This window comes from Tenacibaculum aiptasiae (assembly GCF_008806755.1).
Classification (GTDB): Bacteria; Bacteroidota; Bacteroidia; order Flavobacteriales; family Flavobacteriaceae; genus Polaribacter; species Polaribacter aiptasiae.
In genome coordinates this window covers 173,234-230,904 of sequence record NZ_WAAU01000012.1, presented here as the reverse complement: position 1 = coordinate 230,904, position 57,671 = coordinate 173,234, and the positions used below count along the sequence as shown (strand labels likewise).

At 29.6% G+C, this 57,671-nt stretch carries 53 protein-coding genes (2 of these 53 running past the window's edge); 39 read left to right on the top strand and 14 right to left on the bottom strand.

Translation table 11 applies throughout. The features are described from left to right. The 8 genes from F7018_RS08770 to F7018_RS08735 form a co-directional block, all read left to right on the top strand. A protein-coding gene (locus F7018_RS08770; RefSeq protein WP_150899667.1) for a RagB/SusD family nutrient uptake outer membrane protein crosses the window boundary here: on the top strand, nt 1–684 show its 3' portion. 858 nt of this gene lie to the left of the window's left edge; only the last 684 of its 1,542 coding nucleotides appear in the window; its start codon lies beyond the left edge, outside the window; its stop codon occupies nt 682–684. Nucleotides 685–774: 90 nt separating this feature from the next. Beyond that, nucleotides 775–4,059: a VCBS repeat-containing protein gene (locus F7018_RS08765; protein ID WP_150899666.1), complete on the top strand. Its 3,285-nt coding sequence runs from the start codon at nt 775–777 to the stop codon at nt 4,057–4,059. Between the two features lie 6 nt (nt 4,060–4,065). After that, nucleotides 4,066–5,655, top strand: coding sequence for a solute:sodium symporter family transporter (locus F7018_RS08760; protein ID WP_150899665.1), 1,590 nt, complete (start codon nt 4,066–4,068; stop codon nt 5,653–5,655). Between the two features lie 97 nt (nt 5,656–5,752). After that, complete coding sequence (locus F7018_RS08755) at nt 5,753–6,778, top strand: SMP-30/gluconolactonase/LRE family protein (protein ID WP_150899664.1); 1,026 nt, start codon at nt 5,753–5,755, stop codon at nt 6,776–6,778. 7 nt (nt 6,779–6,785) lie between these two features. Beyond that, complete coding sequence (locus F7018_RS08750; RefSeq protein WP_246175112.1) at nt 6,786–9,029, top strand: glycoside hydrolase family 3 N-terminal domain-containing protein; 2,244 nt, start codon at nt 6,786–6,788, stop codon at nt 9,027–9,029. Between the two features lie 105 nt (nt 9,030–9,134). Continuing rightward, on the top strand, nt 9,135–10,148 hold the full coding sequence (locus F7018_RS08745) for a LacI family DNA-binding transcriptional regulator (protein ID WP_150899663.1): 1,014 nt from the start codon (nt 9,135–9,137) through the stop codon (nt 10,146–10,148). Nucleotides 10,149–10,158: 10 nt separating this feature from the next. Further along, nucleotides 10,159–11,547: an MFS transporter gene (locus F7018_RS08740; protein WP_150899662.1), complete on the top strand. Its 1,389-nt coding sequence runs from the start codon at nt 10,159–10,161 to the stop codon at nt 11,545–11,547. Nucleotides 11,548–11,551: 4 nt separating this feature from the next. After that, nucleotides 11,552–12,712, top strand: coding sequence for an AGE family epimerase/isomerase (locus tag F7018_RS08735; RefSeq protein WP_150899661.1), 1,161 nt, complete (start codon nt 11,552–11,554; stop codon nt 12,710–12,712). Between the two features lie 6 nt (nt 12,713–12,718). Here F7018_RS08735 and F7018_RS08730 read toward each other — a convergent pair whose 3' ends face one another. The 6 genes from F7018_RS08730 to F7018_RS08705 all read right to left on the bottom strand — a co-directional run bounded on the left by F7018_RS08730 (nt 12,719) and on the right by F7018_RS08705 (nt 19,235). After that, nucleotides 12,719–14,839 (bottom strand): thioredoxin domain-containing protein, encoded by a 2,121-nt coding sequence (locus tag F7018_RS08730; protein ID WP_150899660.1) that lies wholly within the window; start codon nt 14,837–14,839, stop codon nt 12,719–12,721. Between the two features lie 296 nt (nt 14,840–15,135). After that, a complete protein-coding gene (lipA, locus tag F7018_RS08725) occupies nt 15,136–16,005 on the bottom strand; it encodes a lipoyl synthase (RefSeq protein WP_150899659.1) in 870 nt (289 codons plus the stop codon). 40 nt (nt 16,006–16,045) lie between these two features. After that, on the bottom strand, nt 16,046–17,266 hold the full coding sequence (locus F7018_RS08720) for an Nramp family divalent metal transporter (protein WP_150899658.1): 1,221 nt from the start codon (nt 17,264–17,266) through the stop codon (nt 16,046–16,048). Between the two features lie 92 nt (nt 17,267–17,358). After that, nucleotides 17,359–17,922, bottom strand: a complete 564-nt coding sequence (locus F7018_RS08715; protein ID WP_150899657.1) for an RNA polymerase sigma factor — start codon at nt 17,920–17,922, stop codon at nt 17,359–17,361. Next, nucleotides 17,913–19,013, bottom strand: coding sequence for a glycosyltransferase (locus tag F7018_RS08710; RefSeq protein WP_150899656.1), 1,101 nt, complete (start codon nt 19,011–19,013; stop codon nt 17,913–17,915). Before F7018_RS08710 ends, F7018_RS08715 begins: the two co-directional genes overlap by 10 nt. A gap of 15 nt (nt 19,014–19,028) precedes the next feature. Further along, nucleotides 19,029–19,235, bottom strand: coding sequence for a membrane or secreted protein (locus F7018_RS08705; protein WP_150899655.1), 207 nt, complete (start codon nt 19,233–19,235; stop codon nt 19,029–19,031). Between the two features lie 137 nt (nt 19,236–19,372). Here F7018_RS08705 and aqpZ point away from each other — a divergent pair, with 137 nt between their 5' ends. The 4 genes from aqpZ to F7018_RS08685 all read left to right on the top strand — a co-directional run bounded on the left by aqpZ (nt 19,373) and on the right by F7018_RS08685 (nt 22,232). Continuing rightward, nucleotides 19,373–20,059 carry an aquaporin Z gene (aqpZ, locus tag F7018_RS08700; protein WP_150899654.1) on the top strand — a complete coding sequence of 229 codons (687 nt, stop codon included), beginning with the start codon at nt 19,373–19,375 and terminating at the stop codon, nt 20,057–20,059. A 147-nt stretch (nt 20,060–20,206) separates the two neighbouring features. Then, complete coding sequence (locus F7018_RS08695) at nt 20,207–20,989, top strand: YHYH protein (RefSeq protein WP_150899653.1); 783 nt, start codon at nt 20,207–20,209, stop codon at nt 20,987–20,989. Beyond that, entirely contained in the window at nt 20,990–21,559 is a 570-nt protein-coding gene (locus F7018_RS08690; RefSeq protein WP_246175109.1) for a toxin-antitoxin system YwqK family antitoxin, read from the top strand. Beyond that, complete coding sequence (locus F7018_RS08685; protein WP_150899652.1) at nt 21,543–22,232, top strand: SCO family protein; 690 nt, start codon at nt 21,543–21,545, stop codon at nt 22,230–22,232. Before F7018_RS08690 ends, F7018_RS08685 begins: the two co-directional genes overlap by 17 nt. On the opposite strand, the gene murB is transcribed toward F7018_RS08685, so the two are convergent. After that, on the bottom strand, nt 22,229–23,236 hold the full coding sequence (gene murB, locus F7018_RS08680; RefSeq protein ID WP_150899651.1) for a UDP-N-acetylmuramate dehydrogenase: 1,008 nt from the start codon (nt 23,234–23,236) through the stop codon (nt 22,229–22,231). The genes F7018_RS08685 and murB overlap by 4 nt on opposite strands. A 2-nt stretch (nt 23,237–23,238) precedes the next feature. Then, nucleotides 23,239–24,429 (bottom strand): pyridoxal phosphate-dependent aminotransferase, encoded by a 1,191-nt coding sequence (locus F7018_RS08675; RefSeq protein ID WP_150899650.1) that lies wholly within the window; start codon nt 24,427–24,429, stop codon nt 23,239–23,241. A 156-nt stretch (nt 24,430–24,585) separates the two neighbouring features. Between F7018_RS08675 and F7018_RS08670 the strand changes: the two genes are divergently transcribed. After that, nucleotides 24,586–25,926 carry an aspartyl protease family protein gene (locus tag F7018_RS08670; RefSeq protein ID WP_246175107.1) on the top strand — a complete coding sequence of 447 codons (1,341 nt, stop codon included), beginning with the start codon at nt 24,586–24,588 and terminating at the stop codon, nt 25,924–25,926. 53 nt (nt 25,927–25,979) lie between these two features. On the opposite strand, the gene F7018_RS08665 is transcribed toward F7018_RS08670, so the two are convergent. Next, a complete protein-coding gene (locus tag F7018_RS08665; protein ID WP_150899648.1) occupies nt 25,980–26,387 on the bottom strand; it encodes a DUF1573 domain-containing protein in 408 nt (135 codons plus the stop codon). Nucleotides 26,388–26,574: 187 nt separating this feature from the next. Between F7018_RS08665 and F7018_RS08660 the strand changes: the two genes are divergently transcribed. Beyond that, nucleotides 26,575–29,211: a valine--tRNA ligase gene (locus tag F7018_RS08660; RefSeq protein WP_150899647.1), complete on the top strand. Its 2,637-nt coding sequence runs from the start codon at nt 26,575–26,577 to the stop codon at nt 29,209–29,211. Nucleotides 29,212–29,279: 68 nt separating this feature from the next. On the opposite strand, the gene F7018_RS08655 is transcribed toward F7018_RS08660, so the two are convergent. After that, nucleotides 29,280–30,005: a head GIN domain-containing protein gene (locus tag F7018_RS08655; RefSeq protein ID WP_150899646.1), complete on the bottom strand. Its 726-nt coding sequence runs from the start codon at nt 30,003–30,005 to the stop codon at nt 29,280–29,282. Here F7018_RS08655 and F7018_RS08650 point away from each other — a divergent pair. After that, nucleotides 29,956–30,708 (top strand): lysoplasmalogenase family protein, encoded by a 753-nt coding sequence (locus F7018_RS08650; RefSeq protein WP_150899645.1) that lies wholly within the window; start codon nt 29,956–29,958, stop codon nt 30,706–30,708. The two genes, F7018_RS08655 and F7018_RS08650, sit on opposite strands and share 50 nt — an antisense overlap. Here F7018_RS08650 and F7018_RS08645 read toward each other — a convergent pair. From F7018_RS08645 to F7018_RS08635, 3 genes are read right to left on the bottom strand one after another with little or no spacing between them, the layout of a single operon-like run. Next, nucleotides 30,698–31,771, bottom strand: a complete 1,074-nt coding sequence (locus F7018_RS08645) for a DUF4097 family beta strand repeat-containing protein (protein ID WP_150899644.1) — start codon at nt 31,769–31,771, stop codon at nt 30,698–30,700. The genes F7018_RS08650 and F7018_RS08645 overlap by 11 nt on opposite strands. Continuing rightward, on the bottom strand, nt 31,758–32,288 hold the full coding sequence (locus F7018_RS08640; protein WP_150899643.1) for a DUF3379 domain-containing protein: 531 nt from the start codon (nt 32,286–32,288) through the stop codon (nt 31,758–31,760). Before F7018_RS08640 ends, F7018_RS08645 begins: the two co-directional genes overlap by 14 nt. Next, nucleotides 32,278–32,844: an RNA polymerase sigma factor gene (locus F7018_RS08635; protein WP_246175104.1), complete on the bottom strand. Its 567-nt coding sequence runs from the start codon at nt 32,842–32,844 to the stop codon at nt 32,278–32,280. The genes F7018_RS08640 and F7018_RS08635 overlap by 11 nt, the downstream gene beginning before the upstream one ends. 201 nt (nt 32,845–33,045) lie before the next feature. On the opposite strand from F7018_RS08635, the gene F7018_RS08630 reads away from it, so the two are divergent. The 12 genes from F7018_RS08630 to F7018_RS08575 all read left to right on the top strand — a co-directional run bounded on the left by F7018_RS08630 (nt 33,046) and on the right by F7018_RS08575 (nt 48,006). Further along, entirely contained in the window at nt 33,046–33,903 is an 858-nt protein-coding gene (locus F7018_RS08630) for a hydroxymethylglutaryl-CoA lyase (RefSeq protein WP_150899641.1), read from the top strand. A gap of 3 nt (nt 33,904–33,906) precedes the next feature. Further along, on the top strand, nt 33,907–34,728 hold the full coding sequence (locus F7018_RS08625) for a hypothetical protein (RefSeq protein WP_150899640.1): 822 nt from the start codon (nt 33,907–33,909) through the stop codon (nt 34,726–34,728). An 18-nt stretch (nt 34,729–34,746) separates the two neighbouring features. Then, nucleotides 34,747–36,261 carry a bifunctional metallophosphatase/5'-nucleotidase gene (locus tag F7018_RS08620; protein ID WP_150899639.1) on the top strand — a complete coding sequence of 505 codons (1,515 nt, stop codon included), beginning with the start codon at nt 34,747–34,749 and terminating at the stop codon, nt 36,259–36,261. Between the two features lie 100 nt (nt 36,262–36,361). Continuing rightward, nucleotides 36,362–37,558 carry a DUF4856 domain-containing protein gene (locus tag F7018_RS08615; protein WP_150899638.1) on the top strand — a complete coding sequence of 399 codons (1,197 nt, stop codon included), beginning with the start codon at nt 36,362–36,364 and terminating at the stop codon, nt 37,556–37,558. Between the two features lie 93 nt (nt 37,559–37,651). Further along, entirely contained in the window at nt 37,652–38,758 is a 1,107-nt protein-coding gene (locus F7018_RS08610) for an imelysin family protein (protein ID WP_175578690.1), read from the top strand. Next, nucleotides 38,748–40,121 carry an HTTM domain-containing protein gene (locus F7018_RS08605; protein ID WP_150899687.1) on the top strand — a complete coding sequence of 458 codons (1,374 nt, stop codon included), beginning with the start codon at nt 38,748–38,750 and terminating at the stop codon, nt 40,119–40,121. The genes F7018_RS08610 and F7018_RS08605 overlap by 11 nt, the downstream gene beginning before the upstream one ends. After that, nucleotides 40,096–42,579 (top strand): TonB-dependent receptor domain-containing protein, encoded by a 2,484-nt coding sequence (locus F7018_RS08600; RefSeq protein WP_150899636.1) that lies wholly within the window; start codon nt 40,096–40,098, stop codon nt 42,577–42,579. The genes F7018_RS08605 and F7018_RS08600 overlap by 26 nt, the downstream gene beginning before the upstream one ends. Before the next feature lie 48 nt (nt 42,580–42,627). After that, nucleotides 42,628–43,674: a Fe(3+) ABC transporter substrate-binding protein gene (locus tag F7018_RS08595; protein ID WP_150899635.1), complete on the top strand. Its 1,047-nt coding sequence runs from the start codon at nt 42,628–42,630 to the stop codon at nt 43,672–43,674. 36 nt (nt 43,675–43,710) lie between these two features. Further along, nucleotides 43,711–45,324, top strand: a complete 1,614-nt coding sequence (locus tag F7018_RS08590) for an ABC transporter permease (protein ID WP_150899634.1) — start codon at nt 43,711–43,713, stop codon at nt 45,322–45,324. 2 nt (nt 45,325–45,326) lie between these two features. Continuing rightward, complete coding sequence (locus tag F7018_RS08585; protein ID WP_150899633.1) at nt 45,327–46,052, top strand: ABC transporter ATP-binding protein; 726 nt, start codon at nt 45,327–45,329, stop codon at nt 46,050–46,052. Nucleotides 46,053–46,209: 157 nt separating this feature from the next. Beyond that, nucleotides 46,210–47,685: an IMP dehydrogenase gene (guaB, locus tag F7018_RS08580; RefSeq protein ID WP_150899632.1), complete on the top strand. Its 1,476-nt coding sequence runs from the start codon at nt 46,210–46,212 to the stop codon at nt 47,683–47,685. 81 nt (nt 47,686–47,766) lie between these two features. Further along, nucleotides 47,767–48,006, top strand: a complete 240-nt coding sequence (locus tag F7018_RS08575; protein ID WP_150899631.1) for a hypothetical protein — start codon at nt 47,767–47,769, stop codon at nt 48,004–48,006. A gap of 47 nt (nt 48,007–48,053) precedes the next feature. On the opposite strand, the gene F7018_RS08570 is transcribed toward F7018_RS08575, so the two are convergent. Next, the gene (locus F7018_RS08570; RefSeq protein WP_150899630.1) at nt 48,054–48,833 is read right to left on the bottom strand and encodes a hypothetical protein; all 780 of its coding nucleotides are present in this window, start codon (nt 48,831–48,833) and stop codon (nt 48,054–48,056) included. 362 nt (nt 48,834–49,195) lie between these two features. Between F7018_RS08570 and F7018_RS08565 the strand changes: the two genes are divergently transcribed. The 12 genes from F7018_RS08565 to F7018_RS08505 all read left to right on the top strand — a co-directional run. Then, on the top strand, nt 49,196–49,396 hold the full coding sequence (locus F7018_RS08565) for a hypothetical protein (protein WP_150899629.1): 201 nt from the start codon (nt 49,196–49,198) through the stop codon (nt 49,394–49,396). 89 nt (nt 49,397–49,485) lie between these two features. Beyond that, nucleotides 49,486–51,297 carry a tetratricopeptide repeat-containing sensor histidine kinase gene (locus F7018_RS08560; protein ID WP_150899628.1) on the top strand — a complete coding sequence of 604 codons (1,812 nt, stop codon included), beginning with the start codon at nt 49,486–49,488 and terminating at the stop codon, nt 51,295–51,297. Nucleotides 51,298–51,299: 2 nt separating this feature from the next. Beyond that, the gene (locus F7018_RS08555; protein ID WP_150899627.1) at nt 51,300–51,965 is read left to right on the top strand and encodes a helix-turn-helix domain-containing protein; all 666 of its coding nucleotides are present in this window, start codon (nt 51,300–51,302) and stop codon (nt 51,963–51,965) included. Nucleotides 51,966–52,107: 142 nt separating this feature from the next. Next, the gene (locus F7018_RS08550; protein WP_150899626.1) at nt 52,108–52,818 is read left to right on the top strand and encodes a hypothetical protein; all 711 of its coding nucleotides are present in this window, start codon (nt 52,108–52,110) and stop codon (nt 52,816–52,818) included. A gap of 298 nt (nt 52,819–53,116) precedes the next feature. Continuing rightward, on the top strand, nt 53,117–53,560 hold the full coding sequence (locus F7018_RS08540) for a hypothetical protein (protein ID WP_150899625.1): 444 nt from the start codon (nt 53,117–53,119) through the stop codon (nt 53,558–53,560). 79 nt (nt 53,561–53,639) lie between these two features. Then, nucleotides 53,640–53,849 carry a hypothetical protein gene (locus tag F7018_RS08535; protein WP_150899624.1) on the top strand — a complete coding sequence of 70 codons (210 nt, stop codon included), beginning with the start codon at nt 53,640–53,642 and terminating at the stop codon, nt 53,847–53,849. A 4-nt stretch (nt 53,850–53,853) separates the two neighbouring features. Then, complete coding sequence (locus tag F7018_RS08530; RefSeq protein WP_150899623.1) at nt 53,854–54,609, top strand: ion transporter; 756 nt, start codon at nt 53,854–53,856, stop codon at nt 54,607–54,609. A 2-nt stretch (nt 54,610–54,611) separates the two neighbouring features. After that, nucleotides 54,612–54,854, top strand: coding sequence for a DUF4236 domain-containing protein (locus tag F7018_RS08525; protein WP_150899622.1), 243 nt, complete (start codon nt 54,612–54,614; stop codon nt 54,852–54,854). 3 nt (nt 54,855–54,857) lie between these two features. After that, nucleotides 54,858–55,235: a DUF6804 family protein gene (locus F7018_RS08520; protein WP_150899621.1), complete on the top strand. Its 378-nt coding sequence runs from the start codon at nt 54,858–54,860 to the stop codon at nt 55,233–55,235. Nucleotides 55,236–55,238: 3 nt separating this feature from the next. Further along, nucleotides 55,239–55,637, top strand: a complete 399-nt coding sequence (locus tag F7018_RS08515) for a hypothetical protein (protein WP_150899620.1) — start codon at nt 55,239–55,241, stop codon at nt 55,635–55,637. A gap of 3 nt (nt 55,638–55,640) precedes the next feature. Continuing rightward, the gene (locus tag F7018_RS08510; protein ID WP_246175102.1) at nt 55,641–56,906 is read left to right on the top strand and encodes an ABC transporter permease; all 1,266 of its coding nucleotides are present in this window, start codon (nt 55,641–55,643) and stop codon (nt 56,904–56,906) included. A gap of 6 nt (nt 56,907–56,912) precedes the next feature. Beyond that, nucleotides 56,913–57,671: the 5' portion of a hypothetical protein gene (locus F7018_RS08505; RefSeq protein WP_150899619.1), read on the top strand. The gene runs 159 nt beyond the window's last position; the window shows 759 of its 918 coding nt (coding positions 1–759); it begins with the start codon at nt 56,913–56,915; its stop codon lies off the right edge, out of view.

Genomic DNA, 57,671 nt, shown 5'->3' with positions numbered 1-57,671 from the left:
AGAAACGAGAGTAACTTACATATTCAGTTAATGGGGCCTAGAGGAGATGGTATTTTTGATGTTGCAGCGGTTAATTTATTAAATGGTTGGGGATTTAACTTACCAACTAAAAAGTTAGCAGATGCTTTTACAACAGCAGGAGATACTAATAGGAAAGCGGCTACTTTAATGACAGAAGCTGAATTGATAGCTGCAGGAGGTAGTGTAGATCAATCGGCTGCTCCAGGAGGTGCTGTTTGGGATTATGAAGGCTCTATAAGAATAAAATATAGTACAAAATCTGAAGATACTAGCCCAGGTGGAGTAAAAGAATTGAATTATTCAACAAACTTTAGATTGTTCCGTTATGCAGAGGTTTTATTGCTAGCAGCTGAAGCTTATAATAAAACAGGACAGGATACACAAGCAAGAACGGAGTTAAATAAAGTGAGAACAAGAGCTGGACTTCCAGATGTTGATCCAACTCTATCTGGAAACAATTTATTTGAAGCAATTGTTAACGAGAAGTTTTTAGAGTTAGCACATGAAGGTCAGCGTTTTTGGGATTTAGTGCGTTGGGGTAAAGCAGCAACTGAACTAGCAGGTACAGGATATGCTCCTAAAAACGATTTATTTCCAATACCAATTACAGAAATTGATAAGAATTCTAAGTTAACGAGTGCTGATCAAAACCCAGGATATTAAAAAAAACTTTGTTTTATTATTGACTTAACTAGGTGGTTAGTTGCTAAAAAAGCAATTAACTATCTAGTTTATTAAGTCTTACTTAAGTATATGAGATTTCCCTTTTTAATCATAATTGTAATATTATTTGTAGCGTGTACTGATCAAAAAAGTACTAAAAAAAACGACCTGTTGTTCAATGAGTTAAAATCCAATACAACAGGTATTCGTTTTGAAAATAATTTAACAGAAACAGATTCTTTAAATTACTTTAAATACACCTCTATTTATATGGGTGGAGGTGTTGCTGCTGGTGATATAAATAATGATGGATTAGTAGATTTATTCTTTACAGGAAACCAAGTTAAAAACAGATTATACTTAAATAAGGGTAGCTTTTCTTTTGAAGATATCTCAGAGAAAGCTAAAATTGAAGGCGATTCAAAATGGTATACAGGAGTCACAATGGCCGATGTAAATGCAGATGGTTACTTAGATATCTACTGTTCAGTTTCAGGTAAAAATGGAGATAAGAGAAATGAATTGTATATAAATAACAGAGATAATACATTCACAGAAAGAGCAAAAGAATATCAAATTGATGCATTAGGGAATTCAGTACAAGCAACTTTTTTTGATTTTGATAATGATGGAGATTTAGATTTGTATGTGGCAAATTATCCAATTGCTCATCCAACAACTTCAAATGCAATATATGACTATAGAATGAAAAATGTTTCAGATGAAGAAACAGATAAGTTGTATAGAAACGAAGGAAAATATTTTATTGATGTTACAGAGATATCTGGAGTGAAAAATTATAGTTTTTCATTAGGAGTCGTAGCTGCAGACTTAAACAATGATGGTTGGCAAGATTTATATGTGTCGAATGATTACAGTATTCCAGATTTTTTATACATAAACAATCAAGATGGAACATTTAAAGAGGTGATAAAAGAAGCAACTTCTCAAACTTCTTTTTATGGGATGGGGATTGATATTGCTGATATCAATAATGATGAGTTATTAGATGTATTTCAAGTTGATATGGAATCGAATAATAATCGACGACAAAAAGCAAATATGGCAAGTATGAATCCTCGATTATTTTATGAAACAGTACTTTACGGGTTCCATTATCAATACATGCATAACTGCTTGCAATTAAATGTTGGAAGTATAGAAAATAATGTTCCAAAATTTTCAAACATATCTAGGATTTCAGGAACTTCATCTACAGATTGGAGTTGGGGGCCTATGTTTGCTGATTTTGATAATGATGGCTTTAAAGATTTGTATATAACTAATGGAACAAGAAGAGAGGTAAATAATAAAGATTTTTTTAAGAAAATAGATGGAGAAGAGTATAAGAAGTATTCATTGTTAGAGAAAACAAAAATGATTCCTTCTGAAAAAATTGACAATTTTATGTTTAAAAATGTTAATGGAATTCAGTTTGAAAGGGTAAATAAAAAATGGGGAATAGAGCATAAAGGGTTTTCAAATGGTTGGACTTATGCTGATCTTGATAATGATGGAGATTTAGATGTAGTAATCAATAATCTTGATGAAATTGCAAGTGTATTTGAAAATAAAGGAAATGATAAAAATTATTTAAGTGTTTCTTTTAAAGGGACTCAAAAAAATCCTTTTGGATTAGGAGCTAAAGTTTATACTTATGTTGGGAAAAATGTACAAAAACAAGAATTAACTTTAACAAGAGGGTTTCAGTCGTCAGTAGCACCAAAATTACATTTCGGTTTAGGAGATGCTAAAAAAGTAGATAGTTTAAAAGTAGTTTGGCCTAGAGGAAAAGAAGAAGTTCTTAAAGGAGTAAAAACGAATCAGTCCATAGTTTTAAAATATGCTAATGCTGAGAAAGGAAAAGATAGAACTTTAGTAAAAAAGAAAATATTCTCAAATGAAAATTCAAAATTATTAGCGTACAAATCTGTAGAAAATGATATAAACGATTTTGATAAACAAGTTTTATTACCACACAAAATGTCAACATTAGGGCCAGCTGTAGCAGTAGCCGATGTAAATAATGATGGTTTAGAGGATTGTTTTGTAGGAGGTTCTTTTGGGAACGAAGGAAGATTATTTATTCAAAAGAAAGAAGGCTTTTATGAAAAACAAAATTTAGAAATAACAAAAGACAAGTTATCAGAAGATTTAGGGGCGTTATTTTTTGATGCAGATAATGATGGAGATCAGGATTTATATGTAGTTAGTGGAGGATATGAATATGCAGAAAAATCAACAATGCTACAAGATAGATTATATGTGAATGATGGAAAGGGTAATTTTCAGAAAGAAAAAAAAGCATTACCACAACTGCAAAATAGTGGTTCAAGAGTTTATAAATTAGATTTTAATAAAGATGGTAAACAAGATGTTTTGGTTCTAGGAAGGCAAGTTCCAGGGAAGTATCCGTTACCAACATCAAGTAGTTTATTAGAAAATGCTTCGGATGAAAAATCTATAAAATTCAATAATGTAACAAGTTCAAAAATACCGTTACTTAAAAACTTAGGAATGGCAACATCAGCAGTTGTTACTGATATAAATAATGATGGATGGGAAGATATTATAATTGTTGGAGAATGGATGTCAATAAAAGTGTTTGTAAATCATAAGGGAAAATTTGAAGAAATTTCAGGAAAATATGGACTAACTAAAAATATCACAGGTTGGTGGTGGAGTATAAATCAAGGAGATTTTGATAATGATGGAGATATGGATTACATCGTTGGAAATAACGGTTTAAACTATAAATATAAAGCTACAGAAAAAGAAACATTTGATATTTATGTAAACGATTTTGATAAAAACAATGAAAATGATATTGTATTGAGTTACTATAATGAAGGAAAGCAGTATCCGGTTAGAGGAAAGCAATGTTCGTCTCAACAAATTCCATCATTAAAGAGTAAGTTTAAAAATTACAATGAATTTTCAACAGCTACTCTGGTGGATGTTTATGGAAGTAAGAATTTAGAGAACTCATTGCATTATCAAGTAAGTTCATTTGCAAGTATCTATTTGGAAAATAAAGAAGGTAAATTAATTGTACATGAATTACCAATCGAAGCTCAATTTTCAAGTATCAATCAAATAATAGTAAATGATTTTAACGACGATGGGAATTTAGATGCAGTAGTGGCAGGGAATTTATACAATTCAGAAGTAGAAACACCAAGAAATGATGGAAGCTATGGAGTGTTTTTAGAAGGGAATGGAAAAGGAAAATTCAAATCAATTTCAACAATAAATAGCGGACTTTTTACAGAAGGAGATGTAAAGGATTTGGTGCCAATTACGGTGGGTAATCAAAAGTATATCATTTCAGTAAAAAATAACGATTACCTACAGTTTATAAAAATTAATAATTAAAAGAATATGTTAAGTATAATCTCCTTTATAGGATTTACGGTTTTAGTAGCAGTTATAGCTTATTTGGCAACTAGAAAAACAAATGAACAATCTTCAGAAGGATATTTTTTAGGAGGAAGAAGTTTAACAGCTACAGTTATAGCAGGATCGTTATTATTAACAAACTTATCTACTGAGCAATTAGTAGGTTTAAATGGACAAGCCTTTAAAGAAGGGATATTGGTAATGGCTTGGGAAACCTTGGCGGCAATAGCAATGGTAATTACAGCAGTGTTTTTGTTGCCTAGGTATTTAAAAGGAGGTTTAACAACGGTGCCAACTTTTTTAGAAAGACGGTATGATAAAATCACAAAATCGATAGCATCAGGATTGTTCTTATCTGGTTATGTTGTAGTTTTTTTACCTATAGTATTATACTCAGGATCGTTGGCAATAAGTACAATGTTTAATGTGCCAGATTTATTGGGAGTATCAAAAGAAACAGCTTTATGGATATGTATATTTTCAATAGGAATAATTGGGTCTATTTATGCAATTTTTGGAGGTTTAAAAGCGGTAGCAGTATCAGATACAATTAATGCAGTTGGACTTATAGTAGGAGGTTTGTTGATTCCAGTTTTTGGTTTAATTGAAGTTGGAGAAGGAAGCTTTTTAGAAGGGATAACTATTTTAACAACTACACATACGGAAAAATTAAATTCAATAGGAGGAAGTGGTTCTTCGATACCATTTGCAACTATTTTCACAGGTATGATGTTGGTGCAATTGTTTTATTGGGGAACTAATCAGGCTATTATACAAAGAGCTCTAGGGGCAAAAAATTTAAAAGAAGGTCAAAAAGGATTATTATTAGCTTCATTCTTTAAAATTTTAGGACCAATCATAGTAGTATTGCCAGGGATTATAGCGTTTCATCTTTTTGGAGAATCATTAACAAACCCAGATGAAGCTTATCCAAAGTTAGTAACTAAGGTTTTACCATTGTCATTTGTAGGTTTTTTTGCTGCTGTATTGTTTGGAGCAATATTAAGTTCGTTTAATAGTGCGCTAAATAGTTCGGTAACACTTTTCGGAATAGATATTTATAAAGAATATATAAATAAAGAAGCAAGTGAAAAACAGGTGGTATTAGCAGGTAAGAAATTCGGAGTTGTATTGGCGGTATTATCAATGTTTGTAGCACCTTTTATTGCTAATGCACCAGATGGTTTGTTTGGTTATTTACAAGAAGTAAATGGTTGTTATAGTATACCTATATTAACAATAATTGTTGTTGGATATTTAACTAAAAAAGTACCAGCTATAGCAGCAAAGGTTGCCATAATATCAGGAGTTGTATTGTATGTGATTAGTCAATTTTATTTAAAACCTTATGTATTTGGAGAGGAAAATTATCCTCACTTTTTGCATGTTATGGCAATACTATTTGTATTGAATGTGTTAATAATGTTGTTAATAGGTAAACTATACCCTAGAGATAAAGATTATGTCCAAGAATTCACAAAAGAAGTAGATATCACACCTTGGAAGCATGTAAAGTTAGTGGGGGTATTGATATGTGTTATTGTGATAGGAACATTTTTATACTTCTCATAGATAAATATATACTTAATAAATGTTGTTGTTTAATTGCTTGTTTTTAAAGAACAGGAAAGGGAGTTATACATTTATTTTGAAATAAAAATCATTAAGAATGATGTTGAATAGATTAAAAGAAAGAAAAATAACGGTGCTTGTAAATATACTATTGTTAGTGTTGGGGATTATGGTTTTAGAAGCATGTAAGGTGAAAAATTATTCAGTTGAAGCAGTTCTAGAATATCAAACCCCTGCAAAATTAGGAGAAGGTGCATTTTGGGATTATAAAAAGAAAAATTTCATTTGGGTAGATATAGAAAAAAAGAGATTACACATATATAATCCATTGAATAAAAAGAATAGGACAATAACAATGCCTTCAAAAATTGGAACAGTTGTTCCTTCAGAAACAGGAGATAAAGTAGTGGTAGCTTTGGAAGATGGGATTTATGTAGTGAACATTAATACTGAAGAAATGTCTCTTTTATCAGATATTGAAGCTTTAATTAAAGAAAATAGATTTAATGATGGGAAATGTGATCCAAGTGGAAATTTATGGGTAGGGTCAATGAATTTAAAGCAAACAACGTCTAGTGGTAAGTTATATAAAGTAGATAATCAAGGAAAGACAGTAACTATGTTAGAAAACATAACAATTTCTAATGGAATTGTATGGACTAAAAAGGGAGATATAATGTATTATATAGACACTCCAACAGGAAATATTAGAGCTTTTGATTTTGATTTGAAAACCAATACAATTTCAAATGAAAGAATAGTAGTGAAGGTTAATCAAAAAGATGGTTTTCCAGATGGAATGACTATAGATGAGAATGATATGTTGTGGGTAGGAATGTGGAATGGAAATGCAGTAGCTCAATATAATCCTAAAACAGGAAAATTGGTTTCTAAAATAGAAGTGCCAGCTCATAATGTAACTTCTTGTGCGTTTGGAGGAGAAAATTTAGATAAATTATATATAACAACTGCAAGTGTTGATATGACAAAAGAAGAAAGAGAAAAATATCCATTAGCAGGCTCTTTGTTTGTAGCTATTCCAGGTGTAAAAGGGGTGAGGTCAAGCTATTTTAAAACTCCAGTTTATAATAAAGAAAAGTTAGCTGTAGGACAAATAAAGTAAAAACAATATGCGCGCAATAGTTATTTTTTTATTAGGAACTATAATGTTTTTCGCAATAGGTTGTGAAAAGAATAAAAAAGAGAATACCCCAATAGAATCTAAAGTACAAGAACTTTTGTTTAAAATGACATTAGAAGAAAAAATAGGGCAGTTAAATCTTAGGGGAACTTCTAGTAGAGTAAAAGGAACATTGCCAGAGTCATTGAAAAAAGCTGTTAGAGAAGGAAGGATAGGAGCTTTCTTAAATGTAATGAATAAAGAATATGTGGATGAATTACAAAGAATTGCTGTAGAAGAAAGTCCTAATAAAATACCGTTAATTTTTTCAAGAGATGTAATTCATGGATTTAAAACAATTTTTCCAATTCCTTTGGGTGTAGCTGCATCTTGGGATGAAGAAGTAGCAAAGAATTCTTCTAGAGTAGCAGCAATAGAAGCTTCTGCATTTGGAGTAAGATGGACTTTTGCGCCAATGTTAGATATAGCTAGAGATGCAAGATGGGGAAGGATAGCAGAATCGCCAGGAGAAGACCCATATTTGGCAAAACAAATGGCAAAAGCATATGTAGAAGGGTTTCAGGGAGATAGTTTATCTGATCCAACAAGTTTAATTGCATGTGCAAAGCATTTTATAGGATATGGAGCAGCAATAGGTGGTAGAGATTATAATACAGCGATTATTAGTAAAGAACAATTATATAATACTTATTTACCACCATTTCAATCAGCTTTTGAATCAGGAGCTCAAACCGTAATGACTTCATTTAACGAAGTAAATGGAGTACCAGCATCAGGGGATAAAGAGTTGCTGTCAGATATTTTAAGAAAACAATTAAAGTTTGATGGTTTTGTGGTTAGCGATTGGAATTCGGTTACAGAAATGATAGCTCATGGTTACGCAGAAGATGAAAAGAAAGCAGCAGAAAAGGCTATTAATGCTGGATTGAATATGGAAATGACAAGTAAGTCTTATGAGGACAATGTACAAGAACTATTAAAAGAGAAAAAGTTATCAATAAACCAAATAGACAAATTGGTAGCAGATATTTTAAGAGTGAAAATAAGAATGGGGTTGTTTGAGAATCCATATAGGAGTAAAACAGGAAAACTTTACGATATTAAGCATTTAGAGTTGGCAAAAGAAGCAGCTATAAAAAGTTCAGTATTATTAAAAAATAAAAACAATATTCTTCCTTTAGATAAAAATACGAAAATACTTATAGTTGGGCCTTTGGCTGATAAACCTAGGGAACAATTAGGAACTTGGACTTTTGATGGAGATAAGAACTATACAGTAACACCAGTAATGTCTTTTAGAAACCATAACGCAAATTTTGAGTTTATAGAGGGTTTAACTTATAGTAGAGATTCAAGTAAAAAACAATTTAGAGAAGTGATGTCTAAAGCTAAAAAAGCTGATGTTATTTTGTTTATAGGGGGAGAAGAAGCAATATTATCAGGAGAGGCACATAGTAGAGCGAATATAAATTTACCAGGAGTACAAGAAGAGTTAATAAAAGAGTTATCAAGGCTTAAAAAACCGATAATATTAACAATTATGGCAGGTCGTCCAATAACTCTACAGAACATAAAAAATAAAATTGATGGTGTTTTAATGACATGGCATCCTGGAACTATGGGAGGAGATGCTATTTATGAGATGATTTATGGAGTGGAAGAACCAAAAGGAAGATTGCCAATAACGTGGCCAAAAATGGCTGGCCAATTACCATTATATTACAATCATAAGAATACAGGGAGACCAGCAAGTGCTAAAGAATTTGTACATATAGATAGTATACCAATTGGTGCTTGGCAAAGCTCTTTAGGGAATACTTCTCATTATTTAGATGCAGGTTACGAACCTGAATTTCCTTTTGGTTTTGGATTGGGATATGCAGCATTTAAGTATTCAAACTTAACATTATCAACAAATAAATTAACACATAATGGAAATATAATCGCTTCAGTTGATGTTACCAATATAGGAAAAAGAAAGGGGAGAGAGTTGGTTCAGTTGTATATTCAAGATGTGGTAGGAAGTATTACAAGACCAGTAAAAGAATTAAAAGGATATAAAAGAATAAGTTTAAAACCTCATGAAAAGAAAAAGGTAAGTTTTACAATAAAACTCCAAGATTTAAAATATTATAACAACCATTTAGAATATGGAGTTGAGAAGGGTAAATTCAATGTTTGGATAGGAGCAAGTTCAGCTTCAAAAGAAAAGCTGGAGTTTATCTATGAGTAATAAAAAATTATAGAATTTTACTTTATAAATTAAGAATGGATTATCAATAGTGATAGTTTGTCGTTTACAAAAGTCAGTTTAATTTCATTAGTTTTATAGAAAAAAATGATAACACTTAAAGATATAGCCAAGGAGCTAAATATATCTGTATCTACAGTATCAAAAGCATTAAATAATAGTTATGAAATTAGTCAAGCGACAATTGAAAAAGTACAAAAATTAGCTAAGGAATATAATTACAAGCCTAATAAAGCAGCGTTAAGCTTGAAAAAAAGTAAGACAAAAACTATAGGTGTTATTATTCCAGATATTCTAAATCATTTTTTTGCAAAGTCTTTACACGGAATTGAAAAAGAGGCTTCAAAATTAGGGTATAGTATTATTACTTGTATATCAAATGAATTATATAAAAATGAAAAAAAGAATATAGAACTTTTGGCTAATGGAAGCGTGGATGGTTACATTATTTCGGTAGCAGAAGAAACGCAAAGAAAGGATGAGGTAGAGCATTTTAAGGCTATTTTAAGGCAACAATTACCAATTGTGATGTTCGATAGGATGATAGAGAATGTAAATTGTGATAAGGTAATTATTGATGATTTTGGAGCGGCTTATAAAGCAACAAATCAATTATTAAAAGAAGGAAGAAGAAAAATAGCTTTGCTAAGTACGCTTGAAGGTTTAAATGTTGGAAAGCTTAGAACAGATGGTTACCTAAAAGCAATTACAGAAGGTAAGACGTATAAAGAAAAACCAATAATAGTGAATATAGATATTACTGTTGATTTAGAAGAACAAGTGAGTAAAGTATTTGAAGAGTATGATGGAGTAGATGGAATTTTAGCTATTGATAATACATTAGGAGTGATAGCGATAAATAAGGCAAAAGATTTTGGATATAAATTTCCAGATGATATTTCAATAATAGGATTTTCAGACCAAAATGTATTGCCTTTTTGTAATCCAAAATTATCAACGGTAACACAGCATTCTGAAGAGATAGGGAAAAATGCTGTTCGTATGATTATTGAAAGAATAGAAGGGAAAGCTCCAGTAGAAAGAATAACAAAGGTTATAAATACGAGTATAGAACTTAGAGAAACAACAAAAAATAGATAAAAGAAAATATATGTCAACCGAAAATAAATTATCAATAAAAGAAAAAATAGGATATGCTTTAGGGGATACAGCAGCTAATATTGCATGGCGAACCATAGGCCCCTTTTTACCTATTTTTTACACCGATGTTTTCGGTTTGGGTACGGCAGCTGTAGCTATGTTATTATTTGTAATTCGTTTAGGAGATGGAGTTACTGATTTAATAATGGGAAATATTGCAGATAGAACTAAAACAAAATGGGGGAAGTTTAGACCTTGGTTAATATGGACAGCATTACCATTTGGAGTAGCTTTAATATTACAGTTTACAACACCAGATTTAAGTTTGTCAGGAAAGCTAATTTGGGCATATGCAACATCTATTTTTTATACTTTAATGTATACGGCTAATAATGTTCCATATTCAGCTTTAATGGGGGTTATGACTTCTAATATAAAAGAAAGAACAGTTCTATCATCGTATCGTTTCTTTGGAGCGTACTTGGGAGGAGTAATAGCTACAATTGGTGTTATTTCATTGGTAGATTTTTTAGGAGAAGGAAATAAAAACTTAGGTTATCAATATACTATGTATGTGTTAGCGTTTATATTGGCTATTTTCTCAGTAATTACGTTTTTAACTACAAGAGAACGAGTACCGATTATAAATAGTGAATCGAATGTAAAGCAAGATTATAAAGATTTAATAACTAATAAGGCATGGTTAATTTTATTGTTTCTAGGTTTTGTTTTTGTGACGTATAATGTAATAAAACAAAGTGCAACAATGTATTATTTTACACATTATGTACAAGATGAAACAAATTTTTTTGGAAGTCTTTCGAGATGGGGAGGAGAAAATGGATTAGCTGGATTATACTTGCTTTCATTGTTGGTAATATCTATGATTTCTACACTGTTTGCTCCGTATTTATCGAAAAAAATAGGGAAAAAGAGGCTTTTTATTTTAAGTGTTTTACTTTCGTCAATTACTGCAGGAGCTATCTATTGGTTAGAGCCTAACCAAGTGGGGAGTATATTTTTATTTGGTATAATTTCAGAGTTTGGAGCAGGATTAATGCCTATACTTTTCTTTGCTATGTTGGGTGATTCAGCCGATTATTCAGAGTATAAAAATGGAAGAAGAGCTACTGGTTTAATTTACTCGGCAGGTACATTTGCAATGAAATTTGGAGGAGGGGTAGCTGGAGCAATAACTTTAGCTATTTTAAATATGTATAATTATGAAGGGGATGTAGCTGTTAAAACTGCGGAAATGCTTGAAGGGATAAAATTAAATATGAGTTTAGTTCCAGCATTGTTTGTGTTGTTAGCTGTAGTGGCTTTACTTTTTTACCCACTAACAACTAAAAAAATGAAAGAAGTTGAGCAAGTGTTAAATGAACAAAGGAATTCATAAATAGATGGTAGGAGTTGTAGATAGTTCTATTAAAAGAAAGCTTCAAGGTGAAATAAGAAAAGAATTACAAAATGTGTTAGATTATTGGAAAACGAATACTATAGATGATTTAGAGGGAGGTTTTTTGGGTGGAGTTGATAGTAAGGGAAATGTAGTACCAAAAGCACCTAAGGGAATTATATTGAATGCTAGAACTTTGTGGAGTTTTTCAGCAGTTTGTAATCAAGAGGTTATAAAAGATAATAAAACGTTTGCTAATAGAGCTTATCAATACTTAAAGTACTTTTTTAAAGATAAAGAAACATCAGCTGTATATTGGAAGCTTAATTACAATGGAGAACCAATCGATACAACAAAAAATGCAATAGCTCAGGCATATACTATTTTAGGATTGTCAGAATATTATAAATTATCAAAAAAAGAAGAAGTAAAAACTTGGGCGGTAAATTTGTTTGAGTTTGTAGAGAAAGAGTTGAAGTCTTCTGATGGAAGTTATTTGAATGAAGAGTTTAAAGAAGGAGTTCAAGATAAGATTAAGAAGTTAGGGACTTATTTGCATTTGTTAGAAGGTTATAGTGCTTTGTATAAAGTGTATGAAAATGATGAATTAGGGAAAAGAATAATATATTTATTAGAAACTATTGTAAACAAATTTTGGGAAAACGATAAGTGTTTAGTTTTAGAATTTGATAAACAGTGGGTTGATATAAGTAAAACAATTTCTTTTGGACACAATGCAGAGGTCCCATGGATGTTGTTAGATATAGCGAGGTCTCTTGGTTATAAAAAATATGAAGAAATTATTGTTGAAAAAATGAAGCATAGTATTGCTAATTTTCTAAATGAAGCTGTAACATTTGACGGGGCAGTGTTAACAGGAAAAAATATAGCTTCTAAAGAGCTAGATGTTGAATTGAATTGGTGGGTACAAACAGAGGCTATGCTTGCTTTTTATACGCTATATAAAGAAACTAAAAAAGAAGAGTATTTAATTAGCTTGAATAAAGTATGGTGCTTTGTGAAAGGTAATTTTATTGATAATGATAATGGAGAATGGCATTCAAAAATAACAGAGAGTGGAGGAAGGCCAGAACATAAAGTAGCTATGTGGAAAACTCCATATCATATTGTTAGGATGTGTTTGAATGTGGTGTCTGATATTTAATGTTATTTAATTTTTCAATTGATTTATTGCCTTTTTTACATCACTAGTAGGTAATTTACAAGCTTTATTAATACAAACATATATGTATGTTTCTTTAGAAGAAAACCTGTTTTTTAATAAAGGTAAATCACTTTCTTTAAGGCTACCAGCAACTAACTTATTTGGTAAATAAACTTTATTTAATAGAGTAGATTTTTCAAGAGCTTTATTTCCTGAAATAGCAACTTCATAAAAAGGGTAGGTATAATTTAAATATAAAGAAAGCCAATTTGCATGAGAAGAAGGGAAATTATTCATTTCTGGACTAATATTGTGTAGCATTTGCTTACTTACTTTTAAATACTCTTCATTTTCATAAAAATGACTTAATAAAAATAAGTTCTTAGCCATGATTGAATTAGAAGAAGCAATAACATTATCGTCAGTTTCAATCTTTTTAGTAATTAGCTCTTTTTCTAGGTTAGAAGTATAATAAAAGAAATTACTTTTTTTATCGTAAAAATGATCAAAAACATAGTCAGTAAGCTTCTTTGATAGTGATAGCCATTGAGAATCGAATGTAACTTGATATAAGCTTAAATAGGCGTTAATTAGGGTGGCGTAATCTTCTAAATAAGCATTAATACTTGCTTTACCATTTTTATAATTTCTGAAAACTTCACCATTTTGTTTAATTAAATTTTCTTTAATAAAATTAGCATTTCTTAGAGCAATATTTAAAAAATGAGAATCTTCAAAAGCTTTGTAAGCATCAACATAACCTTTTAAAGTTAAAGCATTCCAAGAAGTAAGAATTTTGTCATCCAACCTAGGTTTGTTTTTTTTGCTTCTATGTTTTGTTAATAATGAACGCCATAGCGCTACTTTTTTGTTTAATTTATCTAATGATATATTGTGTTTTTTAGAAAACTCTTCATTGGAAAACTTCCTTATTAAATGATATTTTTCTTTTTCCCATAATCCATATGAGTTGATTCCAAAATAATTTGAAAATAAATCAAAATCATCTTTAGAGATAATTGAGGTAAGTTCGTTTTTAGTCCATACATAATAAGCTCCTTCTTCAAGTTTATTATGTTTGTTACTACTATCTGCATCTAGGGATGAGTAAAAGCCACCGCTTTTATCCATTAATTCTTTTTCTATAAAGTTCAATGTTTGATACACAGTTTCCTTGTAAAGAAGCTTTTGCGTAGCTGTATAAGCATTAGAATATAGACTAACTAGCTGACCGTTGTCGTAAAGCATTTTTTCAAAATGAGGAATGTGCCATTTTTTATCAGTGGAGTATCTAGAAAAACCACCTTCACTTTGATCAAAAATACCACCTAAAGCCATTTTAGTTAGGGTAGTATTAACATGAGATAAAAGTTCTTTGCTTTTTGTGAGATATGCGTATTGTAATAAAAATTCATAATTAACAGGCATTGGGAATTTAGGAGAACTATCAATACCACCAAATGAATTATCAAAGTGTTTGATCCAGTTATCTAAAGAGTTTTTTATATGAGATTTGTTGAAGTCTTGTTCTTTGTTATTGATAGAAATTAAAGAATTTTCTTTAATGCCTTCTGTTAGTTTTTCAGCGTAATTAATTAGTTCTTGAGGTTCTTTTGTGTATAGAGAAGAAATTTGGTTAAGAACATTAATCCATTGGTCTTTTGGAAAATAAGTTCCGCCAAAAACAGGTTTTCCATTAGGTAGAGCTATGCAGTTTAAGGGCCATCCGCCACTTCCAGTCATAAGCTGTACAGCGGTCATGTAAACTTTATCAATATCAGGACGTTCTTCTCTGTCAATTTTTACATTGATAAAATTGTCGTTCATCAATTTAGCAACTTCTTCATTTTCAAAAGACTCTTTCTCCATAACATGACACCAATGGCAAGAAGAGTATCCTATGGAAATTAATAAAAGTTTGTTTTCTTTTTTAGCAAGTTCTAATGTTTTTTCATTCCAAGGATACCAGTTTACAGGATTGTGCGCATGTTGTAATAAGTACGGACTTGTTTCGTGAATTAAGCTATTGGTGTATTTATGTTTTTTAGTATTATTTTTTGTTGAGGTGTTTTTGCATGATAGGATAAAAAAAACAATACTGCAGAATAAGATCTTTTTTAAAAACATATTAAATAAGGTTGTAACCAAAAATAATAAATTTTTATGGGATAAAATTCAAAAGCCCACTCATATGAGTGGGCTTTTGTTAATCAACTAATTCAAATAATTTACACAATGAAAACAATGTTACTTGTCTACGAATTATTGCTTTCAAATTCTGTGCCAAAATTACGAATTACTTATATGTTTTTAAAAACGTTATTTGAGAATTCACAATTTTTTAACGATATATAGTCTTTGTGTTAACAAATGTATAAGTAAACTGTTAATTTTAACAATTTATTAATAAAATGACTTTTTGATTAACTAGCATGCTTATGTGCTTTGTAAGAAGATCTAACTAAAGCGCCACTTTCAACATACATAAAGCCCATTTCTAAACCTAAAGTTTCATATTTTTTAAACTGATCAGGAGTGATAAATTGCTTAACAGGTAGGTGTTTTTTACTTGGTTGTAAGTACTGACCAATAGTAATAATATCTAACCCAACACCACGTAAATCTTTCATTGTTTGAATAACTTCTTCCTCAGTTTCTCCTAAACCTAACATAATTCCAGATTTAGTACGCATACCGTTATCTTTCAAATATTTCAAAACAGCTAAGCTTCTGTCATATTTAGCTTGTATACGAACTTCACGAGTTAATCTACGAACAGTTTCCATGTTGTGAGAAACTACCTCAGGCGCTACCTCTATAATTCTATCAAGTAATTTTTCATTTCCTTGAAAATCTGGGATTAATGTTTCTAAAGTAGTATTAGGGTTTGTTCTTCTAACTGCATTTACTGTTTCAGCCCAAATGATAGATCCACCATCTTTTAAGTCATCTCTATCTACCGAAGTTAATACAGCATGCTTAATACTCATTAATTTAATTGAGCGAGCAACTTTTTCAGGTTCGTCCCATTCAACAGTTTCTGGTCTACCGGTTTTTACACCACAAAAACCACAAGAACGAGTACAAATATTTCCTAAAATCATAAAAGTAGCAGTTCCTTCTCCCCAACATTCTCCCATATTAGGACAGCTACCACTTGTACAAATAGTGTTTAATTTGTATTTATCTACTAAACCTCTAAGTTCTGTATATTTTTTACCAACAGGTAACTTTACGCGTAACCATTTTGGTTTTTTTGTTCTTTCAGGTAATACTACAGATTTGTTTTCCATTTTATAAAAAAATTGAACTGCAAATTTACAAAGAAAAGAATTATAAATTGAGTAAAAACCAAATACTAAATGCGATTAAAAATACAATGCCAGTAATACTTAAAATACGTAAGCCTAAACCAGGTCTATGCTTTTTAGGAGTATGCTCACCGGTAATTAATATATAGTTTAAAATAGCATAGAATGGAGCTGTTAAGAAAGATAATACCGTAGCTATTTTAACCAAAAACCCCATATCAGATAAAAAATACTTTAGAATAAGAAAAGTACCAATAGCTAAAAATAACATCCAGAACCAATAAGAAGCCTTTGTTTTTTTATTAAAAATTAAAGTAGAAGTTTTACTCATGGCTCTAGGTGAAGCATCTAGTGTGGTTAATGTAGTGCTAAACATGGTGGTAAAAGCAGCTATACCGATGAATAAGTAAGAAAAATCACCTAAGTTTTTTGTATATAAATTAATAAGTTGAGAGGCAAATACAGTTCCTTTGCTAGAAAAAGATTCACCAGATCTATACATAACTAATGCTCCTAACATTACAAAACAAACACCTAAAAAGAAGGTTCCAATATATCCAACATTGAAATCGAAAATAGCATGTTTAGGTTTTATTTTTTCAAAAGTAGTTTTACTTTTTTCAACCGACCATATTGAATGCCAAATAGAAATATCTAAAGGAGCAGGCATCCAGCCTAAAAAGGCTATTAAAAAAGTTATTTGAGCTGTACCACTAGGTACTATTTGTTGAAAACTGAATCCTTTTTGAGTACTAAATAAAGCAATGTTTACAGCTAAAATAGTACTTATGGTTAATGTTAATATAATGTACTTCATTAGGTTGTCAAGTAGTTTATACTTTCCAATTCCTAAAATGATTACACTAATAAACATAATTATTATTGACCATATTACTAAATCATTGGTAAAACCAAAGATGTTAGAAGCTAAACTTGCAGTTACAATTGTTACTGCAGCTTGAATGGTAAACATGGTAGCAAAATTTAAAATATAATAGCTAACTAAAACATATTTACCTAGTTTTTTATAACCATCTAACAAAGTTTCGCCAGTAGCAGAAGCATAACGTGGGCCAAATTGGAAAAAAGGATATTTAAAAATATTAACAATTAATAAAGCCCAAAGTAAACCAAACCCAAAATCAGCACCAGCTCTTGTAGATTGTACTAAGTGAGAAACTCCTATTGCAGCACCAGCAAATAACAAACCAGGACCAAGTAAATTTAAAAAAGATTTTTTCATAAAGGGAAAATGAAAGAAAATGTTAAATTAATTGATACTGTATAATAAATTATACAATTCTTTAGTTTTTTAATTGTTAAAGTTGGGGCAATTTAAGATTTCTTTATTATTTCTGCTAATAATTTTTTAGCTCTCAATAATTTAACCTTTACGTTATTCATTGGTTCTCCTATTTTTTCTGAGATTTCTTTATAGCTTAACTCTTGAAAAAAACGTAAATTAATTATTTCTTGGTATTTCGGTTTTAGCTTTTTTATATCCTTTAAAAGTTTAGCTAAATTTTGCTCCGTAATAATTTTATCTTCAGGAGAAGGAGCATCGTCGACTACTTGAAAAGCGGCTTCTTCTTGTTCTTTAGAAGTGTCAATTGAAATTGTTGACTTTTTTTTACGTAGAAAATCAATATGTACATTCTTAGAAATAGTAATTAACCAAGTTTTGAATTGATATTCTTCATTAAAGGTGTCTATTTTATCAAAAGCTTTAGAAAAAGTTTGAATAGTAATATCTTCAGCATCATTATCATTTTTAATTTTTGATAATTGATAGTTGTATACATTTCCCCAGAAAGTATCTAATAGGAAATTAAAAGAAATTTGGTTTCCTTTCTTAGCAAGCTGAATGTGGTGAAGAACTTTTTCTTTATTTACTTCCAATGTGTAGGTTTAGAAATTGTATTTGTTATAAATATAATGATTTGTAATGATACTAAACAAATGTCAAGTATGGGTAACAAGAAAAGAATTTTTTTATCATGAAGCTTAAAAGCTGATTTCCCAATAATTAAAAACTGTATAAAATAGTAGAATAAAACAATTGGTAAAGCTATTTTCCATTTTAAGATAAGTACATAAACAGCTAAAGGGAAAAAAATAATTTTCGTAAAGTTGAAAAGGTTTAATAAAAAACGATGTTTAAACTTATATAAAGGAAATATAATAGATAGTTTTCTTTTTTGTGTAAACCAATCTTTAAAAGAAATATAAGAGTTTGATGTTATAAGACTATTTTCAGTTATAGAAATAGCTGTGTTTTTATTATTAGCAGCATCTTTTATAAATAAATCATCTTCGCCTAAAAAACTATCCATGTGTTTAATGAAGCCGTTTACTTTAAAAAACTCACTTTTAGTATACCCCAAGTTTTTAATATTGGCACTAAAAGGACTTCCAAATTTAGCAAAAGAGAAAGATAAAATATGGTTAAAAATATTATCGAACCTAATAAGTAGGTTTGAGAAAGATAATTTTTTATGTTTTATTTTTTGATAGCCTAAAATAATTGATTTTTCTTGAGTGAAATTAGAACTCATTTCCTCAATCCAATAGGCTGAATCTGGTTTGCAAGAAATGTCTGTAAATAATAAATGTTCATGAGTTGCAGCTTTTATACCTAGGGTTAAAGCGTATTTACGATTCCCCCAAAAAGCTTCAGTGTTTACAACATTTACAATTTTGATATTAGAATATTCCTCTTGAAGATTTTCCATAACATCAAGTGTATCATCAGAAGAAGCATTGTTTATTAAAACAATTTCAAAATCAGTATAATTTTGTTTAGAAAACTCTCGAATATAATCTGCTAACTCATTTGCTTTATTTTTAATACAAATGATAACTGAGATAGGAATATTTTTAGAGATTGCTTTTTTTTCTTTTTTAAAAGCAAAAACGGAAAAACTTAAAAAATAAATTATTTGTATAATCGTAACTGCCACAAAAATGTAGAAAACTACAGTAAAGATCATATAAATAAAATAAATTTAGTTTGTGTGTTGTGGTTCACTACAAGAATCGAATTGGTCTGGTGTTTTACCGCAAAAACCACAAGATTCACCACTTTGATTTAAAACAGGATTTTGGCTAGCACAAGTTCCAGCAAATTCACCATCTTTTTTAGCCCAAATTTTAATAGCTATTCCTGCAAATGCAAGTGCTAATAATCCAATTGTTACAAAAACTAATTTCATTTCTTGAAAAATTTTAGTGCAGCAAAGATACAAACTTCCTAGATTATATAAATGGATTATTGTGCAGTTTATAAGGTTGTGACTTTTATTTTTTTAAGTGTCCTAATTAATAATCAATTAATTTATTATATAATCATATGAAAAAATATTTTGCTGAATTTTTCGGAACATTTTGGTTAGTTTTTGGAGGTTGTGGTAGTGCAATTTTTGCTGCAAATTTTCCAGATTTAGGGATAGGGTTTTTAGGAGTAGCACTAGCTTTTGGTTTAACAGTTTTAACCATGGCTTATGCAGTAGGACATATTTCTGGAGGACATTTTAACCCGGCAGTATCATTGGGTTTATGGGCTGGAGGAAAATTTTCTTCAAAAGAATTAGTTCCTTATATAGCCTCTCAATTATTGGGAGCTATTTTAGCGGCTAGCTTTTTGTTTTTAATAGTTTCTAATAAAGAAGGTTTTGAATCAATAGGAAGTTTTGCAGCCAATGGTTATGGAACATTATCTCCTGGTGGTTATAATTTAATAGCTGCTTTTGTAGCAGAGTTTGTATTAACAATGTTTTTCTTGTTAATCATTTTAGGAAGTACTAGTGAGAAAGCTCCAAAAGGTTTTGCTCCTATAGCTATTGGTTTAGGTCTTACTTTAATTCATTTAATAAGTATTCCGATAACAAATACATCGGTAAATCCAGCACGTTCTATGAGTCAAGCATTGTTTGTCGGAGGAGAATATTTAATTCAATCTTGGTTATTTTGGATAGCACCAATTGGAGGAGCAATTGTAGCAGGAATTATTTATAATAGCTTGATAAATAAAGAATAGTATTACTTTTATTGAAGGTTTAAAATAGACATCATAATTAATGATGTCTATTTTTTTTGAAAAAAAATAATTGATTTTTAAACTTTTTGAGTTTTTGAAGGTCTTAGAAGAAATGAGTATATTGTATAAACTAAAAACCCCATAGAAATGAATTTAAATCAATTAGTTAAAACATTATTAGGATTATTAGTAGTAACGAGTGTATTATATGCATGTAGTTCAAGTGACGATGTAAGTGATGGTGGTGATGGAAGTAATCCTTCAGGAACAACGTATGATATTACACCAATTTTATCCAAGTTTGATGGAGTTTCTGGAGTGACGTATGCTATAAATGGAAATGTAGTAACTTTTACAACAAATAACTTACCTAATCATAAAAGTCCATATTGGGGAGTAGGAAATGCAAATTATGAGGCTTATAATGGAACCAATCCAAATTGGAATCAAAACCCTAATACAATAGCTTCTCAGAATATAACGTTTCAAATTCCGTTAAATCCATCAGAAGCATCTACCAAAACGAATACTTCTCTTGGACCAATGGGATTAGCTATAAATGGAGTTGCGTTTTATAATCAGTATGCAGGGCCTAATAATCAACCATTAACCAATGAGATAAATTCTTTTGATCAGTATTTAGGACATCCGCAAAATTCAGGGCAATATCATTATCACCAAGAACCATTATTTCTTACAGCTCAAAATGGAAAAAGTGCATTTTTAGGATTATTAGCTGATGGTTTTCCAGTATATGGTCCTGAGGAAAATGGAACAACAATTACAAGCGCTGATTTAGATATTTATCATGGACATACTTCAGCAACTGCAGATTTTCCAAATGGAATTTATCATTATCATATTACTGCTGATGATCCGTATATTAATGGAAACGCATTTTATGGTACACCTGGAAATATTTCGCAATAATTGAAGAAGTTATTTTTTATATGGCTATGTATTAGTTTTTTTTCTTGTGGAGAAAAGCCAGAGAAAATTGCACTAAAAATTCAATATCCTAATAATAACATAGAATTGAAAAATGGAGTCCTTTTTTATAAAGGAGTTCCATTTTCAGGTACTATGATTTCTTATAATGAAGTAAATAAAACAAATGATTCAGCTCAATATTTAAACGGAAAAAAAGAAGGAGAGGAGTTAAAAAAATATTTAAATGGAAGTTTAGCTGAGCAACGATTCTATAAAAAAGGATTAAAGTCTGGAATCCATAAAGCTTGGTGGGAGAATGGAAATCAAAAATTTATTTATCATTTTAATACTAAAGGAGAGTATAATGGTAATGTAAAAATTTGGTATAAGAACGGACAGTTATATAAAGACTTTAATTACAGAGAAGGTAAGGAGAGTGGAAGTCAAAAGATGTGGCAAGGAGATGGGAAGTTAAGAGCAAATTTTGTTACCAAAAATGGTGAAAGATTTGGGTTAATAGGATTAAAAAAGTGTTATTCAGTAAATGTTAAAGATGAGTCATTCAAATAAAATTATAGATAGTATAGAGCAAATTAGGGTAATCTATTTTTTATTCTTTCTTTTATTCAGTTTAACAGCTTGTAAAACTGAAAAAAAGGTAAATAAAGAAATTACACTACCATTTTTTAATTCGGCAGAATTTACACCAGAATGGATTTCAGAAGACTCATCCAAATATGATAAAATACATACTATACCAGATTTTAATCTGGTAAATCAAGACGGAAAGGGAATCAGCCGTAATTTGTATAAGGGGAAAATTTATGTAGCAGATTTCTTTTTCGTGTCTTGTCCAGGAATTTGTCCTATTCTTGAAAAAAATATGAGTAAGCTTCAAGAAAAATTTAAAGATGATAAAGATGTACTTCTATTATCACATACTGTAATGCCAATAAAAGACTCTGTACCTGTATTAAAAAAATATGCAATAGAAAATAATATTAATTCAGATAAGTGGAATTTAGTAACTGGCGATAAAGAGCAAATTTATAACCTAGCTAGAAAAGCATATTTTGCTGATGAAGATTTTGTAAAAACACAAGACGAAAATGCTTTTATTCACACAGAAAACTTTGTGCTGATAGATAAAAAAGGACGTATTAGAGGTGTTTATAACGGTACATTAGGCTTAGATACAGAAAGACTAATTCGTCACATTGAAATCTTAAAAAAAGAAGGTTAAATAACATTTACCTCTATTTCTAGTTCAATAGAAAACTTTTTTTTAATGGTTTTTTGAATTTTTTGAGCTAACTCATAAATTTCTTTACCTGTAGCACCTCCGTAGTTGACTAAAACCAAAGCTTGTTTTTCATGTACTCCATAATCACCAAAGCGTTTTCCTTTAAAACCACTTTGTTCTATTAACCACCCAGCAGGGACTTTAACTTCTTCTCTAGAAATTGGATAACTAGGAATGTTAGGGAAATCTTTTTGTATTTCTTGAAAAAGCGATGTTGAAATAACAGGGTTTTTAAAAAAACTACCGCTATTTCCAATTTCTTTAGGATCTGGTAATTTACTTTGTCTAATAGCAATTACTGCATCAGAAACGTCTTTAATAGTTGGACTAGTAATATTTTTTGAAGCTAGCTCTGCTTCAATAGCTCCATAAGAAGTGTTTAACTTATGTTCGTTTTTAGTAAGTAAAAAACTCACAGAAGTTATAATGTATTTACCTTTAGCTTCGTTTTTAAAAATAGAGCTTCGATAACCGAACTTACATTCAGAATTTGAAAACTCTACTAATTTTCCTGTTTCAATATCTATGGCTTCAACACGAGTAATCGTATCCTTTACTTCTACACCATAAGCTCCTATATTTTGAATAGGACATGTACCAACATTACCAGGTATTAAAGATAAATTTTCTAATCCGCCATAGTCTTGCGAAACACACCAAAGGACAAAATCATGCCAGTTTTCACCAGCATTTACAGTTATATAAATATCATTATGATTTTCTCTATCTATAGAAATTCCTTTTAAGTTTAGATGAACTACCAGTTTTTCAATTTCTTTAGTTAATAGCATATTACTACCACCGCTAATTAAAAATAAATCTTGTTCGTCTTTTAAAAGTTGTTGTAAACTATAGAGAGAATCGATAGAAACAAAACGTTTGGCATTAACATCAATGCCAAACGTGTTGTATTTTTTTAATGATATATTTTCTTGAATATCCAATGTTATTTATTGTATTGTTCTAAAGCAATTTTTAGAATTTCAACAGAACGTTTTAAATCAGTTTTGTTTAAAACATATGCAATACGTACCTGATTTTTACCTTCTCCTTTAGTAGAGTAAAAACCACTAGCTGGTGCAACCATAATCGTTTCGTTATTATGATTGAATTTTTCTAAAATCCATTGAGCAAAATCATCAGCATTTTCAACTGGTAATTCAGCAACACAATAAAAGGCTCCTTTAGGATTTGCTACTTTAACCCCTTCAATTTTTTGTAGTTCAGAAATTAAAGTATTTCTACGATCTTCATACTCTTCAATAACTTCATCAAAATAACTTTGAGGAGTATCTAAAGCAGCTTCACTAGCTAATAAAGCGTAAGTAGGAGGACTTAAACGAGCTTGTGCAAACTTAATAGCTGTATTAATAAATTCTTCATTTTTAGAAACAATACAACCAATTCTAGCTCCACACATACTATAACGTTTAGAAACAGAATCTATCATGATAGCATTTTGCTCTAAACCTTCTAAAGTCATTACTGAATTGTGTTTTTCACCATCATAAGTGAATTCACGGTAAACTTCATCAGCAATTAAAAATAAATCGTGTTTTAAAACTATTTGTTTTAATTTTTCAATTTCTTCTTCACTATATAAGTATCCAGTAGGATTTCCTGGGTTACAAATTAAAATAGCTTTAGTTTTTGAAGTAATAAGCTTTTCAAAATCTTCAATAGCAGGCAAAGCAAAATTGTCTTCTATTTTAGAAATTACAGGAACTACTTTTACTCCAGATGCAGTTGAAAAACCATTGTAGTTAGCATAAAAAGGTTCAGGAATAATAATTTCATCTCCTGGGTCAGTAATACTACCAATAGTAAATAATAAAGCTTCAGAACCACCTGTTGTAGCTATAATATTATTAGCATTTACATGAATATCATTTTTAGCGTAATAACTAGCTAATTTTGTTCTGTATTCTTCAGAACCTTCAGAACGAGCATAAGATAATACCTCAATAGCGTTGTTTTTAACAGCGTCAAGTGCAACTTGAGGAGTTTTAATATCTGGTTGACCAATGTTTAAGTGATAAACTTTAGTTCCGTTCTTTTTAGCAGCTTCTGCATAAGGCACCAATTTACGAATTGGTGATTGTGGCATAGAATTTCCTTTTATAGAAATAGATGGCATTGTAAATAGAATTAGTTATTTGTTTGGCAAATTTGCAAAATATATTTGATAAAATTAACTTGTTTTTTATGAAAATGAGAGGTTAAAAAAATCTTAAAAAAATGAAAATGTAAAATGAAGGTTGTATATTTAAAATTAACCTTAAAACTTTCCCTTTTGAAAAAACGATTACTTTACATTATTACTTTCTTTTTATGCTTATCAATTTATTCTCAAAAAAAGTTTCATTTTCTTGGGAAAAGAACAGATAAACAGGAGTTAACGTTTAGATTGATAAATAATTTAATTGTAATTCCATTAGAAATTAATGGTAATAAATTGTCTTTCATATTAGATACAGGAGTAAATAAAACAATTCTATTTAATTTAACACAGAATGATAGTATAGGATTAAATAATATAGAAAAAGTTTTTATTAGAGGTTTAGGAGATGGTGAACCTATAGAAGCATTATTGTCTAAAGGAAATCGATTTAGAGTAAAAAATTTAACAGGAACAAATCAAGAATTATACGTTATTTTAAAAGATGCATTTAATCTATCGGCTAAAATGGGAGTTACAATTCATGGGATTATAGGTTATGACTTATTAAAGGACGTTATTGTTAAGGTAAATTATAACAGTAAAAGAATTGTTTTTTATAATCCCAAAAAATATAAAAAACCTAAATGTAGAAAATGTGAAGTTTTTCCTTTACAGTTTTATAGAAATAAACCTTATATAGATATAAAAGCTAGAATAGATACAGTAAACAATATTGAAACTCCCTTAAAACTATTAGTCGATACAGGAGGAAGTGATGCAATGTGGTTGTTTGAAAACACAAAGGATATTATAAAAACACCGATAAAACATTTTGGAGATATTATGGGGGAAGGTATAAGTGGAACTATTTATGGGAATAGAAGTAAAATTCCTCATGTTTCTATAGGTAGATTTAAATTGCAAGAACCAACAGTCTCTTTTTTAGATTCAACATCAACATTTAACGCTCGACAATTTAAACAAAGAAATGGTAGTATTGGAGGTAATATATTAAAGCGCTTTAAGATATGGATAGACTACCCAAATAAGAAAATAATATTTAAAAAAAATGCTTCTCTTAAAGATGGATTCTACTATAATATGAGTGGATTACATATAGTTCATGACGGACAAGAATTAGTTAAGGAAAAAGCCTTAACAAAGTTGTTGAATTCCAATTATGAAGGAAATAAATCAATGAGAAATAATATTATTGCATTTATAGATACTTATCATTATAGATTTAAATCTAAGTACAAAATAGATAAGATTGTTGAGGACTCACCTGCAGATAAAGCTGGCATTATGGTTGGTGATATTATATTAAATGTTAACAACAAACCAGCTTATCAGTTTACCTTAGAGGAAATAGTTAATTTATTTCAAACAAAACCTAATAAAAAGATAAAGATAAAAGTAAAAAGAGGAGGGGTTGATTTAAGGTTTGAGTTTAGATTAGAAAAAAGGATATAAAAAAAACATCACCAATTTTGGTGATGTTTTTTTTATATATAATGTGAAATTAATTATTCACTATCATTCATCATACTTTTTTCTTTAGCTGGGGCAGCTTTTTTAGAAACAAATCCTTTTATTTTAAGCATTGTCCTAGATTTCTTAGCGTTTGAAATTACAGTAATAGCTTTAGAAAAACCACCTGGTCTATTAGTATCGTAAGAAACTTCAATCTGTCCTTTTTGTCCAGGCATTATTGGAGCCTCTGGTTTTTTAGGAACTGTACATCCACAAGTAGATTTTATATCTTTAATAATTAAAGGAGCATCACCAACATTAGTAAATTCAAATGTACGCTTACCTTCAGATCCAATAGCTACTTTACCGTAGTTAATAGTTTCAGTTTCAAATTTAAATTCTTGAGCGTTTACTGTTAACGTAATAAAACAAACAGCTAGGAATGATAAAATTGTTTTCATAATTTAGAAATTAATTAAGGGGTTTAATTTAAACCGTTACAAATTTAGTATTATTTTTTTAGTTCCAAAAAAACAACATCTTATTTTCTGTACCTCAGAGATAGTTGTATTTTTGCTTTCGAAATTTCAAAAATAATGCCAAAAATTAAGTCTTAGACAATAATTGGTTATAAAGATATAAAAATATATGAATATTCCATCAAAATATAATTCAAAAGAGGTAGAAGGAAAGTGGTACGATTACTGGATGAAACACAATTATTTTCATTCTGAAGTAGATGAAAGAGAACCATATACAATTGTGATACCACCACCGAATGTAACAGGAGTATTACATATGGGACATATGTTGAATAATACAATCCAAGATGTGTTAATTCGTCGTGCACGTTTACAAGGTAAAAATGCATGTTGGGTTCCTGGAACAGATCACGCATCTATAGCAACTGAAGCAAAGGTAGTAGCGAAGTTAAAAGAACAAGGAATTGATAAAAACGATTTAACAAGAGAAGAGTTTTTAGCACATGCTTGGGAATGGAAACACGAATATGGTGGAATAATTTTAGAACAATTAAAAAAGTTAGGTGCTTCTTGTGATTGGGAACGTACTGCTTTTACTATGGACCCAGCGTTATCTGAATCAGTAATAAAAGTATTTGTTGATTTATATAATAAAGGATTGATTTACCGTGGATATAGAATGGTAAACTGGGACCCTGAAGCAAAAACAACTTTATCTGATGAAGAAGTAATTCATGTAGAGAAGCAAGGGAATCTTTATTATTTAGAGTACAAAATAGAAGGTTCTGAAGATAAGTTAACTATTGCAACCACACGTCCTGAAACCATTTTTGGAGATACTGCAATTTGTATCAATCCAAATGATGAACGATTTACACACTTAAAAGGTAAGAAAGCAATTGTACCTATTTGTAATAGAATAATTCCTATTATAGAAGATGAATACGTAGATGTTGAGTTTGGTACTGGATGTTTAAAAGTAACTCCAGCACATGATGAGAATGATAAGGTTCTTGGAGATAAGCATCAATTAGAAGTTATTGATATTTTTAATGAAGATGCATCATTAAACTCATTTGGTTTACACTATGAAGGAAAAGACCGTTTTGTGGTTCGTAAAGAAATAACAAAAGAGTTAGAAGAAAAGGGAATATTAGTAAAAACAGAAGTTCATACAAATAAAGTAGGAACGTCAGAAAGAACTAAAGCTGTTATTGAACCAAGATTATCAGATCAATGGTTCTTAAAAATGGAAGAATTAGTTAAACCAGCTATTGATGCAGTTTTAGGTGAAGATAGAGAGGTGAAATTATTCCCAAGAAAGTTTGAGAATACTTACCGTCACTGGATGGAAAATATTCGTGACTGGAATATTTCTCGTCAATTATGGTGGGGACAACAAATTCCTGCATTTTACTACGGAGATGGAAAAGAAGATTTTGTAGTAGCTGAAAATATTGATGATGCAGTTAAATTAGCACAAGAAAAAACAGGTAATAACTCATTATCAGCAGCAGATTTACGTCAAGATGAAGATGCATTAGATACTTGGTTTTCTTCATGGTTATGGCCAATGTCTGTTTTTGATGGAATCCGTAATCCAGAGAATGAGGAAATCAAATATTATTATCCTACAAACGACTTAGTAACGGGGCCAGATATTTTATTTTTCTGGGTAGCACGTATGATTATAGCAGGATACGAATACAAGGATGAGCGTCCGTTTGAAAATGTATACTTAACTGGTTTAGTACGTGATAAACAACGTAGAAAAATGTCTAAATCGTTAGGGAATTCACCAGATGCGTTAAAGTTAATTGACGATTACGGAGCTGATGGGGTTCGTGTAGGATTATTATTAAGTTCTGCTGCAGGAAATGACTTAATGTTTGACGAAGATTTATGTCAACAAGGAAAAGGATTTGCAAATAAAATTTGGAATGCTTTCCGTTTAGTAAAAGGTTGGGAAGTTGATGCTGCTTTAGAGCAACCAGAGGCTGCAAAAATAGGATTAGAATGGTATAATGCGAAGTTTCAAACAGTACTAGCCGAAATAGAAGATCATTTTTCTAAATATCGTTTATCAGATGCCTTAATGGCGATTTATAAATTAATCATGGACGATTTTTCTTCATGGTTATTAGAAACTGTAAAGCCAGGATATCAACAACCAATTGATAAGAAAACGTTTGATGCAGTAATTGCTATTTTTGAAGATAATTTAAAGATATTACATCCGTTTATGCCTTTCTTATCAGAAGAAGTATGGCAGCACATTACAGAAAGAACACCAGAAGAAGCTTTAATTATTGCTAAATACCCAGAGGTTAAAAAGGTAGATACAGCAATCATCAATCAGTTTGAATTTGCTACAGATGTTGTTTCAGGTATTAGAACAATTAGAAAGGATAAAAATATTTCGTTTAAAGAAGCAGTTGAGTTATTTGTAGTAAATAACGAGAATATTGGTAATGATTTTGATGTGGTTATTCAAAAGTTAACAAATACTTCAGTAATTAATTATGTGTCAGAAAAAGTAGAAGGAGCTTCATTTAGAGTAAAGTCTAATGAATATTTTGTTCCTATTTCTGTAGAAAATATTGATGTAGAAGCAGAAACAAAGAAATTGAATGCAGAATTAAAAAGAGCTGAAGGTTTTCTATTTGGAATTCAAAAGAAATTGTCAAATGAACGTTTTGTAAGTAATGCACCAGAGAAAGTAATAGCATTAGAGCGTAAAAAAGAATCTGATACTTTAGCTAAGATTGAAACAATTAAATCAAGTTTAGCATCGCTAACTTAAAAGTAAAAAAAAGAAAAGCCGCTATTTTTAGCGGCTTTTCTTCTTCTTATTATTATAAAAATAAACTTTTAGTTTCTGTCAATAACATCACCAGAACCAATAGAGTTGCTGTCAATTTTAGGGTTTCCTTTATAGTAAACACTACCAGATCCTACGACACTAGCTTTAATTTTAGAGCTTACACTAGTTTGTACACTTCCAGATCCAGCAATACTAGCTTTTAAAGTATTCGCATCTAAATCGTAAGCTTTTACACTACCTGATCCAGCAATAGAACATTTAAAGTTATCCGTTTTACCTTTTAATCTAATGTTTCCAGAACCTCCAATAGAAGCTTTTACAGTATTCGCATCAACATCAGCAGAGATGTTTCCAGAACCACCAATGTTAAAAGAGGCATCGTCAGCTTTCATTCTTTTTTGTACTCGTACATTACCAGAACCTCCTAATGAAACAGCTCTAATTCTTTCAAAAGGAACAGTTACTACTAATTTTCTTGTAGTTCTAATATTTGTGTTTTCTTTAAATTGGATTTTTAATTTACCACCTTTTACCTCAGTTTCTATATAAGGAATTATATTAGATTCTCCTTTAATGGTTATTTTTCCTTCAGTTCCAGCTACTAAGTTTACATCAAAAGAACCACCAACGCTTACTCTATCAAAAGAGCTAATAGATCTTGTTTTAGTAACTACGTTTCCGTTACCTTTTATTTTTTTAGAATTCCACCAACTTTGAGCGTTAATGTTAAGTGAAAGTAAAATTATAAGAGTTGTAATAAGTTGTTTTTTCATTTTGTGTATTTTAAAGTTAAAATTGGTTATATTTAAGTTTTATATGCCCCAAAAAATCAATTTATATAGTGTTGCTTATTTTTTAGCATGTATTGTCTCTTTGTTCTTTATTGACACGGGCAATTCAATTACTGAGATGATTATCAAAATTTTCTCATTAATGTTCTTATCTTTTTTGTATTTGAGTTCTTCAAAAAAAATTAATTATTTCTATTTATTAGTTTTAATGAACTCTATAGCATCCGATACATTTCTAATTTTCGATGATGCTTTTATGATGCTTGGCATTTATTTACTACTAGCCAATCGATTTTTGTATATTATTTTATCTAGAAGAGCATTGTTTAGAACAAAACCCAAAATGTTATTAATCTATGTAATTCCTAGTTTGCTATTATTTACAACTATTTTTGTGTTGTTAAAACCATATCTTCAAGAAATTTCTATTTCGTTTATATTACTAGGTATCACTTCTGCAATAATAATAGGTTTATCTTTTTTCAATTATTTAAATGAAATGAATAAAAGAAGTAAGTTCTTTTTATTTGGTGTTTTACTTATTGTAACCGCAGATGTTTTAATAGCTTTTAATAAATTTCTAGATTATAATATGATTTATGTAATTGTTTATACAACTATGTATTATGTAGCACGTTACTTAATTTGTGTATCTATGATTGAACGAAAGAAAATTAGTCGTTAAGTTTTAAAGATACGCCTCCATAGCTAGATTTTACTTTAATAACAGAGTTTGAGTTGCCCTTGCCAAAAGTGCCTTCGTAATGTTTTTTAGTGCTTTTTTTAATGCTCTTAAACATGTCTACTTTGCTTTTAGGATAGTTAAAACCAGCATAACCTAAATCGATATTGAATTTGAAGTTATTGTCACTGCTAGTCCCTAATTTGATACCTGCATAGCTTCCATGAATTGTAACGCTCTCAAATCCTTTCATTATATTTTGAACTCTGATACTTCCATAGTCGGTATTAATTTGTAAGTGTTTTTTTAAGTCACCAATTTTAACAGCTGCATAATCAGTACCACCAGTAATGTTAGTAACGCTTCTAGCAGAGATACTTCCATAATCACTATTGAATTTAAGGTTTTCAGCTTCACCAATTTTTATAGATGAATAATCAGCACTAACTTTTAAAGTTTCAGTTTTTTCAATTCTCAACTTAGAATAATCGGCACTTACAATACCAGATTTTATATAATTGATTTCTGAATTTCCACAATAGTCTAAACTAATAGAGTTGGTGTTGTTTAAAAGTCTATCAACCTCTATATTACCATAATCGCAGTTTAAATTAGCTTTACCTTCTAAACTAGATAGTTCAATATTTCCATATTTGTTGTTTAAATCAGCATTGTTGCTTATTGGCATTTTTACAAAGTAATTTATCTTGTAGTTGGTGTTGTTTTTACCCCACCAAGACCATTTAGATTTGGTGTTTTCAACCTTAGTACGAGCTTCGACTAAGTTTTCTGAAGATTCAAAAAGAACATCAATAGCCTCTAATTTCTGCTCTACATTACTTAAGTCATCACCTTTAACAGTTATTTTTACTTTAATTTCAATACGATTTTCATTCCATGTAGTAACGTTTAAATTACCGTATTTGTTACTAATGTATAAAGTGGCATTTTTGTTTACCGTAAAGTTTTTATTAATGGTTTTGCTTTTTTCGTGTTTCCTATCATTATTTGCTGTTAAAACAGTTGGGATAAGAAAAAATAAGAAAAGTAATTTATATAATTTCATCGTCTTTAAGTTCTAGTTTTGCTGGGTTATTTTGTAATTCTAATTGTAATAAAAGTCTCTCTAAAATTTCCAATCTTTGTTGGTAATTGTTAATCAATTTTTGAATAATTTGTCTTTTATTGTCGTTGTTTGAGAGTTCTTTGATTAAATTTTGATATCTATCTTCTAAATCTTCGATTTCATCTAAGGAGTTTTCAATAATAGACTCTGTTTCAATACTTCTATATTGTTCAATTTCTTTTAATTCCTGATTAATTGTTGATACAAAAAAGCTTTGAGCTTCGGCCATTTTAGGAGAAACATCAGCTAAATCATAAAAACTTTTTTGTTGGTAGCTACCAAGATAAAAACCTAAAACCAATATTACAGATGCTGCTATACTCATCCAAAATAGCGTTGGTTTGTTATTTTTTTTAGATTGCTGAAGTTTTCTTTGAAAACGATCCGAATGTCCTGAATGAGGTTCGAAAATATCGAAATCATTTTCATCAAAAAATTGATGTAATTTATCCTCCATACACTTGTGTTTTATTAGTATTGGCAAGTAAAACTTGTTTTAATTTCTTTTTAGCTCTCGATATTGTTGTACGCACATTTTCATTGGTGTACTTCATTATTTGAGAAATTTCTTCATAATCATATCCTTCAATCAAATTTAAAGTAAGGATTATTCGATAATTACTTTTTAAACTTTGTAAACTATCTAGTACCTGTTTAACATTTAAAGAATTGTAATCTATAGCTGTATCTTCTACTTCATAATTAGAAACTACTTCCATTTTTACTTCATCGTAACGAATATTCTTTTTTAATTGAGTTAAACTCTTATTAATTACAATCTTTTTTAGCCAAGCACCAAAAGTAACTTCACCTTTAAAAGTATGTAACTTTGAAAAAGCAGTTAAAAAAGCTTCCTGAATTAAATCTTCAGCTTCAAACTCATCTTTCAAAATACGATAAGCAGTATTATACATTGCTTTATAATATGCATCGTACACCTGCATTTGAGCAGTGCTATCGTTTTTCTTACAGCGTTCGATTAGTTGGTTGATATGTGTTTTTTTAGACTCCAAAGAAATCATTCTATACTAGAGACAATTTACTTTTTAAATTGTGACAGTTTATTTTAAATAAAAGTAACTTTTTTTTGAAAAACATTAGGGGTTTATGTTTAACTTATTGTTTTTTAGATGATTGAGTGTTGTTTGGTTTTCTGTTTAATTGATAAGGAAGTTCAACGGAAAAAATGAATCAAAATATGTATATTTGGCACAATGATTGACAGTGTTAAAATTATAGAGTGCCCTAGGGACGCAATGCAAGGAATTAAAAGTCACTTTATTCCAACAGAGTTGAAGGCAAAATATATCAATTCATTGTTAAAAGTAGGTTTTGATACAATAGACTTTGGAAGCTTTGTATCGCCTAAAGCTATTCCTCAAATGAGAGATACGGCAGAGGTTTTATCAATGTTAGATTTGTCTACAACTAGAAGTAAATTATTAGCAATTGTAGCAAATGTTAGAGGAGCAAATGATGCATCACAATTTAAAGAAATTGATTATTTAGGGTATCCTTTTTCAATATCTGAAAATTTTCAGATGCGAAACACACATAAGACAATAGAACAGTCAATAGATACGTTAAAGGAAGTATTGGCTATAGCAAATAGGACAAATAAAGAAGTTGTAGCATATTTGTCTATGGGATTTGGAAACCCATATGGAGATCCATGGAATGTAGACATAGTAGGAGAGTGGACAGAGAAATTATCTAAGTTAGGTGTTAAGATTTTATCGTTATCAGATACAATAGGAAGCTCAACACCAGAAGATATAGATTATTTATTTTCAAATTTAATTCCTAGTTATCCGCAAATTGAATTTGGAGCTCATTTACATACAACACCAACAAAATGGCACGAAAAAGTTAGTAGTGCATACAAAGCTGGTTGTCGCCGTTTTGACGGAGCAATTAAAGGATATGGTGGTTGTCCAATGGCAAAAGACGAGTTGACAGGTAATATGCCAACAGAAAAATTATTATCATACTTTACAGCTGAAAAGGTTGAAACAAATATTAAACCAATGAGTTTTGAAAGCGCCTATAATAAAGCGTTAGAAGTTTTTTAATAAATGATGAAAATTAAAATATTAACTCTTTTTTTCTTTTTTTTTACATTCTATCAGGCAAAAACTGATAGAAGAATAGGTGTATGGCATATTAAAAATGGGGTTTTATTAAAAAATAAATCAAGTAAAAACGAATTAGCTAGTTATTATTGGAATGAATTTAACCGAATTTTTCCTCAAAAATTAACCAAAAAATATATTAAACGTATTGTTTTAATGACTGATGGGATTGATGAAAAAACAGGAGCGTTAGTGTCTTTAAACTCTAGAAATGATAAGTGGCAATTAGAAATAGATGTTCAAGATGTAAATCTTAAAACAAAAGATAGAAGGAGACTTCACGAGTCTGTCTATACTATGGTACATGAATTTGGACATTTATTGACTTTAAATAGAACACAGATAAGACCTACCACTAAAGCAACTCAAGAAGAAGGAGAGTTATATTTAACTTTAGAAGGAGAAGCATATAAAAATAGCTATATTAATAGGTTTGTTAATTTGTTTTGGAAAGGTAGATTATTAGATAGTTGGGATACTATTCAAAAAAAATATTGTTATACAGAAGCTAATTGTGTAGAGAAATTATACGATTTGTATGATAATAATCGTACAGAGTTTGTTACAGACTATGCTGCAGAAAGCCCAGAAGAAGATATTGTAGAAAGCTGGACAGCTTTTGTGCTTAGACCAAAAATTAGAAAGCCTCGTACAATTGCTCATAAAAAAATAAATTTCTTTTATCAATTTCCAGAGTTAGTAGAATATAGAAGAATGATAAGGAAAAACACTCGTAAATACTTACATTACAAACCTAAAAGGTAATTAATAAAAACATACTTAATGAAACAAATTAAATATTTAATGGTAGCAGCATTAGCTGTTATTATGATTAGTTGCGCTTCAAAAAAAGAAACTGCTAAAACTAAGTTTACAATTTTACAACTAAATGATGTTTATGAAATAGCACCTATCCAAGGAGGAAAGTATGGTGGAATGGCACGAGTAGAAACGGTACATCAAAACTTATTAAAGGATGACAAAAATGTAATGCTAGTACTGGCTGGTGATTTTTTAAACCCTTCTTTAATAGGTACAATGAAAGTAGATGGAACTAGAGTAAGAGGAAAACAAATGGTAGAAGTAATGAATGCAATGAATTTTGATTTAGTTGCATTTGGAAATCATGAATTTGACTTGAGTTATAAAAACTTACAAGAAAGACTTAATGAAAGTAAGTTTGACTGGATATCAGCAAATGTTTTACATAATGTAGATGGAAAACATGAGTATTTTCATAAAATGGTTGATGGAAAGAAAAAGTATTTGGAAGATTCTTTTATAAAAGAGTTTAAAAATGAAGATGGGACTCAATTAAAGGTAGGTTTTATAAGTGTATGTATTCCATCAAATCCAAGAAGTTATGTGTACTATGGAGACATGTACAAAGAAATAGAGCGTTCTTATAATGATATTAAAGATAAGGTAGATATAGTAATAGGTTTAACACATGGTTCTTTAGCGCAAGATAAAAAGATAGCTGAAATGTTGCCAAATGTACCTTTAATTATGGGGGGACATGAGCATACAAACAGTTATGATAAAGTAGGAGATGTCATTATAACAAAAGCAGATGCTAATGCTAAAACAGCATATATACATCGTTTTGAATACGATCCAACAACTAAAAAAGTTGAGTTTAAATCTGAATTAAAAGAAATCAATGATCAAATTGTTGCTGATGAAAAAGTAAATGTAATTGTTGAAAAATGGCAAAAGATTTTAGATAATAAAATAAAAGATATAGTTCCAAACCCTTATGAAGTAGTTTATAAGGCAGAAACGCCTTTAGATGCTAGGGAAACTCCAATAAGAACAGTACAAACAAATATGGGAGATATCATTACAAAATCAATGAGTTTTGCATATGATAACAAAGTAGATTGTGCTTTGGTAAACGGAGGTTCAGTACGTATAGATGATGAGTTAAAAGGAGATGTTACCGTTATAGATATTTTCAGAGTATTACCATATGGAGGAGCTGTATTGAAAGTTGATATAAAAGGAAGCTTATTAAAAGAAGTTTTAGATTATGGTCTTAATGCAGTAGGAACAGGAGCATACCTACAACGTTATAATGTAAAACAAGATGAAGGTAAATGGTTTATAAATGGAAAAGAAATAAACGATACTAAAGTTTATAAAGTGGCTTTTTCAGATTACTTATTAAGAGGATTAGATATTCCAATGCTTTCAGACAAAAATCCAGGAGTACTTAATGTTTATGAGCCAAAAGAGTCAGAGCTAAGTTTTGATATACGAAAAGGAGTTATAGAGTATTTAAAATCTCTTTCATAAAAACCTTTATTTTAAATTAAAATAAATCTAAATAAAGTTTGGAGATTTAGTTTTGTTCTGTAGATTTGCAGAAAATTATCAAAATTAAATCTAAATAAAAATGAAAAGAGTAATTTTTTCAATGTTAGCTGTTTCAGCTATGGTGTTAACATCATGTTCAGATGATGATACACCAGCAAATAACGTTACTGCACCTACAACATATAAGTTTGAGAGAAACGGAAACACTACTGTTAGTTTTTCAGGACAAACAGCTAGAATTAAAATGTCTAGCGAAATAATGGGAGCTTTATCAAATACTGCTAGTACAAAAGCAGGATTAACAGAAATGTTTAAAGACGGTACTGGTTTTACAGAAGCATCTTTAAATACTTCAGGAAAAAAAGTACGTGATAAAGTAGCAGCTTCAGAAGATTACTTTAAAGCTAATACTACTGAAAGAAATGAGCTTTTAGCAGATTTCGATGGTTGGATTAACTCTCAAGTAGATAACGTATTTCCAAAATGGAACGATGACGCTTCAAAAGGAAATGCAGGAAGATTACAAAAATTAAATTCTAATCCAGCATCTTACCGTTATGTAAATGCAAAAGGATTAGAATTAAATCAAGCTTTTGGAAAGTCTTTAATTGGTGCTTTAATGACTGATCAAATGTTAAACAACTATTTAAGTAAAAGTGTACTTGACGCTACTCCAAACAAAGCTAATAACGATAATGGAGTTTTAGAGGCTGGAAAAAATTACACGAAGATGGAACACAAATGGGATGAAGCTTATGGATACTTATACGGTACAGAAGCTAACCCAGCAGTACCAGCTTTAGCAGCAGACGACTTTTTAAATAAATACTTAACTAGAGTTGAAAATGATCCTAGTTTTAAAGGAATTGCAAAAGAAGTTTACGATGCTTTCAAATTAGGTAGAGCAGCAATTGTAGCTAAAAATTATACAGTTAGAGATGCACAAGCTGAAATCATTAGAGCAGCTATTTCTAAAGTAATTGCTATTAGAGCAGTATACTATTTACAAGCTGGTAAAGCTAAATTAACTTCAGACAAAACTGCAGCTTTCCACGATTTATCTGAAGGATATGGTTTTGTTTACAGTTTACGTTTTACTCGTAACGCTTCAGGAGCACCTCACTTAGATAAAACTAAAGTAAAAGGATACTTAACTACTTTAATGACAGGAGATGGATTCTGGGATGTAACTCCAGCTACTTTAGATACTATTTCTAATGAGATTGCAGCTGCATATGGATTTACCGTAGACGAAGCTAAAGACGCTAGTAACTAGTAGCTTTTAATAAATATGTATAAAAAAAGTAGTCGATTAGTCGGCTACTTTTTTTATATTTGTGCACCTTTATTTAGAATAAATAGTAATAATATGTTAAGAAAAGTTAGTTTACTTTTAATTGTTTCAGTATTAGTAATGTACGCTTGTAGTTCAAGTTCTGATTCGAATGTGAGTACTGGAGATGGATTTAATAGAAAGGCAATGTTAACGCATTGGGCTGAGAATATAATTATCCCAGGATATACAGATTTTGCTCAGAAAACTGGAGCTTTAAAAACAGCAGTAGAAACTTTTACAACTACACCAAATCCAACAAATTTAGGAGCTTTAAGAACAAGTTGGCAAGATGCTTATGTTGTTTGGCAAAAAGTTTCAATATTTCAAATAGGAAAAGCTGAAACATTAAACATGGTAAATACCATGAATACGTATCCTACAAATGTGAGTGATTTAACTTTAAATATCACATCAGGTAATTATGATTTAACTTCACAAAATGAATATGACGAGCAAGGTTTTCCTGCTTTAGATTATTTGTTAAATGGAGCAGGAGCAGATGATACAGCTATTATAGCAAATTATACAGGAGCAGATGCAGCTAAGTATAATAAGTATTTAAATGATTTAGTAATAAGAATTGATGCTTTAGCAAAAGAAGTATTAGCAGATTGGAATGGGAGTTTTAAAACATCATTCATAGATAACGATGGTTCTTCTGCTACTAGTAGTGTAGATAAGTTAGTAAACTTTTACATTGTTTCATTCTTTGAAAGAGAAGTACGTGAAAAGAAAATATCTTTCCCTTCTGGAGCTAGAACAGGTACACCAGTTCCTACGAATACAGAGGCGTATTATAAAAGAGATATTTCTAAGTTATTATTAACTACTGCTTTTAATGCTACTGAAGATTTTTTCAATGGGAAAGCATATAGTAATGCAACTACAGGACAAAGTTTAAAATCATACTTAGAGTTTTTAAAGAGAAATGATTTAGTAACAGCAATCAATACTAAAATAGCTGATGCTAAAACTACAATAGGGGCATTAGGTAACAACTTTGTAGATCAGATTAATAATGATAATATAAAAATGACATTGACATTTGATAAACTACAAGCTTTGGTAAAAGACTTAAAAGTTGATATGGCAAGTGCATTGAGTATTAAAATTACTATTGAAGATAACGATGGCGATTAGTCGTCAAATACAAAAATATTTAGAAAAAACTACGGAAGCAGCTACTTTAGCTGTTTTTCGTGTTTTTTTTGGTGTTATGATGTTGGGGAGCATCATACGTTTTTGGTACCATGGTTGGATAGAATCATTGTACATAAATCCCAAATTTCATTTTACTTACTACGGATTTGAATGGGTAAAAACACTAGGAAGTTATACTTATTTATTATTTGCAATATGCGCTATCTCAGCCTTATTAATTGCTATTGGTTATAAATATAGAATAGCTATTGTTATTTTCTTTTTAAGTTTTACCTATATTGAATTAATGGATAAAACTACTTATCTAAACCATTATTACTTTATAAGTTTAGTAAGTTTTATTTTAATTTTTTTACCAGCAAACGCTTACTTTTCAATAGATGCAAAGTTAAATCCTAAACTATCTTACCAAAAAATACCTCAATATACTGTTGATGTAATAAAACTAATGTTGGGAATAGTGTATTTTTATGCGGGATTAGCAAAATTAAATTCCGATTGGTTGTTTAGAGCTTCACCTTTAAATATATGGTTACCTGTACAGTACGATTTACCAATACTAGGAGTTTTAATGCCAAAAACTTGGTTTCATTTTGCGATGAGTTGGGCAGGGACTTTATACGATTTAACCATACCTTTTCTATTATTATATAAGAGAACACGTTTGTTTGCATTCTTTATGGTAGTAGTTTTTCATGTATTTACAAGAATATTATTTCCAATAGGAATGTTTCCTTTTATAATGATAGTAAGTACACTAATATTCTTTTCACCAAATTTTCATCATAAGATAATCAACTTAATAGCGAAAGCATTACGAATATCAAAGGAGAGTTTTAATCATGGAAAGACATTAATATATTCCGTTAAACAAAGAGTAATAGTGAATATATTTGCAGTCTTTTTTATAATTCAATTACTTTTTCCTTTTAGGTATTTGGCATACCCAGGAGAATTGTTTTGGACGGAAGAAGGATATCGTTTTTCATGGAGAGTGATGTTAATGGAAAAGGCAGGAATAGCAGATTTTAAAATAGTAGACGGGGATACTGGTAAGTATTTTTATATAAAGAATAGAGATTATTTAACTGTTTTACAAGAGAAACAAATGAGTTTTCAACCCGATTTTATATTGGAATTCGCTCACTTTTTAGGCGATACCTATAAAAGCAAAGGAATAAAGAACCCAGAGGTTTATGTAGAAAGTTTTGTAACTCTTAACGGAAGGTTAAGTTCACGATTTATAGATTCAAAAGTAGACTTATACCAAGAGAAAGATAGTTTTAAACACAAAAATTGGATTATACCATTTAATCATGAAATTAAAATTAAAGGATTATAGCATTATTATAGTACTGTTTTTTGCAATACAAAATTTATTTGCTCAGTACACTATTTCGGGGAAAATAGTAGATAATGAAGGAAAGGCTATTAATAGTGTAGAAATTTATAATGCTTCAGGGGGAACTTTAGCAAAAACAAACACACAAGGAGATTACAAAACCACTTCTTTAAAACCAGGAAAGTACTCAATAGTATTTTTCTCTTATGATTATGAAATTAGTGAAAAAGTAGTAACAATTTCTAACCAAAATTTAAAATTAGATATTGTATTACAAAAAATAGAAGAAGAATTGTCGGAAGTAGTAATAAGCCAAAGAAAGAAAAAAGTCTTTGCGCTTAAACGATTACAAGAAGTAGAAGGAACAGCAATTTTTGCAGGAAAAAAGACAGAAGTTGTTTTAGTAGATGAGTCTATAGGGAACAAAGCAGCAAATAATGCACGTCAAATCTATAGTCAAGTAGTTGGATTAAATATTTATGAAAACGATGATGCGGGATTACAATTAAATATTGGAGGTAGAGGATTGGACCCAAACAGAACATCTAATTTTAATACTAGGCAAAATGGATATGATATTAGTGCAGATGTATTAGGATATCCAGAAAGTTATTATACACCACCAGCAGAAGCTTTAAAAGAAATACAGGTAATCAGAGGAGCAGCATCTTTACAATATGGAACTCAGTTTGGAGGATTGTTGAATTTTAAGTTTAAAGAGCCTAATAGAAATAAAAAATTTGAATTAGTAACTCGACAATCAGCAGGATCATTTGGACTGTTTAATAGTTTTACAAGTGTGGGAGGTACTGTTGGTAAAACAGGATACTACGGATATTTTAATTTTAAAAGAGGTGATGGATTTAGACCTAATTCAAAATTCAATTCTAAAAATATTTATGCACACGTAGATCATAAAATATCAGATAAAACAACTTTAATAGCAGAGTTTACCCACTTAAACTATTTAGCAAAACAGCCAGGAGGTCTTACCGATACGCAATTCAACCAAGATCCTTTACAAAGTTTAAGAAGTAGAAATTGGTTTGATATTAATTGGAACTTATGGGCATTAAAATTGGAACATGATTTTACAGAAGATACAAGGTTAAGCTTTAATTTCTTCGGATTGAATGCATCAAGAAAAGCATTAGGGTATAGAGGAAATTATAGATTTGTAGGTTTAAATCCAGTATCAACACCAGATGAGTTAGATAATGGACAGTATGATTTTAGAGATTTAATAGTAGGGAATTATAAAAACTGGGGAGTAGAAACACGTTTCTTATCAAACTATAATTTAGGAAATCAAAAAAGTATATTTTTAGTAGGAGCTAAATATTACAAAGCAAATAACGATGAGCGTCAAGGGGCAGGTTCACGTAATAGTGATGCTGATTTTAGGTTTGTAGATAAACAAGATTATAATAGTTCATTCTTTAAATTCCCAAATGAAAACATAGCGGTATTTGGAGAAAATATTTTTAAACTTTCTGATAGTTTTACCATTACACCAGGAATTCGTTTAGAATATATAAAAACAGGAGCTAATGGTTCATATACAAGAGTACTAAGAGATGGAGCAGGAAATCCATTGCCAGGAGGTATTAGTACAGAAACTGAGAGCCAAGTAAAAGAAAGAAGCTTTGTGTTATTAGGATTAGGAGCTAGCTATAAACCATCAGCAAGTTTTGAGTTATACGGAAATATTTCTCAAAATTATCGATCTGTAACCTTTAGTGATATCAGAACAGTGAATCCATCATTCTTAGTTGCAGAAAATATAGGTGATGAAAAAGGAGCAACAGCAGATATTGGATTAAGAGGTAGATGGAATAACTTTTTATCATATGATATAAGTGCTTATGGATTGTTTTACCAAGATCGTATAGGAGTAACTTTAGTTTCTACAGGGCCAAACAAAGGAGATAGAGTAAGAGATAATATTGGAGAAGCGTTTATATACGGTATTGAGAGTTTTGTAGATTGGAATTTATTATCAACGTTTAATAATTCTAACAGTGAGTTTGTATTAAATTGGTTTACAAATATTGCAGTAACAGAATCAGAGTATACAAAATCAAAAGAAAGTAGTATCGTAGGTAAAAAAGTAGAATTTATTCCGTTAGTAAACTTAAAAACAGGAGTAAAGTTTGGGTATAAAAACTTTTTAGGAAGCCTTCAGTTTACACACTTATCAAAGCAATTTACCGATGCAACTAATGGAGAAACAGTATTAGCAGGAACAAGTAGAGAAGGATTGGTTGGACCTATACCAGCATACTCTATATTAGATGCTTCTTTTTCATATTCATACAAAAAGTGGAAAATAGAAACGGGAGTAAATAATTTATTAGACGAAACCTATTTTACACGAAGAGCTACAGGATACCCAGGACCAGGAATAATTCCTTCTTCACCAAGAAGTTATTATGTAACATTACAATTTAAACTTTAAAGTTATTTTATAACATATATATTAGCAGTACTAAATTTATCAATCAGAATGAAAAAAATATTCACAATTTTAGCTTTAGCAATAGTTTTTACATCGTGTAAAAATGAGCAAAAAAAAGAAGAAAAGAAGGAAGAGAAAAAACAAGAGGTGGTAAATGTTTACACACACCGTCACTATAAAGCAGATCAAGAATTATTTGCCAAGTTTGAAAAAGAAACAGGAATTAAAGTAAATGTTGTCAATGCAAAAGCAGATGAGTTAATGCAAAAGATGACGGTAGAAGGAGAGCAATCTCCAGCAGATGTATTAATTACTGTAGATGCAGGACGTTTAGTGAGAGCTAAGAATAAAGGATTGTTACAATCGGCTACTTCTGAGTTTTTAGATAAAAGAATTCCAGCACATTTAAAAGATGCTGATAATAATTGGTTTGCCTTAACAAAAAGAGCACGTGTAATTGTTTACAATCCAGAAAAAGTAAAACCAGAAGAATTATCTACTTATGAGGCATTAACAAATGATGAATGGAAAAACAAAATATTAATTCGTTCTTCGTCAAATATTTATAACCAATCATTATTAGCTTCAATTATAGCAAACATTGGGGAAGAAAAAGCAACAGAATGGGCTAAAGGAATGGTAGCAAATATGGCACGTTCACCAAAAGGAAATGATAGAGACCAAGTAAAAGCTGTAGTTGCTGGTGAAGGAGATGTAGCAGTAGTAAATACATACTATATTGGTAAATTATTAAATTCAAAGAATCCAGAAGAAGTAAAAGCTGGAGAGGGAATTAAAATATTTTTCCCTAATCAAGCAGATAGAGGAACACACATCAATGTAAGTGGAGCAGGAGTTGCTAAATATGCACCAAACAAAGCGAATGCAATTAAATTTATTGAGTTTTTAGCAAGTAAAGAAGCGCAAGAAGTATTTGCAAAAGCTAATTACGAGTATCCAGTAAACAAAGAAGTTGCTTCATCAGATTTATTAAAATCTTGGGGAGAATTTAAAGAAGATACTTTATCGTTAACTAAGTTAGGAGAAAACAATAAAAAGGCTGTTTTAGTTTTTGATTCAGCTCAATGGAAATAATCAATACCTTTGTTGTTTTAAATTAGATAATTCCTAGTGATAAACAGGTTACAAAACATACAAAGAGACACAAACAAATGGTCAATAATTTTATTGACCATTGTTTTGTTTATAGCAGTTCCAGTAATTACCATTTTTATTAATTTATTTTATGGACCTGGTGAAACATGGAGCCATTTAGTAGCTAATTTATTGCCAAATTATTTACTAAATTCTTTTTGGTTAATTCTAGGAACTAGCATTCTTACATTAGTATTTGGAATATCATCTGCTTATGCAGTATCTAGATATTTTTTTCCTTTTCGAAAACAGTTAGAATGGCTGTTAATTTTACCGTTAGCCATACCATCGTATATTACTGCTTATGCCTATGCAGGAATCTTTGATTATGGAGGTGTTTTTGAAAAACTCTTTGCTGTGAAGGTAGATGTAATGAATCACCTTGGACTTATTTTTGTTTTAAGTATTTCATTATTTCCATATGTATATGTAGCTTCTAGAGCTTTTTTCTTGAATCAATCAAACAATATTATTGAAGCTTCAAAATTGTTAGGAGCAGGAGAATTTAAAACTTTTTTTAAATTGATATTGCCATTATCTCGTCCAGCATTTATAGGCGGACTTACCTTGGTATTAATGGAGGTTTTAAACGACTATGGAGCAGCTAAATATTATGGTATCAATACATTTACAACAGGGATTTTTAGAGCATGGTTTTCATTAGAAGAGCCAGAAACAGCAATTTACTTATCAGCTATATTGGTGGCGATTATTTTTCTAATAATTAGTTTAGAAAAATGGCAGCGAAGAAGAATAGGGTATTCAAATACTACCAGAAATCATCAGAAAGCAAAAAGAGAACAAAGTACAGCTAAGAAAAAAGTAGCTTTGTTTACGGTAGCTTTTATACCAGTTTTGTTTGGCTTTTTATTACCCGTTTTCCAATTGTTGTATTGGGCATACTTAACTTATGAAGATGTATTTACTCAAAGTTTTATAACTATTTCATTACAGAGTTTAGGAATTGCAATTATAGCAGCATTAGCAACGGTAGTATTTGCGTTGTTATTAATATTCTTAACAAAATGGAATCGACTAGCTTTATTAAATCCCATCGCAAAAATAGGAGTGTTAGGTTATGCAATTCCAGGAGCAGTAATAGCAGTAGGGGTTTTAATACCAACTCTTTCTTTAGATAAATGGTTGGTAACATTTTTTAAAGAAGTAGCAGATTATAAAATAGGTTTTATACTAAATGGAACAATCATAGCATTATTATATGCGTATATTGTACGTTATATGGCGGTAGCTTATAATCCAATTGAGGCAAGTACCTTAAAATTTGGTAAGTCTTTATCAGAAGCCTCAAAACTTTTAGGAAAAGGAAACTTTTATACCTTCAAAAAAGTAGAGTTCCCTTTATTAAAACCAGTAATATTAAGTGCCTTTATTTTAGTGTTTGTTGATGTTATGAAGGAATTACCTTTAACGTTAATTTTAAAACCTTATAGTATAAACACACTAGCAGTAAAAGCATACGAATATGCAAGTGACGAATTAGTAGCAGAAGCATCACTGCCTTCTTTGTTTATAATTCTAACAGGAATTATCCCTGTATTATTTTTAAATCGATTAATCTCTAAAGAATAGTAATGAGTACTAAATTATTAGCAATACAAAATTTACATAAAGCATTTAATTCAGGTAAGGTAAAGGCTTTAAATAATGTTAGTTTTTCTTTAGAAAAAGGAAATGTATTGGCAGTAGTAGGAGAAAGTGGAAGTGGAAAAACAACCTTAATACGTTTAATTGCAGGTTTAGAAACATTAGATAGTGGAGAGATAGAAATAAATAATACAACTGTTTCTTCTAATTCTGTATTTATAGAACCACAACAAAGAAATGTTGGGATGGTATTCCAAGATTATGCGTTGTTTCCACATCTTACAATATTTAAAAACATTGCATATGGACTTTCTAAACAAGAAAATAAGGAAGAAAGGGTAAGAGAAGTATTAAAATTGGTAGGTTTATCAGGAATGGAAAAAAGGTATCCTCACGAGTTATCAGGAGGACAACAACAACGTATAGCATTGGCTAGAGCCTTGGCTCCAAAACCAGAACTTTTAATATTGGATGAGCCATTTAGTAATTTAGATGTGATCTTAAGAAGTCAATTAAGAAAAGACATACTACAAATAATAAAACAGACAAATACCACAGCTATTTTTGTAACGCATGATATAAAAGATGCGATTACTATTTCAGATAAAATTATCATATTAAAACAAGGTGTCATTTTACAAGAAGGAAGTACTAAGGAAGTGCATGAAAAACCAGAAGAGTCTTACGTAAAAAAGTTATTTGATAATATGTAAAAAAGAGAAAGGACATTAAAAAAAGCTCTAATTTATCTGTAGTTATTTAAAATGAAAAGCTAAAGACGCTTTGTTAACTATAATTTAAAGATAAAGTTCACTTTTTTTATAGTATATTTGTACGCAATTAATTAACAACACACTAAATTAATTGCACATGCAAGCTCATCAATCAAAATTTGTAGGCGAAGGTTTAACGTACGATGACGTACTATTAGTTCCGGCTTACTCTGAAGTGCTTCCAAGAGAAGTTTCAATCCAAACAAAATTCACAAAAAACATAACGATAAATGTTCCAATAGTATCTGCTGCAATGGATACGGTAACCGAATCAGCTATGGCTATTGCTATTGCTAGAGAGGGAGGAATAGGAGTGTTGCATAAAAATATGACAATAGCTCAACAAGCACAAGAAGTACGTAAAGTAAAGCGTGCAGAGAGTGGAATGATTATCGATCCAATTACTTTATCGTTAAATGCTATTGTTTTAGATGCAAAACAGGCAATGCGTGAGCATAAAATTGGAGGTATTCCAATTGTAGACGAAGCAGGAAAATTAATAGGAATTGTAACGAATCGTGATTTACGTTTTGAGAAAAATAATGAGCGTCCGATTGTTGAAGTAATGACTTCAGAAAATTTAGTTACAGTAGCAGAAGGAACTTCATTAAAAGAAGCAGAAGTAATTTTACAAGAGAATAAGATTGAAAAGTTACCAGTTGTTAATGATAACGATAAGTTAGTAGGTTTAATTACTTTTAGAGATATCACAAAGCTTACTTTAAAACCTACGGCAAACAAAGATAGTTATGGACGTTTACGAGTAGCAGCTGCTTTAGGAGTAACACACGATGCAGTTGAAAGAACAGAAGCATTAGTAAACGCAGGAGTAGATGCCGTAATTATCGATACAGCTCACGGACATACACAAGGTGTTGTAAAGGTATTGAAAGAAGTAAAAAATAAATATCCAGAATTGGATGTTGTAGTAGGAAATATAGCAACACCAGAAGCAGCAAAATATTTAGTAGAAGCAGGGGCAGATGCCGTAAAAGTAGGAATAGGACCAGGATCTATTTGTACAACAAGAGTAGTTGCAGGTGTAGGATTTCCACAATTCTCAGCAGTTATAGAAGTAGCAGCAGCGATTAAAGGAACAGGAGTACCAGTAATTGCAGATGGAGGTATTCGTTATACAGGTGATATTCCAAAAGCAATAGCAGCAGGAGCTGATTGTGTTATGTTAGGATCTTTATTAGCAGGAACAAAAGAATCGCCAGGAGAAACAATTATTTACGAAGGAAGAAAATTCAAGTCGTATAGAGGAATGGGATCAGTAGAAGCAATGAAACAAGGTTCAAAAGATCGTTATTTCCAAGATGTAGAAGATGATATTAAAAAATTAGTACCAGAAGGAATTGTTGGACGAGTACCATACAAAGGAGAGTTGGTAGAAAGTATTCATCAGTTTGTAGGAGGTTTACGTGCAGGTATGGGATACTGTGGAGCAAAGGATATTGAGACATTGAAAAATACAGGGAAATTTGTCCGTATTACAGCAAGTGGAATTAACGAAAGTCACCCACATGATGTAGCAATTACTAAAGAAGCACCAAATTATAGTAGAAGATAAAATCTATGTAAATATAAATTATACAACGCTGTTAGTTTTAAAACTAACGGCGTTTTTTATATTTGAAGAAATTTAAAACATATGAAAAAAGAAATCATTGCAATCGCAATTTTAGTAGCAAGTGGAATGTTTACAGCTTGTACAGATGTACCAGAAGATATTTTACAAAATAAAACACAACAGGAACTTGAAATGACTGGTGGTGAAAATGACCATGATCCAGACGAAGAAGATGAAGATGAGGAATCAAAAACTCTAAAAATGTTTGATACAGGAGGAGAAGATGAACCTACCCCTGTAGAAGATGATGAGGATAATTAGAGAAAAAATAAATGTAAGAGCCGTTAGTACAAAACTAACGGCTTTTTTTATGGTCGATACAATTTCGCTTGTTTTATAATAGTAGGAGTAATAGGTTTAAGCTCTTTATGAGTTTCTGGATGTATACCTCTATGGTTAAAAAACTCAAATTCTCTTTTTTTGTTTTTTCCATACCAAACAATCGGGTCTCCATTTATAAAGAATGTAGTGGTATCAGTTGCATAAATTTTTTTAAAGAGAGTAATATTAATATTATATTTATTATTATTAATAGCTTTTATGTTAAAGCAAGATGATTTCTCATAATGATCGCCTTTCCATACAATACAGCTCTCATTTGATTTATTTAAAGAAAAATAGATAAAGAATGGGAGTATAGAAAAAAATCCAAGTAAGAAAGTTTTTTTATATTTAGTAATACATAGAATACAAATTTTTTTATTTCGATTTTTATTTAAAAAGTCTTCGTAATTTTTATAACCTATGTATTGAGACATTAAGTCTTTCAATTCATTAGCAGGTTCTCCTGATTTGTTTAGAATATTGTTCGCATACTTGTTATGATAACTAATTAAAGTTTTTTTATTAATAGCATACTTAGGTTTACCTTCATCATTTCCTAAATATGTGTTCACAAAATAAGTAAAGCATCCATTAATAGTTTTATTTTTAATTAATTCATCTTTCATTAATTGCCCCAATAACTCACTAAAAAGTTCTTTTAATGGATTCTTTTTATTTTTTCTAGATGAAAAACATTTAGAAAAATGTTTTACGCAAAAAATAAAATTTACTTCTTCAGGTATAGTCTTTATGTCATTTTCCATGGTAATATGTTAGTTTTTTCAAAGGTAAAATGGATGGAAAAAGTATGGAAAAGGAAACCCGTAAAATGGAAAAAAAGTTTCCATACTTTTTCCATTTATTTTCTACAATCTACTTTGAAATCACCTCTATGTTTGTACCAGAATTAATCGATAAACAAAAAACAATAACAATCGATTGGTACTATTAAAAGATTTTAAATCAGTGAATTTTCTTAGAAGGGAAGCTATTAAATGCCGCTGATTTTCATCTTCACTTCCCGCAAAAGAGGCGCGCGACTCTTTTAAAATTTCAAGTGTTCTCAAACACTTTCAGAATTCAAGCAAAGTGCTTGGACAGGATAACAATTTTAAAAGTTTTAATAATGAGAAAGTCAATTTTTGCAATCATAGTTTTAATAGTTAGTGGAGTATTTACATCTTGTACAGATTTAGAAGGAAAAGTAGTTCCAGAAAAAGTAAAGCAAGAACTTCAGAGTACAACAGGTAATCAAAATAATGGAGATACTGGAGGTAATGAACAAGACCCAGATGAAGAAGATCCAATAGAAGAAGATAAAGGATAGTTATGTTAAAGAGTCTAAATAATTTAGGCTCTTTTTTAATTATAACTATTATTTTATTCCTAGATTAGGAAAATTAATTTAATTATAAAATGAAAAAGAAAAGTGTAGATCTATTATCAAGGTTTAGCGTGGTTTTATTTCTTTCGGTTTTTGCATTAATTATATCTAACTGTAAAAAAGAGTATGTAAAAAATAAAGAAAACAATTTTAGTAAATATGATTTACTATCAAGAAAATTATCAAAAGAAGGAAAAATAGATAGTGCCTTATTTTATGCGAATAAGTTAGTTAATATTGCCTTTTATGAAAATGATTCTAGTCTTTTTTCTAAAGCATATTTTAAAAAAGGGTTGTATTATAGAAAAAAGAAAATAATCGATAGTGCTTATTTCTATTATCAAAAATCGAATGAAATTAATATTAAGTTAAAGGATAGTATAAAAGTAGTTAGAAGGTACTTTAATATAGCGAGTATAGAATCAGAAAATGAGTTTTATTTAAAAAGTGATTCAACAGCTATTGAAGGTTTGAGGTATTCAATGAATAAGTCTAGATTTAATTCTGTAATATGTTCAATTTATAATTGTTTAGGAATTAATTCAAACAGACAAAAAAAATACAATGAAGCTATAGAATGGTATGAAAAAGCAATAAAGTTAACAACTAATAAAGAAAAAATTTATAGGTATAAAAATAATATAGCAAACAATTATTTAGGTTTAAAAGAATATGATTCAGCTATTGTTATTTATAAAAAAATAATGGAAAGTAGTTATTTTGATAAATTAGAATTAAAACTAAAATCTACAATTATTGGGAATTATGCTTTTAATAAATTTTTATTGAAAAAGAATGTAGAAGAAGAAGAGTTTTTAAAGTCTCAAGAATTGAAAATTAAAATAAAAGATTTTGATGGGTTGATTACTAACTACTCATATTTATCAGATTTTAATAAGAAAAAAAATAGATCCCAATCATTACATTATGCATATGAAATGCGTAGGCTTGCAAAAAAGCATCAAATTCCAAATGAAAGGGTTAGTGCTTTGGATAGAATAATTGACCTAGAAGAAGATTCAAAACTCAGAAAATTGGTTAAAGAAAGACAATTACTTAAAGATAGTATCGTAGAGGCTCGTAGAATTTCTCAAAGTAAATTAGTTAAAGTAATTTATAATAATGAAGAATTAGAAAAACAAAACTTAAAAGTTCAAATAGATGTTGAGAAGCAAAAATCTCAAAAACAATTAATCCTTTTTTTAGGAATAACATCTATTCTTGGTTTTATAAGCTATGTCTTCTACAAAAGAAACAAAACCAAAAGAGAAAAAATTATAGAGGTATATAAAACAGAAACTCGTTTGGCTAAAAAAATACATGATGAATTAGCCAATGACATGTATTTAGCTATGAATAAATTGCAAAAAGAAGAACGAGATGATATTTCAATACTATACGATTTAGAAAAAATATATTCGCTTACCAGAAACATATCACATGAAAACAGTCCTGTGGTAACAGGAGAGTTATTTGAAGACTTTTTAAAACAATTATTTATAGACTTTACTACAGATACATGCAAAGTAATGAACAAAGGGTTGTCGGATGTTAATGTAAACGATTTAAGAAAAGAAAAACAAATTGTATTGTATCGATTATTACAAGAACTCTTGGTAAACATGACAAAACATAGTCAGGCAAGCTTGGCAGTGATTTCCTTTTCACTACAAAAAGACACCGTACAAGTGCAATACAAAGACAATGGCATAGGTACAAATACAGTAACTATAAAAAATGGTTTAAAGAATATGGAAACCCGTATAAAATCCATAGGAGGAACTATTATTTTTGAATCAGAAAACGAAAAAGGATTTAAATCAAAGTTTCAATTTAAAAAGTAAGTATGTTTCAAAAAGTATTAATAGCTGAAGATGCCGATTTTATGTCTAGTGGAATAAAAGCTGCATTAGAAAGTTTGCAAATTCCAGTCATAGAACACGCTAAGTATTGCGATGAAGCTTTTTTAAAGTTAAAAAAAGCTTGGAATGAAAAAGAACCGTTCGATTTGTTAATTAGCGATTTGTCGTTTGTAGAAAACCCAAATCCACAACGATTGAAAACAGGAGAAGATTTGATAAAAGCAGCAAAAGAAGTACAAGTAGGGCTTAAAACCATTATCTTCTCAGTAGAAGACAAACCCTATAGAGTACAGCAATTGTGTAATGAGTTAAAAGTAGATGGGTATGTTTGGAAATCTATTCATGGAGAAAGAGAATTAAAAATGGCGATAAAAGAAGTATATAATCAAGGCTTTTTTATATCACCAAAATTATCACATACGCTAAGAAAAAAAGAAGCTTTTGAGATTACAGATTATGATGTGTTTTTGTTAAAATATTTGGCAGAAGGATTGGATCAAAAAGAAATTTGTCAAGAGTTAAAATTGAAGGAAGTAAAACCCAATAGTATAAGTTCAGTTGAAAAGAGATTAAAGCTGTTAAAAGAAAACTTTAATGCAAATAATCCTACACAATTAGTGGCGATTACAAAAGATTTTGGATTGATTTAATACTATATGAATTCTTAATTTGAAACAAATACAGCGACCTTAATTTTTTATATAAAAATAAATGTAGCCCTACGGAAATCCGTAGGGTTTTGTGTTTTTTGGAATGTAGTTTTGGATTAATATTAATTTAAAGTAAATAATTATGGATAGTAAAACTTGTGAAGAAATATTGAAAAAAAATGTAATAACCTGCTTTTATGAAAGAGTAGTAATAGAAGTGCTTCCAGTTTTCTTTTTAATATTTATTACTTCCTGTAGTAATAAACCTAAGTATGATTATGTGATAATAAATGAAAATATTGAAAGAGCATTTAGTAAAACAAGTATAGAAATCAGGTTAAAAGAAGCAATAAGTGAAGTTGATTTGAAAAATATAGCATTAGAAATTAAAAACAATAGAAGTGATTATGATAAAATTTGGATTTTTTACTTTTTACCAGGTCAAGAACCAGGAAAAGGAGCCTGGGCAACAACTCATTTAACACCTGAGCTAAATGTAGAAATTTTAGGAGCTACTAAAGAAGCTTTGGTTGAAATGAAGAGCATTAAAGTCAGTGGAGAAGTGTTAAACTCTTGGTTTGAAAATGATGCTATTTTTCCTAATAAGAAATATTTAATTAAAGAAAATAATAGGTTTTTTATGAAATCAATTTATCCCAAAAATAAATTTGCTAAAAATAATAGTGAAATTAAGGAAGAAGTCTTTAAAGAAAAATTAAAAAATGGATTAACTCGATATAATTACGAAAATAATCATGGAGAATATTATCTAATTGAAAAAAATGGGAATTTAGGGTTGTATGATAATTTAGGGAAATTCAAAGAGGCAAAAAAAATCAAGAACAAAGAATAAAGCTAGATTTAAAAGCCCTACGGAAACCCGTAGGGTTTTGTGTTTCTGTATATATAGTTTTGAAATGATATTAATTTAAAACATAGAATCATAAATGAAAGACAAATGGGAATTTTACAAAGATCATAGTAATGAGTGGAGATGGAGAAGGAAAGCTCTAAATGGAAAAATTGTAGGAGCATCATAACAAGGTTATATTAATAAGCTTGATTGTGTAAAAAATGCAATAAGACATGGTTATAAAGGATAGACTTTAATGATAGTTGAGGAACACTCAACTGTTTTAAAATTTTTAAGAATGGGAAAGTATATAAAATTAATATGTTTATTATTTTTTTGTGTTTCATGTTCGGTAACTTCTAAGTTGTATGAAACTAAGGAAAATGTTGTACTATATTCACAAAGATCAGAAAAGAGTAAAAAGCTAACTACAATTCCTAAAGGAAAAATAGTTTCTGTAAAAAACAGTAAAGGTTATAAGAGAATAAAATATAAGAAATATTATGGGTGGAGTAATAATCCAAGTTTAAAAAAGGTTTTTAATAAAAATAACTCTTCTCATTATGGAGGAAGTGTACGTGTAAAGGGATATTATCGTAAAGATGGAACTTATGTAAGACCTCATACTAGAAGTTCTCCAAAAACTAAAAGATACAAACCTAAATATAAATATAAGAGAAAAAGTTATAGAAAAAGAAAGCCTTATAAGAGAAAAAAAAATTACAGAAAGAAGAGATATTAAAACAAGGCCTTACGGAAATCCGTAAGGTTTTGTTTTTCTATCTGTTTAGTTTTGAGAAGACTAATCAAACAAATAAAACATGAGAAAAGAACTATTTATTATTTCATTTGTTACACTTTTTTCAATTCTAAGTTGCACTTCGGAAGATGATTTGGACAAAACAAAAACTGAATGGAAATGTGGTTTTCATAAAGGGAAACAATTATGGGCAGGATCTAAAGGAGGATGTTATTATAAAAATAATAATGGAAATAAAACTTATGTAGATAGAGTAAACGGTAATTGTTAGTAGTATGAAGGTTAAAGTTTATCAGTTTATTAATTATAATGAAACTCTAGCAAGATTTATCTATGGATTAATTTTCTTAAATGCTATATGTTTAATACTAGAATCCTTTAAAACATTAAGAATTGAATATGAACTTTTTTTTCAAACAATAGAATACTTTTCAATAATTGTTTTTTCAATAGAGTATGTAACTAGATTATTTGTAGCAAATCTTGAAGAAAGAGGGTGGAAGTCTTATGTTTTTTCAAACTATGGGGTTTTAGATCTCTTATCCATATTACCATTCTATTTACCTCTTCTTTTTCCTTTCGATTTAAGAATGCTTCGTGTACTTAGATTATTTAGATTGATAAGAGTTTTTAAGCTAGGAAGATACTCAAAGTCTTTTAAAACAATTAATGAAATTTTAAAGGAAACCAAACCCGAATTATTAATAACAGCATTTATCGCGTTGATATTAGTAGGTTTATCATCAACACTTATTTTCTATGCAGAGAACGATGCGCAGCCAGATAAGTTTTCCAGTATTATTGAAGCTTTTTGGTGGTCTTTAGGAACTTTAACTACTGTTGGATATGAAGATGCTTATCCAATAACACCATTAGGAAAATTTTTAAGTGCATTAATAGGACTCATTGGAATTGGCTTTGTAGCATTACCAACAGGTATTATTAGTTCAGCTTTAATAGAAAAAGTGAAAAGAGAAAAAGGGGGATGTATTGATTGTCCTAATTGTGGAATGAAAATAAAAAAAGAATAACTATGGGGTTTCAATTTTATAAAAGATTAAAAATAAAAAATGGGTTTGGTTTAAATCTTAGTAAATCTGGAATATCTCCAAGTATTAGAACAAGAAAGGGGTCAATTAGTACTAAAGGTTACTCTATAAAAACGGGAATAAAAGGGTTGAATTATAGAAAAAGATATTCGAAGTCAACAAACAGAGGATGCTTAGGTTTTGTATTTGTTATTTTAAGCTTGGTGATATTGTTTAAAGAGAAATAAGAGATGAGGTATAGAAATATAATATTAAGAATAGTAAATGTATTATGTGCAATTTTTTTATTTACTGCATTGTTACACATGCCTATTGAATACTATAGATTTTTAAGGGTATTGGTTTTTATAGGAAGTTTATTAATCATTTTAAATAAAGATTTAAAACTAATTTGGAAGTTAATTTTTCTTCCTATTTCATTTTTGTTTAATCCTATTATTCCAGTATACCTCTATTTTAAACCTTACTGGATGCCTATAGATATTATAGGAGGTATATTATTTCTGCTTATCACTTTTTTAGCGTATAAATCTAGAGAAAAGCTAAGCAAACCCAAGAAAAATAATCAAAAATTTAAAAATAGAAACATGTATAAAATTAAATACTAAAATATGAATGAACTAACTACCGAACTAAAAAGTCATTTTCTAAGGCTTTATCAAATGGCATTTTCAGATGATAATTTTGATGTTTTAGAAATGCAAATGCTGTACAAGTTTGCAGAAGAAAGAAAAATATCTAAACAAGAGTTAGATAATATATTACTCTCACCATATCATGAGAGTACAATACCAGAAACTTTAGAATTGAAAATAGAGTATTTATATGATTTAGCTGTAATGATTTGGGCTGATGAAATAGTTACAGATGATGAAATTAATACCTTAAAAAAGTATTGTGTAAAGTTTGGTTTTTTAGAAGAGAATGTAACAGAGTTATCTGAATTCTTGATTAATAATGCTAAGAGAAATATTGATAAAGAAAAAGTGTTAAATCAACTAACTGAATAGAATATGGAAACAATAAGAAAAATTTTTGCATTAAAAAAAGAAATGCCAGAAGAGAATAATATAGAATCAAATGAAGATACTAAGAAAGGAAGTTTTACTTTTTTTGAGAGTGGGTACGGTTCATCAAAACAATCTTCAGGAAATCCTAAAGTATTTAAAGCTTGTTTGAATAATGTATATATGGATTATAAAACTAAGTGTGCTGAAGATAAAGAGTTACAAAAAAAGTTAAAAGAACCTCATATTCAAGAAAAGGGAAAAGTGAATATTGAATTAAAAAAAAGACAAACAGCTAAAGGTTTATTAGAAGAAGAAATAAAAAATGATGAAGAAAAAGTAGAGAAATTTAAGAACGAAATTGTAGAAGTAAAAGAAGACCCAGAAAAGTATGTGGAAGATGTAGATAAGAAACCAAAGGCGCAATTTTATTTAGGTTTGATAGTATTAATTCCTATTACTTTTTATTTGTTAGTTTTTTATATGTCTGCTTCTTTTTCAGCATTTTTTAAAAATTTTGAAGAAGTAGAATTATCAGCTGCAATATTTGATGGGAATTCATTTGCAAAATCATTAGAGCATGGTTGGTTAGAAGCAGTTTTTATAGTAACAATACCATTTGCCTTTATGGGCTTAGGTTATTTAATTCACATGTTTCAAAAACATAAAAATTGGCTGTCTTATGTTAAAATTGCTGCGTTGTTTATAATCACGTTTATTTTCGATGCAATTTTAGCATATCAAATAGAGATGAAAATTTATGACTTTAATAAAACACCAGATTCTCCTGAGTTTGATTTATCTATAGCGTTTAGTAAAGTAGAGTTTTGGGGAATTATTTTTGCTGGATTTGTAGTGTATATTATCTGGGGGTTAGTTTTTGATTTTGTAATGAAAGAATATGATAATATAGATAAAATAAAAGCTTTTATTAGAGCTAAAAGAGAAGCTATAGAAAATCTTGAAAAAGAAATTTCAAAAACAATTGAAAAACTAAATACAATAAAAGAGAATATATCAGAGATTGAAGCTAGAGTAGCAGATTTACAAAGGACAATTGATGGTTTTGTATTCCCTAATAAACGTTATTTAACTTATCATGCGGAATATGTAAAAGGATGGTATTTATCTATAGCTGATAATTATTTAGAGTTGGATAAACGCAATAAAGTATTGTCTAAATGTGAAGAAGTAGAGAAAGAACATTTATCTAAATATGATTTAACAGATGAACATACAGAAGGTATTATATATAAATCCCAATTAAATTAAAGAATTATGAAAAGGAGTATTATATACATATTAGGAACAGTGATAGTGTCTTTTTTAGTATTTACTGCATGTAAAAAAGAAAAAGAACAAAGAGCTGATACGGATATAGCAATTGTAAAACATGTTAATCATAACAAACAGAATATAAACATTAGTGTTTTATTAGATTTATCTGATAGAATCAATCCAAAGAAATATCCAAATCAATCAATGGAGTTTTTTCAAAGAGATTTAGGGTATATTGAATTAATATCTAAAAAATTTGAAAATCATATTAGAAGCAAAAAAAGTAGGAGTATAAATGATAATATTCAATTGTTTCTAGACCCTGAGCCAGCTGATAAGGAATTGAATCAGAAAATTTCAGATTTAAAAATAGCTTTTAATAGAAACAATGCGACCAAAGATTTAATATTAGAAACTTCTAAAAAATATGTGAGTGCTTGTGGAGCTATATATAAACAAGCAATATCAGATGGTAAATATGTAGGTTCAGATACTTGGGGGTTTTTCAAACATAAAATAAAAAACTATTGTGTAGATGAAAATTATAGGAATGTGATAGTTATTTTAACAGACGGATATATTTTTCATAAAGACAATAAAAAAAGAGAAAAAAACAGAACAACTTATTTAACTCCAGAAACTATTAAAGGTTTTGGTTTAAAAACAGCTTCTTGGAAAAAAAGGTTTGAAAATAATGATTTTGGATTTTTACCAATAGAAGAAAACTTAGAAGATTTAGAGGTATTAGTCATAGGAATT

Excerpts from the sequence above, each read along its gene's own strand:
- F7018_RS08765 (WP_150899666.1), top strand. The coding sequence starts at position 775 with ATGAGATTTCCCTTTTTAATCATAATTGTAATATTATTTGTAGCGTGT.
- F7018_RS08760 (WP_150899665.1), top strand. The coding sequence starts at position 4,066 with ATGTTAAGTATAATCTCCTTTATAGGATTTACGGTTTTAGTAGCAGTT.
- F7018_RS08755 (WP_150899664.1), top strand. The coding sequence starts at position 5,753 with ATGATGTTGAATAGATTAAAAGAAAGAAAAATAACGGTGCTTGTAAAT.
- F7018_RS08750 (WP_246175112.1), top strand. The coding sequence starts at position 6,786 with ATGCGCGCAATAGTTATTTTTTTATTAGGAACTATAATGTTTTTCGCA.
- F7018_RS08745 (WP_150899663.1), top strand. The coding sequence starts at position 9,135 with ATGATAACACTTAAAGATATAGCCAAGGAGCTAAATATATCTGTATCT.
- F7018_RS08740 (WP_150899662.1), top strand. The coding sequence starts at position 10,159 with ATGTCAACCGAAAATAAATTATCAATAAAAGAAAAAATAGGATATGCT.
- F7018_RS08735 (WP_150899661.1), top strand. The coding sequence starts at position 11,552 with ATGGTAGGAGTTGTAGATAGTTCTATTAAAAGAAAGCTTCAAGGTGAA.
- F7018_RS08730 (WP_150899660.1), bottom strand. The coding sequence starts at position 14,839 with ATGTTTTTAAAAAAGATCTTATTCTGCAGTATTGTTTTTTTTATCCTA.
- lipA (WP_150899659.1), bottom strand. The coding sequence starts at position 16,005 with ATGGAAAACAAATCTGTAGTATTACCTGAAAGAACAAAAAAACCAAAA.
- F7018_RS08720 (WP_150899658.1), bottom strand. The coding sequence starts at position 17,266 with ATGAAAAAATCTTTTTTAAATTTACTTGGTCCTGGTTTGTTATTTGCT.
- F7018_RS08710 (WP_150899656.1), bottom strand. The coding sequence starts at position 19,013 with ATGATCTTTACTGTAGTTTTCTACATTTTTGTGGCAGTTACGATTATA.
- F7018_RS08705 (WP_150899655.1), bottom strand. The coding sequence starts at position 19,235 with ATGAAATTAGTTTTTGTAACAATTGGATTATTAGCACTTGCATTTGCA.
- aqpZ (WP_150899654.1), top strand. The coding sequence starts at position 19,373 with ATGAAAAAATATTTTGCTGAATTTTTCGGAACATTTTGGTTAGTTTTT.
- F7018_RS08695 (WP_150899653.1), top strand. The coding sequence starts at position 20,207 with ATGAATTTAAATCAATTAGTTAAAACATTATTAGGATTATTAGTAGTA.
- F7018_RS08685 (WP_150899652.1), top strand. The coding sequence starts at position 21,543 with ATGAGTCATTCAAATAAAATTATAGATAGTATAGAGCAAATTAGGGTA.
- F7018_RS08675 (WP_150899650.1), bottom strand. The coding sequence starts at position 24,429 with ATGCCATCTATTTCTATAAAAGGAAATTCTATGCCACAATCACCAATT.
- F7018_RS08665 (WP_150899648.1), bottom strand. The coding sequence starts at position 26,387 with ATGAAAACAATTTTATCATTCCTAGCTGTTTGTTTTATTACGTTAACA.
- F7018_RS08660 (WP_150899647.1), top strand. The coding sequence starts at position 26,575 with ATGAATATTCCATCAAAATATAATTCAAAAGAGGTAGAAGGAAAGTGG.
- F7018_RS08650 (WP_150899645.1), top strand. The coding sequence starts at position 29,956 with ATGTTAAGTGAAAGTAAAATTATAAGAGTTGTAATAAGTTGTTTTTTC.
- F7018_RS08655 (WP_150899646.1), bottom strand. The coding sequence starts at position 30,005 with ATGAAAAAACAACTTATTACAACTCTTATAATTTTACTTTCACTTAAC.
- F7018_RS08645 (WP_150899644.1), bottom strand. The coding sequence starts at position 31,771 with ATGAAATTATATAAATTACTTTTCTTATTTTTTCTTATCCCAACTGTT.
- F7018_RS08640 (WP_150899643.1), bottom strand. The coding sequence starts at position 32,288 with ATGGAGGATAAATTACATCAATTTTTTGATGAAAATGATTTCGATATT.
- F7018_RS08630 (WP_150899641.1), top strand. The coding sequence starts at position 33,046 with ATGATTGACAGTGTTAAAATTATAGAGTGCCCTAGGGACGCAATGCAA.
- F7018_RS08625 (WP_150899640.1), top strand. The coding sequence starts at position 33,907 with ATGATGAAAATTAAAATATTAACTCTTTTTTTCTTTTTTTTTACATTC.
- F7018_RS08620 (WP_150899639.1), top strand. The coding sequence starts at position 34,747 with ATGAAACAAATTAAATATTTAATGGTAGCAGCATTAGCTGTTATTATG.
- F7018_RS08615 (WP_150899638.1), top strand. The coding sequence starts at position 36,362 with ATGAAAAGAGTAATTTTTTCAATGTTAGCTGTTTCAGCTATGGTGTTA.
- F7018_RS08610 (WP_175578690.1), top strand. The coding sequence starts at position 37,652 with ATGTTAAGAAAAGTTAGTTTACTTTTAATTGTTTCAGTATTAGTAATG.
- F7018_RS08605 (WP_150899687.1), top strand. The coding sequence starts at position 38,748 with ATGGCGATTAGTCGTCAAATACAAAAATATTTAGAAAAAACTACGGAA.
- F7018_RS08600 (WP_150899636.1), top strand. The coding sequence starts at position 40,096 with ATGAAATTAAAATTAAAGGATTATAGCATTATTATAGTACTGTTTTTT.
- F7018_RS08595 (WP_150899635.1), top strand. The coding sequence starts at position 42,628 with ATGAAAAAAATATTCACAATTTTAGCTTTAGCAATAGTTTTTACATCG.
- F7018_RS08585 (WP_150899633.1), top strand. The coding sequence starts at position 45,327 with ATGAGTACTAAATTATTAGCAATACAAAATTTACATAAAGCATTTAAT.
- guaB (WP_150899632.1), top strand. The coding sequence starts at position 46,210 with ATGCAAGCTCATCAATCAAAATTTGTAGGCGAAGGTTTAACGTACGAT.
- F7018_RS08575 (WP_150899631.1), top strand. The coding sequence starts at position 47,767 with ATGAAAAAAGAAATCATTGCAATCGCAATTTTAGTAGCAAGTGGAATG.
- F7018_RS08570 (WP_150899630.1), bottom strand. The coding sequence starts at position 48,833 with ATGGAAAATGACATAAAGACTATACCTGAAGAAGTAAATTTTATTTTT.
- F7018_RS08565 (WP_150899629.1), top strand. The coding sequence starts at position 49,196 with ATGAGAAAGTCAATTTTTGCAATCATAGTTTTAATAGTTAGTGGAGTA.
- F7018_RS08560 (WP_150899628.1), top strand. The coding sequence starts at position 49,486 with ATGAAAAAGAAAAGTGTAGATCTATTATCAAGGTTTAGCGTGGTTTTA.
- F7018_RS08555 (WP_150899627.1), top strand. The coding sequence starts at position 51,300 with ATGTTTCAAAAAGTATTAATAGCTGAAGATGCCGATTTTATGTCTAGT.
- F7018_RS08550 (WP_150899626.1), top strand. The coding sequence starts at position 52,108 with ATGGATAGTAAAACTTGTGAAGAAATATTGAAAAAAAATGTAATAACC.
- F7018_RS08540 (WP_150899625.1), top strand. The coding sequence starts at position 53,117 with ATGGGAAAGTATATAAAATTAATATGTTTATTATTTTTTTGTGTTTCA.
- F7018_RS08535 (WP_150899624.1), top strand. The coding sequence starts at position 53,640 with ATGAGAAAAGAACTATTTATTATTTCATTTGTTACACTTTTTTCAATT.
- F7018_RS08530 (WP_150899623.1), top strand. The coding sequence starts at position 53,854 with ATGAAGGTTAAAGTTTATCAGTTTATTAATTATAATGAAACTCTAGCA.
- F7018_RS08525 (WP_150899622.1), top strand. The coding sequence starts at position 54,612 with ATGGGGTTTCAATTTTATAAAAGATTAAAAATAAAAAATGGGTTTGGT.
- F7018_RS08520 (WP_150899621.1), top strand. The coding sequence starts at position 54,858 with ATGAGGTATAGAAATATAATATTAAGAATAGTAAATGTATTATGTGCA.
- F7018_RS08515 (WP_150899620.1), top strand. The coding sequence starts at position 55,239 with ATGAATGAACTAACTACCGAACTAAAAAGTCATTTTCTAAGGCTTTAT.
- F7018_RS08510 (WP_246175102.1), top strand. The coding sequence starts at position 55,641 with ATGGAAACAATAAGAAAAATTTTTGCATTAAAAAAAGAAATGCCAGAA.